This window comes from Sphingopyxis soli (assembly GCF_018682675.1).
Taxonomy (GTDB): domain Bacteria; phylum Pseudomonadota; class Alphaproteobacteria; order Sphingomonadales; family Sphingomonadaceae; genus Sphingopyxis; species Sphingopyxis soli.
In genome coordinates this window covers 1-56,898 of record NZ_JAFMTR010000035.1, presented here as the reverse complement: position 1 = coordinate 56,898, position 56,898 = coordinate 1, and the positions used below count along the sequence as shown (strand labels likewise).

Below are 56,898 nucleotides of genomic sequence, written 5' to 3'. Positions count from 1 at the left end.
GGTTACCCCGCCCAATCCTCCAGCAAATAACGCGCGATCGCCAGCGGCGGCGGCGCCATGAAGCTCGCCCCCATCTCGCCGGCGAGCGCCGCGCGCACCTCGGCGCGCTCGACCCACATCGCCGCCTCGAGCTCGGTCGTATCGATCGTCAGCGCGGTATCATGCGCGACCGCGCGGCAGCCGATCATCAGCGACGAGGGGAAGGGCCAGGGCTGGCTCGCCACATACACCACGTCCGACACCTGGATCCCCGCCTCCTCGAACAATTCGCGCGCCACCGCCTCTTCGAGCGATTCGCCCGGCTCGACGAACCCCGCGAGCGCCGAGAAGAAGCCCGGCGGAAAGCCCGGCTGGCGCCCGACGAGCACACGGTCCTGATATTCGGCGAGCATGATCACCACGGGATCGACGCGCGGGAAATGCTCCGAACCGCAATTGCCGCACTTCCGCCCCCAGCCGCCGCGAAAGATCGCAGTCGGCGCCGCACACACCGCGCAGAAGCCATGCCGCGCGTGCCAGTCGACAAGGCTGCGTGCGCCGCCGTAAAGCGCCGCCTCCTCGGGCGACAGCAAGGGGATCAGCCGCATCACCGTCCGCGAGCGCGCGTCGATGCGCGCGCCGGGCGCGGGCGCGCGGACGAAGCGCGGCGCCCCGGCATCGTCGATCCCGAGCAACAGCAGCGCGCGGTCGTCGGCGGGGTCCAGCGGTTCCCAGATCAGCCCGCCCCGCTCGCCGGGCACCGGATCGATCCCGTCCATCGCGAGACAGGTCGCGCGCGGATCCTGCGTTGCCGCGGCAAACGCTTCCGCATCGGTACGCAGGCGATCGGCGCGGTCGATCCGCGCCCCGGTGAAACCAAGCGGCAGCGGCATCAGGCCATCGCATCCTTGTAGAAATTCTTCCCGAAGTCGCGCTGGAAGGGCAGCGCCTCGGCGGGCATATATTGGGCATAGCCACCGACGCGGTAGCCGCGCGCGCGATCGACGAAGCCGATCGTTCCCGCCGCGCCGCCCCAGCCGAAAACGCCTTCGCCCGTCGGCGAGGTCGGCAGCGACACGCGCCCGCCCGCGCCGAACCCTTCGCCCTCGACGAAGCTGTTCTTTGTCGAGGCGCCCGCGGGCAACAGGTTCGACATCGCGAGCCTGGCGGTCTCGGGCTTCAGGATCCGCACGCCGTCGGTCTCGCCTTCGCCGAGCAGCATCGCGAGGAAGCGGTCATAGTCGCGCGCGGTCGAAACCAGCCCGCCGCCGCCATAAGGGATCGGCGGCTTGTCGAGATAGATCGAGCTCGTCGCGGGATCGATCGGCAGCAAGGCGCCACCAAAGGGGGCATAGTTGGTCGAAAGCCGGCCGACGTCGGCCGCCGCAACCTGAAACCCCGTGCTCTTCATCCCCAGCGGATCGAACAGGCGCGCCTTCAGGAACAGGTCGAACGGCTGACCCGACACGACCTCGATCACGCGGCCGAGCAGGTCGAGCCCGACCGAATAGCTCCACTGCGTGCCGGGTTCATAGACCAGCGGCAGCTTCGCGAGCCGGTCGGCGAATTCGGCGAGGCTCGGCGCCGGGGTCGCGGGAGGGAACCCCGGAATCGGCAGGCGGCTGACCTGCCCGCCCAAAATCCCCTGCTCGTTATAGGCGTCGCGCAGCGGTCCCTTCTGGACGATCCCGTATCCAAGGCCCGCGGTGTGCGTCAGCAGGTGGCGCACCGTGATCGGCGTCTTCGCATCGCGCACGTCGGTCAGCGAACCGTCGGGAATGTTCTGAACCTTCATCTTCGAAAAGGCGGGCAGGATGTCGGCGATCGGCTGGTCGAGTGCCAGCTTGCCGTCCTCGATCAGGATCATCGCGGCGATGCCGGTCACCGGCTTGGTCATCGAATAGAGGCGCCAGATCGTGTCGCCGTCGACCGCCCGCGCCGAATCCATCGCCTGCGTGCCCGCGCCAAAGACGTCGAGCGCGCCCTGCCCCCTGCCGATCGCGGCGAGCGTCCCGGCCAGTTCGCGCCGGTCGACGAAGCCCTTGATGAAGGCCGCGGTCGCCGGGTAGGCGGCGGCGCCATCGGCTTTCCACGCCAGCGCCGCGCCCGGCAGCATCAGCCCTGCGCCGCCCAGCGCGAAACCGCCCATCAACGCCCGGCGCGAAACCATCATGGTCATGAAATTCTCTCCCGCATCTTGTCGGTCAGTTTGCGATAGAGCGTCGGCAATCCGGCGGCGTCAAGCGCCGAAAGCGGCCACCACTCGCCTTCCCCTGCGGCATCCTCGCTTTCGCGGGCAACGAGCGTCAGGCGAAGGTCGAAATGGGTGAAACCATGATCGACCTGGGCGATACCGGACTCGGCGGGCGGCACGTCGGTCCAGGCGCCGCCGGGCAGCGCGCGCATCCCGCCGAGCATCCCCTTGTCGGGACGGCGGACGAGCCAGATGGCATCGTCGCGCTCGATCCAGTGCGCGACGCCATAGCGCTGCGGCTTCGCCTTTTTCGCAGGCTTGACCGGCAAGCGCTCGATATCGGCGCGGCCGCGCGCCGCGCAGTCGGCCATCAGCGGGCAGAGGCCGCACGCGGGCGCACGCGGCGTGCAGATCGTCGCGCCGAGGTCCATCAGCGCCTGCGCGAAGTCGCCGGGGCGGCCGCGGGGAACCAGCGGCGCCAGCTCGGCACGAATCGCGCGCTTGGCGGCGGGAAGCGGGATTTCGATGAGCCGGTGCCGGGCGATCACGCGTTCGATATTGGCGTCGATCACCACCGCCGGGCGGCCGAAGGCGATCGCGGCGACGGCGGCGGCCGTATAATCCCCGACCCCAGGCAGCGCGCGTAACCCCGCTTCGCTATCGGGAAAATGCCCGCCATGGTCGCGGGCGACGGCGCGCGCGCAGGCGAGCAGATTGCGGGCGCGGGCGTAATAGCCGAGCCCGGCCCAGGCCGCCATCACGTCGGCGTCGTCGGCCGCCGCCAGATCGGCAACCGTCGGCCAGCGCGCGACAAAACGCTCGAAATAGCCGGCGACCGCCGCGACTGTCGTCTGCTGCAGCATGATTTCGGCCATCCACACGCGGTACGGATCGGGCACCGCATCGCTCCCCGGCGGAATGCGCCATGGAAGCGCGCGCGCCGACCGGTCGTACCAGCCGAGCAGACGCGCGGCGAAACTGTCGATGCTGCCTGAAGTCTGGACGCTCACCCCCCGCCTATGGCATGGCGGCGGCGATGGCGAAAGCGGACACTCCCAAAGGCGAAAGCCCCAAGAAGAAGGCGGCAAAAAAGCCCGACGCCAAGCCCTATGAGCGCCCACGCGGCGGCGAGGCGCGCTCGATCGCCGACCTCGTCCCCGAAATCGGCCGCACCGCCTTTCGCAAATTCGGCTTCATCCAGTCATCGGTGGTCAGCCGCTGGCGCGAGATCGTCGGCGACCGGCTCGCCGACGTCACCCAGCCCGCGATGATCCGCTTCCCCGCCGGGCAGAAAGCGGGCGGCACGTTGCACCTGACGATCAGCGGCGCGCACGCCCCGATGCTCCAGCACGTGTCGCCCGACATCATCGCCGCGGTGAACCGCTTCTTCGGCTATGCCGCGATCGCCGCGGTGCGGATGACGCACGGCCAGGTGACCCCCGCCGCCCCCGTTCAGCCGCCCGCAATGCTCAAACCCGTACCCGAAGAATTGGGGGATAGCCTTCGCGATATCGGCGACCCGGAACTGCGTACCGTGCTCGAACGCATGGCGGCGGGGCTGGCGTCGGCGCCGAAGCTCCCCCGGATCAGTTGAAGGCCACGCATGTCCCGACTTCGCCCGACCTCCCGCCGCATCGCCGTCGCAGTTGCCGCCACCGCCGCCCTCGCACTGTTCGCCGCCGCGACGCCCGCGCAGCCCGTCCGCTGGTCGGCGAAGGTCGAAACCAGCCCGATCGGCGCCTATATCGTCGGCAACCCGAACGCGAAGGTCCGGCTCGTCGAATATTTCAGCTATACGTGCAGCCATTGCGCCGAATTCGCCAAAGCCGGCACCGTCCCGCTCCGCACCCTCTACATCGACAAGGGGCTGGTGCTGTTCGAATATCGCAACCTGGTCCGCGACCCCGTCGACATGACCGCCGCGCTGCTCGCGCGCTGCGGCGCGCCGGCTGCCTTCGCCGGAAATCACGACGCGATCTTCGCCGCGCAGCCGGTCTGGCTCGGCAAGGTCGCCAAGGCCACCGAAGCGCAGAGGAAAAGCTGGTATCAGGGCAGCCTCGGCGACCGCGCGCGCAGGATCGCCGCCGACACCGGGCTCACCGCGATCATGCAGAAGCGGGGCTATACAACGGCGCAGATCGGCGCGTGCCTCGACAGCGAGGTCGCGCAGGCGGAGATCGCAGGGATGACCAACATCGGGCAGAACGCCGATCGCGTCGCGGGCACCCCGACCTTTTTCATCAACGGCCGCAACGCCGCCGTGGTCCAGTGGACCGCGCTCAAAACGAAACTCGACGCCGCCCTGAAGGGCTCCTAAGAAGCCATTCTATCCCCCTGTCCGGAGAGAAACCGACCATGACGAAGGCCCCGCTGCGTATCCTCCTCCTGTCCTCGCTCGGCGCGCTCGCACTCGCGGGTTGCGGCGAAAGCAAGACCGACCCCGCCAAGGAACAGGATGTCATTGCCAAGGTCGCGGCGCCCGCGGGCAAGAGCTGGTCCGCGACGGTCAGCCAGACCGCCGACGGCGGCTATCTGATGGGCAACCCCGACGCGCCGATCAAGGTTATCGAATTCGCCTCGCTCACCTGCTCGCACTGCGCCGAATTTTCAAAGGAAAGCCACGAGGAGATCAAGCGCGACTTCATCGACACCGGCCGGGTGAGCCTCGAGGTCCGCAACTTCATCCGCGATCCGCTCGACGCGATGGCGGCGGCGGTGATCCGCTGCGGCCCGGTCGACCGTTATTTCCCGCTGCAGGAAAATGTCTTCGCCTCGCAGGCCGACCTCTTCGCCGGGGCGCAGGCGAATGCCGCGGGCGGCGAAGCGGCGATGAAGCTGCCTCCGGCGCAGCGTTTCCCGGCGCTCGCCAAGGCGTGGAAGCTCGACGCCTTCTTCCAGTCGCGCGGCGTCACCGCCGAACAGATCAACGCGTGCCTCGGCAATATCGACAATATCTCGAAGCTCGAACAGGGCACCAACGCCGCGGTCGAGAAATATACGATCCAGGGCACCCCGACCTTCGTCATCAACGGCCAGGTCGCCGAGGGTATCGCGACCTGGGGCCTGCTGCGCGACCGCCTGCGCACGATGGGCGCCCGCTGAACGCCGGCGATCCTCCCTGCGGCGAGCCCGCGGGGAGGAGGTTTTCTAACCCCTTGCGACTCCCCCTCCGGCGCGTCATGACGGTGCGAGGGGGAATTGTGACGCAAAGGTTGCAACAGCCGCGATTCGACGACCTGCACGGGAGCTTTCCGTGCAGATAAAGCGGCTGCGCCTGACCGGTTTCAAAAGCTTCGTCGAACCCACCGAACTGCGCATCGAACCCGGCCTCACCGGGGTCGTCGGCCCCAATGGCTGCGGCAAGTCGAACCTGCTCGAGGCGATCCGCTGGGTGATGGGGGAATCCTCGCCGAAGTCGATGCGCGGCGGCGGGATGGAGGATGTGATCTTCGCCGGCACCACGCGGCGCCCGCCCCGCGATTTCGCCGAGGTGGCGATCCATTGCGATACCGAGGGCGGCGTGGTCGCGGGGCTTTCGGACGCGAGCGACGGCCACGAGATCGAAATCATCCGCCGTATCGAGCGCGGCGCGGGCAGCGCCTATCGCGCCAACGGCCGCGACGTGCGCGCAAAGGACGTCGCGCTGATCTTCGCCGACGCCGCGACCGGCGCGCACAGCCCGGCGCTGGTCAGCCAGGGCAAGATCGCCAATGTCATCGCCGCCAAGCCGACCGACCGCCGCGCAATGCTCGAAGAAGCGGCGGGCATCGCCGGCCTGCACGTCCGCCGCAAGGACGCCGAGCAGAAATTGCGCGCGACCGAAACCAACCTCAATCGCCTCTCCGAAATCGTCGCCGATATGGAGGTGCGCGCGAACGCGCTCCGGCGTCAGGCGCGCGCGGCCGAAAAATACAAGAAACTGTCCGAGGAGATCCGCGTCGCCGAAGGACGGCTGATCTATGCGCGCTGGCGCGACGCCGCCGAAGCCGCCGATCAGGCGCGCCGCGACGCCGACGCCGCCGAAGCCGCGGTGAAAACCGCGCAGGCCGAACTCGAGACCGTCTCGGCGGCGCAAGTCGAGGTCGCGACGCGCGTCGGCGCCGCGCGCGCCGAGGCGCAGGCGCGGCGCGATACGCTCGCCGAGGCGACCGCGACGCTCGTCCGCCTGCAGGGCGAGGAACGCGCGGCGCGACAGCGTCTGGACGATCTGGCAGCGCAACAGGCGCGGCTCGCCGACGATCGGACCCGCGAAGGCGAATTCGCGCGCGAGGCGCACGCCGCGCTCACCGGCCTCGACGCCGAGAGCAAAACGCTGGAGCGCGACATCGCCGCGCACGACGCGAACAAGGCCGCGCTCGTCGAGGCCAATCAGGCCGCGCAGACGCGCCTTCGCGATGCCGAGGTCGCGTTGGCGCAGGCGCGCGCCAAGGCCGCGAGCGAGGCCGCCGACCGCCGCATCGCTGTCTCTGCCCGCGACACCGCCGAAGCTGCCGTCCGCCGCGTGGCGCAGGACAAGGCGCGCGTCGATGCCGAAATCGCCGCGCTCGGCGACAGCGCCGCGCTCGCCGCGACCGGGGCCGAAAGCGCCAGGGCGGCCGAAGCGGCCGAAGCCGCGATCGCTGAGGCCGAAGCCGCCTTGCAGAACGCCGAAGCCGACCGCGAAGCGACCGCCGCCGATCTCGCCACCATCGAAGCCGGTCTCGCCGAAGCCCGCGCCGCGCTCGCCGCGCTGGACGGAGAGGCGGCGACGCTCGAACGCGCGCTTGCCGCCGCGAAGAGCGGCGACGACCGCATCCTCGACCAGCTTCGCGTGACCCCGGGCTATGAAGCCGCGCTCGCCGCCGCGCTCGGCGACGATCTCGATGCCGGCACCGCAAGGGATGCGGCGCGGAGTTGGGGCGGCGCCGACAAGGGCAAGGATGATCCGGCGCTTCCCGCAGGAACGCAATCGCTCGCCGATTTCGTCACCGCGCCTGCGGCACTCGCCCGCCGCCTCGCGCAGGTCGCCGTTGCCGAAAACGACGACGGCCAGCGGCTCGCGGTCGGCCAACGCCTCGTCACGACCGGCGGCATGATGCGGCGCTGGGACGGTTTCGTCACCCGCGGCGACGGCGCGACGGCGACCGAGCGGCTGCAACGCCGGAACCGCCTCGACGCGCTCGCCGCGCAGCGTCCTGAAGTCGAACTCGGCGTGCAGGAACTGAAGGATCGCCGCGATACCGCGGCTGCCAGGGCGGCCGAACTCGCCGAAGCCGCCGCGGCGGCCCGCAAGGGGCTCGCGCAGGCCGACGAGGCGCGCCGCGCCGCCCTGCGCGCCGCCGACCAGGCACAGGCCGCGCTCGATCGCCACCGCGACGCGACCGCGATGTTCGATCGTCGCCTTGCCGAGGTTGCCGCGGCCGCGAAGGAAGCCGCCGACGCGCTCGCGGCGCAGGAAGCCGCGCTGGCCGCATTGCCGGACGACAGCATCGCGCGCGCCGCGCTCGACACCGAGGAAGCCGCAACCGAGCGCGCGCGCACCGACGCCGGCGAAGCCCGCGACGCGCTGGCGGCACACGAACGCACCCTCGCGGCCTTGAGCGAACGGCAGGCGGTCGTGAGCGCCGAGATCAAGAGCTGGAAAGCCCGCGCCGGTGAGGCCGCGCGCCGCGTCACCGAAATGGACAAACGCGCCGAAGCCCTCGCCGTCGAAGCCGCGAAACTCGCCGACCTCCCCGAAAAGCTCGCCACCGAACGCAGCGCGGCCGAGACGCAACAAGTCACCCTTCGCGAACAGGTGAGCGCCGCCGAATCGCGCGAGCGCGAGGCGGAGGCCGCGCTCCGCGAAGCCGAAACCGCGCTCACCGCGATCCGCGAGCGCGTCGCCGCGGCGCGCGAGACCCGCGCGGGCGCGGTCGCCCGTTCCGAAAACGCCGAACTGCGCCGCGTCGAGATGGGCCGCCTGTCGGGCGAGCGCTTCGAATGCCCGCCGCCTTTGCTGCCCAAAAAGGCCGGCTTCGAGGAGGACAGCGTCGACGACGCGATGCACGAATCGGCGCAGCACGACCGGCTGATCGCCGAGCGCGAGCGGCTCGGCCCGGTCAATCTCGTCGCCGCCGATGAGCTTGCCGAACTCGACACCGAGCGCGAGCGGAACGCCGCCGAGATCGAGGAACTGACGCAGGCGGTGAACCGTCTGCGCGGCTCGATCGGCAATCTGAACCGCGAGGGGCGGGTCCGCCTGCTCGCGGCGTTCGAGACGGTGAACGGGCATTTCCAGCGGCTCTTCACGACGCTGTTCAACGGCGGCCAGGCGCATCTCGAACTCGTCGATTCGGACGATCCGCTCGAGGCCGGGCTTGAAATCATGGCGCAGCCGCCGGGCAAAAGGCTCGGCACGCTGACCTTGCTGTCGGGCGGCGAGCAGGCGCTGACCGCGGTCGCGCTGATCTTCGGCCTGTTCCTCACCAACCCCGCGCCGATCTGCGTCCTCGACGAGGTCGATGCGCCGCTCGACGACGCGAATATCGAGCGTTTCTGCGATCTGCTCGACCGCATGACGCGCGAGACGAACACGCGCTACCTGATCGTCACCCACAATGCCGTCACCATGGCGCGGATGCACCGGTTGTTCGGCGTGACGATGATCGAGAAGGGCGTCAGCCGCCTCGTCTCGGTCGATCTCGGCGGCGCCGAGGAGTTGCTCGCGGCGGAATGATCCCCCCTACGGCGGAGCCGTGGAGGATTCCTGCTCAGGGCGCGCTGCCGACCACCAGCATCGCCGCGAACACCAGCAGGCCCGCAAAGCGATTGCTGCGAAACTTGGCGAGCGCATCGGCGCCATCGGCCGGGTTCAGCGTCACGACCTGCCCCGTCAGGTGCAGTGCCGCGGGGACGAGCGCGACGAACACTAGCGGATCGGGCCGCACGCTCCACAGCGCGCCCGCCCAGCAGGCGAGCGCCGCGGCATAGCAGAAACCCACGCCGCCCTTCACATGGGCGCCCATCGCGCGCGCGCTCGACTTCACGCCGACCAGCGCATCATCCTCGATATCCTGCAATGCATAGATGGTGTCATAGCCGATCACCCATGCGATACATCCGGCATAGAGAAGCGGCAGCCCGAGTCCCCCGTCTGCATTATTGGCGCCGCCGCCAACCGCGATCCAGCCGACAAGCGCACCCCAGCTGAAGACCAGGCCGAGCCACGCCTGCGGCCACCAGGTGATGCGCTTCATGAAGGGATAGGCGGCAACGAGCGCGAGGCTGGCCAGCGCGACGATCTGCGCCCCGCGCGGCAACTGGACGAGCACGAGCAGGCCGACCAGCGAAAGCAGGATCGTCCACAGCAGCGCATTCCGCACGGGCACCGCCCCGCTCGCGATGGGCCGCGACGCGGTGCGCGCGACCTTCGCGTCGAGATCGCGATCGACGATGTCGTTATAGACGCAGCCCGCACCGCGCATCGCGATCGCACCGAGCAGCAGCCAAAGGAACAAGGGCCAGTGACGGAGCGCACCACCGCCAAGCGCGAGCCCGAAGGCGCACGGCCAATAGAGCAGCCACCAGCCGATCGGCCGGTCGAAGCGCGCGAGCAGCGCGTAAGGCCTCGCGCCGGTCGGCAGGAGGGCGACGAAACCCTGGAACTGGCTGTCGGGTGGCGCGGCGGTCATCGGCTCGCGGCCTAGCAGGCGGCGCGAGCCGGATAAATGGTTGATTGGATCGATCCGGCCGCGATCAGGTGCAGCTGGCGACCGTGCCCGTGGGGGTCGGGTTGAACCCTTCCCTAAGATCGCGTGCTTCGCGGACGTTGAACGCGGCCGTCGTGTGGATGCGCCGCGGTCCGAGCCATTTGCCATAAAGCAAAGGCTGATAGTCGTAATAGACTTCGACGAACATCACTGCGGTGCCCGCGGCGGCGGTGACTTCCTTGCCCGTCGGCCCCATGCCGGGAAAGACGTTGCCCGTCGCGCCGGCGCCGGCGGCGCCGAAGCTCGACTGAACCCCAAGGTCGCCGTAACAGCGCTGCCAGTGGATCCACTGCCCGCCGTCGGCGTTGCGCTCAAGGCTCGACAGGATGACGCGGCCGCGGCGCTCGAAATCCATGTTGCGGGCCTGTTTCTCGACACCCGAAAAGACTTCGTTGATGTCGATCTCGCGAATGATCGGTTGCGACAGGGAATCGCCCGTCGCGATGCGCGACGCGTTGTCCGCCGCGCCGAGCGCGATCTGGCTGACCCGCGTATGCACCAGCACCAGGTTGGCGATCTCGATCCCCCCGAAGCCGAGCAGAACGAGCAAGGGCACGGTGAACGCCATTTCGACGAGCACGGCGCCGCGGCGATCGCGGCGCAGCCGCCGCACGATCGCGCGCATGATGGTCCGCCGGGCGCTCATGGGCAGCGCACCGGGCTGGCGTCGGAACCGACGGCGAAGGGCTGGTTGCGCAGCACGGTTGTCTCCCTCAACGTGGTTTCCTGCGGCTGACCCAGCATCCGCCACACGGGCAGGACGCGATCGAACTTCATCTCCACGGTGTAGAGGATGACGTCGTCGGCGCCGCCGTTGCCGCCGCGCGCGCGGTCGCTGTCCCAGACGCCGTTCCCGTTCACATCCTCGAAGCATTCGGTGTTCTGGTGCGCGCCGTCGCCATTGTCGTCGTTGAACGGTTCGGGATTCCCGACCTCGCTGAAATTGTCGTAGGCCCGGCGGGCGAAGGTCACTTCAGCGTGAGGAAATACTTTCAGCACCGACGCCTTCACCGCATTGTCGAGCGCCGTCTGGCTGTTGCTGCCCGTTTCAAGCGTCGAATCGCGCCCCGCTTTTGCGACGGCGCCTTGCAACACCTGCTTTGCGTACATCTGCCAGCTATAGTCGAAGATGCCCATCAGCAGCAGGATGAAGAGCGGCCCGGTGAAGGCGAACTCGACGAGCGCCGCGCCACGCTCGCTGTCGCGAAGCCGACGGAGCAGGCTGGACCGGCGCGTCATTGCGACAGCCTCAGGCGCGAAATCTGCTGCGCGATCTGCGAGAAGATGCTGGCGAGCTGCGCGCTGCTGCCCGCTTCATACGCCTTGCCCGACGAGGCGCAGGCGACAAGCTTCGCATTCTTGGGGTCATCGAGGTCGACGCCAAAGCCGATGATCCAGACCACGATGCCCTTCTGCTTCGCAGCCGAGCACAGATAGCTCAGACGGTTGGTGTGGCGCGCGATGGCGTCGGCGTTATCGGTCGCACCGATGCGCTGCATCACCTGCTCAAGGCCCTGATGCGAATAGTTGGTGCGCGGCGTGTTCATTTCGCCATCGGTCATGAAGATGATGTGGCGTCCGACCGGGCGGCCCATGTAATTGCCGTTCTCGGCGGCGAACAGACCGTCGGGCGAGATCAGCCGGGCGCCCCACGCCATGCCGGCGTCGTGATAGGTATAACCCTGGGCTTTGAGGCCGTTGATCTTGTTGGTGAACGCGGTCTTGCCGGCAGCATCCATGTTGGTCAGCTTCATGACCGGTACCGGACAGGCGCCGGTGTCGCCGAAATTCTCCGACTGCTTGCCGAAATTGGTGCTGTTGGTGGTCGAATTCACGTTGGCCGGCGACGAACGCGAATAGACGAAATAGGGAATGAACATCCGCCACTTGGTGTCGTCGTTCGCCGTCGGCACCAGGTCGATATCCATGTCATAGGTGTTCGCCGGCGGCGCGGCGTTCGACGCGAAGGCGTTGGTGGCGCGCTCCATCACGCAGCCGGTCCACGGCGCGGACTGGCTCGCGCCCGCCGTCCCCGTGTTGAACGACAGCGACGTGGACATGTTCTTCCCCGACGACACGTTGAAGGTGCGGTCGAGATAGGTGTAGGTATATTTCTCGGTCTTCGTCTGGACCGTGCTATCGCTATAGGTCCGCGACCGCACTTGACGGGTGCAGACCTTGGTCGAGTTGTTGAAGGACTGGTTGCGATACTGATATTCGGTGTAGGGCGTCGTCGTCGTCGTCGTCGTCGTCCGCGTGTCGCCGGACGTGTTCGGACCGTTCACCGTCGTCGATGACGTTCCGGCGACCGTTTCGCTGCTCTTCAGACAATTGGCTGACGTGGTGTTGTTGACCGTTTGCGACGTGTAGCCCGACCAGCTCGTTGGATTCGTACTGCTGTTGTTGCTCGTGTTCCCCGTCGTCGTCCACAGCGCGGCGGTGTTCGGCTGCCGCGACGGCACGGTAACGGTGTCGGCAATCCAGCTCGACTGCAGGATCCCCCCGACATTGACCGTGCCGCTGTACGGGACGACGCCGATCCGCAGGCGCCCGTCGCCACGTTCGGCCGAGGTGATCGTCGTCATGAACAGGTTGGCCGCGTTGCGGAGCGCCGCGATTTTCGCGATCGTCGCGCCGCCGCCCGCATCATTGTCGGCGATCGGATCGTCCATCGACCCGGTGACGTCGAGCACGAGCATCACATCGGTGCTCGAGATCTCGAGCTTCGCCTCGCAATTGACCGATAGCGCGAAATTCTCCTTGCCGAACATCGTCATCACGAGTGTAGGCAGCGTCGCCGCCGCGGTGCCGCCGACCGACGACGTCCCGACCGGCACCGACGAGAAGGATATGCCCGTGCTGCCGTACATTCCGGTGGGATAGTTGAAGTTGAACATCTTGTTCGCTTCGGCCTTCTGCGGGTCGCCATAGCTGCCGCCGGCCATCGCGCGGCGGCCGGCGAGCACGCCCGCGTCGCACGCCTGCTGCAGGCGGAGCTGCGCCATATAGGCGCGGCCGATGTCGACCGCCGAACCGACAATGCCGATCACCGGGATGATCGCCGCCGCCGTCAGCATCATGGCGTTGCCGCGCTGGTCGCGCAGAAGTTTCGAGGCGCCGGCCCTGAGGCCGTTCAAAATGGTCCCTCGCATGGTCTAAACCCCTCTTGGTCCAGACGCACCACCCACCCAGATGCGCGACTGGTATCCTCGCACCTAGGGGGAAACTGCTTACCAAATCGCTAATCGGCCCCCTCGACATGCGCGCGTATCGGCGGGAATTTTGACCCGTATCGGGACAGATCGGCGATCCCGGCACGGCGCCAACGCGGCAGATGCGCCGCGCTGCGCGCTCTGCTATCGCGGCGCCATGCCCGCAACACCCGCCTGGCCGCCTGCCAGTACTCCCCGCCTCTATATCGACCAGCCGCTCGGCCCCGAAGCCGCGCCGCACATCGACGGCGCGGCTGCGCACTATCTGCTGAACGTCATGCGGCTGAAGGTGGGCGACCCGCTGCTGCTGTTCGACAATCGCAGCGGCGAATGGCTCGGACGCATCGCCGACGCGGGCAAGCGCTCGCTCGACATCGCCATCGAGGCGCTGATGCGCCCGCGCGAGGCGGTGCCCGACCTCTGGCTCTGCTTCGCGCCGGTGAAGAAGGCGCGGCTCGACTGGATCATCGAAAAGGCGACCGAACTCGGCGTCGCGCGGCTGCAGCCGGTGATCACCGAACGGACGATCGTCGAATGGGTCAGGCACGAACGGCTCGAGGCGCAGATCGTCGAGGCGTGCGAGCAATGCGGGCGCACCGCGCTTCCCGAACTCGCCGAGCCGGTGAAGCTGCCGCAGCTCCTGAAAACATGGCCCGCCGGACGGTCGCTGCTCTTCGCCGACGAACAAGGCGGCGAATCGCTCGCCGCCGCCGCGGCGCCCCCGCCGGCCGCGATCCTGACCGGACCCGAGGGCGGCTTCACCACCGCCGAGCGCAATCTGCTGCTCGCACACCCCGCAGTCCGGCGCATCGCGCTCGGCCCGCGCATCCTGCGCGCCGAGACCGCGGCTATCGCGGCCATCGGGGTGTGGATGGCGGCAAACGGCGATTGGAGGTAACTGTCCCAAAACTGGACATTGTTGCTGCCAGTCTGGCAGTTATTAACTCCAAATTAGGGATATCGGCCGCAAGGCCTGCTCATGCAACGGCGGGACCAGAGCCGAGATCGCTGGCGTGGGGGCCAGCGGGCACTGCTGAGGCGGGCGGCGACCATGCTTGCCTGGCTGGCGCTGGCTCTCGTCGTTGCACCCGCTGCGGCCCAGACCAGCGCGACCTACAGCAACACGGCAGCCGGCGCGATCAGCGAAACCGCCACCCCCTGCACCGGGCCGATGGTGCGCAATTTCACCGTCGCGTCGAACACGCAGGTTACCGACGTCAATATCGGCGTCCAGCTCGGCCACAGCTATCGCGGCGACCTTCGCATCACGCTGACCTCGCCGGCGGGGACCGTCGTCAATCTGATCACCAATGTCGGGACCGGCGCCGACAATCTGAACGTGCTGTTCGACGACAGCGCGGCGGCGAGCATCTCGACCCACACGGCGAACGACAACACGGCGGCGGCGCCGCCGTACCAGCGGAGCTTCCGCCCCGAGGGCGCGCTTGCCGACTTCAACGGACAGGGAACGGCGGGAACGTGGCAATTGTCGATCTGCGACTCGCTGAACGGCGACAGCGGCAGTTTCACGCGCGCCGACCTGACCCTGACCAGCGTGCCGCTGTCGCCTTATGCCGACCTGTCGCTCGCGAAATCGGTGAGCAACGCGAACCCTTCGGCGGGGGCCAGCATCAGCTATACCCTCAGCGTGACCAATGCCGCGGGCTCGGCGCTGACCGCCACCGGCGTGACGGTGCAGGACATGCTACCCGCCGGCGTCACCTTCACCGGCGCATCGGGGTTCGGCAGCTATAACAGCACCACCGGGGTCTGGAGCGTCGGCAGCATCCCGCCGGGCACGACGCGCACGCTGACGATCAGCGGCACCGTCTCGGCAACCGCGGGCGCGACGATCACCAATGTCGCGGAGGTCAGCGCCTCCTCTGCCTATGATTATGATTCGACCCCCGGCAACGGCGCCGCGGGCGAGGACGATTATGCCGCGGCGAGCTTCACCGTCGCCGGAACGCGCACCGCCGGAACCCCGCCGACGCTCGTCTGCCCGGCCGGGACGACGACGCTCGACTGGGACAGCGTGACGTGGAGCGCGGGGGCGACCAGCGGCAGCTATGCGCTGACCGCGATCGGAACGACCGGCTTCAACATCGCGATCAGCGGCGGCGCGTTCCTCAACAACGCGACCTATGGCGGCCAGTCGCCGACGCGGCAGAATATCGTCACCGGCGCGCTGTCGCCGGCGCAATATTCGATCTTCGAGCTGGTCGATTTCACCAGCCAGGCGGGCTCCGTCGCCTCGACGATCACCCTGCCCACCGCAGTCCCCGGCGCGCAGTTCCGGCTGTTCGACGTCGACTATGCGGCGGGGCAGTTCGCCGACCGCGTCACGGTGACCGGCAGCTTCAACGGCACGAACGTCACGCCGGTGCTGACGAACGGCACCGCCAACTATGTCATCGGCAGCACCGCCTATGGCGATGTCCTGTCCGCCGACGCCAGCGCCGACGGCACCGTGACCGTGACCTTCGCGGCGCCGGTGGACAGCATCACCATCGACTATGGCAGCCACAGCCTTGCTCCGGCCAATCCGGGGCAGCAGGGGATGGCGATCCACGACTTTCTCTTCTGCCGTCCGGTCGGCAATCTGCTGATCGCCAAGACGAGCAGCGTCGTCAGCGACCCGTCGAACGGCACTACCAACCCCAAGGCGGTCCCCGGCGCGACGATGCGCTATTGCCTGCTCGTCACCAACGGCGGCAGCGCGACCACGACAGGCATCCTCGTTTCCGATCCCCTGCCCGCCACCACCACCTTCGTTCCGGGGTCGCTGCGCAGCGGGACGAGCTGCGCGGGCGCGACCACGGCCGAGGACGACGATGCGGCGGGAGCGGACGAAAGCGACCCCTTCGGCGCGGCGATCGGTGGAACCACCGTGTCCGCCAGCACCGCGACCCTGGCCCCCGCGGCAGCGATGGCGGTGACGTTCGACGTCACGGTGAACTGACACCGTCGGCGCCCCTCATGACCCCGATTGCATTCTATACCGAATAGTCTAGATGGCGCGAAATGAGCACGCGCACCGCTTCCGACAGCCACGATCCGATCATCGAAAGTCGCGACCAGCTCGCGGCGCCCATGGCCAGGGGCGAGAAGCCGAGCGATCGCTGGCGGATCGGTACCGAGCACGAAAAATTCGTCTATCGCACCGCCGACCACCGCGCCCCCTCCTATGACGAGCCCGGCGGCATCCGCGACCTCTTGATGGCGCTCACGCGCTTCGGTTGGGAGCCGGTGATCGAGGGCGGGAATGTCATCGCGCTCGCCGGCAGCGACGGCACCGTCAGCCTCGAACCCGCGGGGCAGTTGGAGCTTTCGGGCGCCCCGCTCGAGAATCTCCATCAGACCTGCGCCGAAACCGGCCGCCACCTCAAGCAGGTGAAGGAAGTAGGCGCCGAACTCGGGCTCGGTTTCCTCGGGCTCGGCATGTGGCCCGACAAGACGCGCGCCGAGCTGCCGATCATGCCCAAGGGCCGCTACAAGATCATGCTGGAGCATATGCCGCGCGTCGGCAGCATGGGGCTCGACATGATGCTGCGCACCTGCACCATCCAGACCAACCTCGACTATTCGTCCGAGACCGACATGGTGCAGAAGTTCCGCGTCAGCCTCGCACTCCAGCCGCTCGCGACCGCGCTCTTCGCCTCATCGCCCTTCACCGAGGGCAAACCCAACGGCTATATGTCGTATCGCAGCCATATCTGGACCGACACCGACCCCGCGCGCACCGGCATGTTGCCCTTCGTGTTCGAGGACGGCTTCGGCTACGACCGCTATGTCGACTATATGCTCGACGTGCCGATGTATTTCGTCTTCCGCGACGGCCGATATATCGATGCGGCGGGTCTCAGCTTCCGCGATTTCCTGAAAGGCGAGCTGTCGGCTCTGCCCGGCGAACTGCCGCGGCTTTCCGACTGGACCGACCATCTCTCGACCGCCTTCCCCGAGGTGCGGCTCAAGAGCTTCCTCGAAATGCGCGGCGCCGACGGCGGCCCGTGGTACCGCATCTGCGCGCTGCCCGCGCTGTGGGTCGGCCTGCTCTACGACCAGGGCGCGCTCGACGCCGCCTGGGATCTCGTCAAGGGCTGGAGCATCGAGGAGCAGCAGGCGCTGCGCGATGCCGTCCCCAGCGAAGGCCTCGACGCCCCCGCGCCCGGCGGCGGCTCCGTCGGCCAGCTCGCGCACCGCGTGCTCGACATCGCCGCAGCGGGGCTCGCGGCGCGCGGACAGGTCAATTCGATGGGCGACAACGAGGTCGGCTTCCTCGAACCGCTGCGCCGCATCGCGGCGACGGGCAAATCGCCCGCCCACGACCTGCTCGACCGTTACGAGGGGCCGTGGGATCACGACCTGTCGAAAATCTACGACGAGCTGAGCTTCTGATCGCACCGTCCCGATCGGATGGGGACCTGCCTTTGGAAGCGAGCCCATATTTCCCCTCCCGCCTGCGGGCGGTGAGATAACGGCCAGCCATCGCCCGCAACCCGGCGACGGCCTCAGTCCGGCCCGGCCATCTCGAATTGTTCGATAACCCAGTCCTCGGCCTGCGCGCCGCCGATCCACTCCTGCATACAGGGGTGGCTGATCACCGCCTGGCAATAGGGGATGGCGAAACGCGGGAGCGGGATCGAATAGGTCAGGAAGCGCGTGACGACGGGGGCGAACATGATGTCGGCCGCCGACCATTCGCCGAACAGATAATCCCCCTCGCCGCCGAAGCGCGCGCGCGCTTCGGCCCAGATCTGCAGGATGCGGACGACATCGGCCTGCACCTCGGGCAGCAGCTCGGCCGCGGGGTAGATGCGGCGGATGTTCATGCTGTGGTTGCGGCGGAGCGCGGCGAAGCTCGAATGCATTTCGGCCGCCATCGACCGCGCCATCGCGCGGGCGGCCATGTCCTCGGGCCAGAAGCCGCGCGTGCCGCCGGTCTTTTCGTTGAGATAGTCGATGATCGCCAGGCTGTCCCAGACGACGATGTCGTCGCCGTCCCACAGGATCGGCACCTTGCCGCCCGACGGCGCGAATTCGTCGCCCTCGCGGCGTTTCGACCAGTCCTCGTCATAGAGCGGGACGGTCACCTCCTCGAAGGGCAGGCCGCTATGCTTGACCGCGAGCCAGCCGCGCAGGCTCCAGCTCGAATAGGCCTTGTTACCGATGAACAGTTTCATGCAAATTCTCCTCCCTCCCCCTCAACGGGGGAGGGTTGTGTAGACTTGCCAGCCTTCTGGCTAGTCGAAGCTGGGAGAGGGTGATGCGAGCCAAAGGCTCGCGCGGCCCGGCGGGCCGCTACCCCTCTCCAGGTTCCGGTAGCGGACACGTCCGCAACCTGCACCATCCTCTCCCCCAAGGGGAGAGGATAAATCCGCACTAACTCTCGACCGCCTCCAGCACCGCGGTGCGCAGCTCGGCGATGCCCATGCCCTTCTCGCTGCTGGTCGCGATCACCTTGGGGTGCGCGGCGGGGTGCTTGCGGGCTTCGGCCTCGGTCGCGGCCTGCACCGCGGCGAGGTCGCTCGCCTTGATCTTGTCGGTCTTGGTGAGGACGAGGCGGTAACTGACCGCGGCGATATCGAGCATTTCGAGCACCTCGCGGTCGACATCCTTGATCCCGTGGCGGCTGTCGATCAGCACGAGCGTGCGCTTGAGCACCTGGCGGCCGCGCAGATAATCGTTCACGAGGAAGCGCCATTTCCTGACGACATCCTTCGGCGCCTTGGCGAAACCATAGCCCGGCATGTCGACGAGGCGGAACACCAGCGGTTCGCCGACGTCGAAATAGTTGAGCTCCTGCGTCCGCCCCGGCGTGACCGAGGTGCGCGCCAGTCCGTTGCGGTTCGTCAGCGCGTTGAGCAGCGACGATTTGCCGACGTTCGAGCGGCCCGCGAACGCGATCTCGGGCACGCTTGGCGCCGGCAGATGCTGGAGCGCGGGGGCCGATTTCAGGAAGGCGATCGGGCCAGCAAACAGCTTGCGTGCCCGTTCCTCCCTGTCCTCCGCGCCCGGATCGATCTCGCTCACTTCGCCGGGGCCGCCTTCAGCTGCGGGAACTTGCGATACATGAACTGCTGCTGCGCGATCGACAGGCAGTTGTTCGTGATCCAGTAGAGCAGCAGGCCCGCCGCGAACGGCGCCATGATGAACATGAACATCCACGGCATGATCTTGAACACCTGCTGCTGCACCGGATCGGTCGCCTGCGGGTTGAGGCGGAACTGGAGGAACATCGTGATGCCGAGGATCAGCGCGAGCGGCCCGAGCGCGAGCAGCGACGGCGGCGTGAAGTCCAGGAGCCCGAACAGGTTCAGGAAATGCGCCGGATCGGGCGCCGACAGATCCTTGATCCACAGCGCGAAGGGCTGGTGGCGCATTTCGATCGTCAGCATCAGCACCTTGTAGAGTGCATAGAAGATCGGAATCTGGATGACGATCGGCAGACAGCCCGCGAGCGGATTGATCTTCTCGTCCTTGTAGAGCTTCATCAGCTCCTGCTGCTGGCGCGGCTTGTCGTCCTTGTAGCGTTCCTGCAGCGCCTTCATCTTCGGCTGGACGAGGCGCATCTGCGCCATCGAATGGAACTGACGCTGCGCGATCGGGAACATCAGGCCGCGGATGATCAGCGTCAGCAGCATGATCGCGACGCCGAAATTGCCGACCATGCGGAACAGCCAGTCGAGCAGCTTGAAGATCGGCACCGCGAAAAATTCGAACCAGCCCCAGTCGATCGCGTTCGACAGGCGGGTAATGCCCTGGTCCTTCTCATAGCGCTGGAGGGTATAGACCTCCTTCGCGCCCGCGAAGATGCGCGTCGTCGTCGTGATCTGCTTGCCGGGTGCGACCTCGGCGAAATTGCGGGCGAACAGCGTCTGGTAATTGTTGGCTGCGGGCGAGGTGATCGACGCGCTGACGCGTTCGCCCTTGGCCGGGACGACCGCCGCGAGCCAATATTTGTCGGTGAAACCGAGCCAGCCGGCCGAATCATATTTCGCCGCAGTACCGTCGTCGAGGTCGGTGTAATTGACGTCGAACACCGATTTGCCGCCGAGATAGCCGGTCGGCCCGACGTGGATCGTCCAGCTGTCCTGTTCGTGCGGATCGGTCGGCTTGCCGAGCCGGTCGATCAGCGCGAAGCTGCTTGCGCTGACCGGTGCCGCGCCGCTGTTGGCGATCGTCTGTTTCGCGGTGATCAGATAATCGGCGTCGATGCTATATTCGATGCGGAACGTCTGGCCGGTCGTGTTCGACCAGCTCAGCGTCACCGGCGTCGTCGGCGTGAGCTTCGCACCCGACGCGGTCCAGATCGTCGCGGGGCCCGGAACCTCGATGCCCTGCGCGGCCCAGCCGACGCTCGCGAAATAGGCGGCCTTGGTGTTGCCGGGCGCGAAGAGGCGCACCGGCGGCGCGTTCTTCTTGATCGTCTGGCGATATTTGGTGAGCGTCACATCGTCGATGCGCGCGCCGGCGAGGTTGATCGAGCCCGCGAGCGCCGGGGTCTCGATCGGCACGCGGTTGGCCGAGGCAACGGCGGTTTCGACGGGGACGATCGCCTGCACGGCGGGCGCGGCGGGGGTCGCACCCGTTGCCGGCGGCGTGGCGGGCGTGCCCGGCGTGGCGGTCGCCGCGGTCGGCGAACCCGCAACCGTCTTGGTCACGTCGGGCTTCGTCGGGGTCGGGAAGAATTTCTGCGCGACGAAGTTCCAGCCCAGCAGGATGGCCGCCGACAGCAAGATTGCCGTGATCCAGTTACGCTTGTCGTCCACGCTCTTCGGTCTCTCTTCGTCTCAAAAATGTCGGGAATACGGCTTCACGGAACCGGGTCGTAGCCGTGACCGCCCCAAGGATGGCAGCGCAATAGCCGCTTTGTCGCCAGCCAGCCACCCTTGATCGCACCATGGCGTTTGAACGCGACGATCGCATATTCGCTGCACGACGGGGCGTAGCGGCAGGTCGGCGGCAGGATGCGCGACGGGCCGAGTTGCCAGCCGCGGGCGATCAGGATGAGCAGCTTTGCGATCATGAACAAAGACCGGAAAACTGCCGAACTTCATTCGCGATTGCCCTTTGTTCGTCACCCCGGACTTGATCCGGGGTCCATGCGACCGCGGTGGTTATGGACCCCGGATCAAGTCCGGGGTGACGATAAGGGAGAAGGGCAACGCTCATAACGCCTTCGCCGCCAGCTTCTTCGCCGCGCGCTTTAGCGCCGAATCGAGATGCTCGCCGAGTTCGGCAAAGGCGATGTCGTTGCCGCCGGGGCGCCCGATCAGCACATGGTCGGCGCCGGCGATGCCCGATTCGCGAAGCGCGGCGCGCGCAAGTTCGCGGAAGCGGCGCTTAATCCGGTTGCGGGTGACGGCGTTGCCGACCTTCTTGCTGACCGTAAAGCCGACGCCCGGCTCATCGTCGCCGTCGCCGCGCGGGCGGACGAGGAGGACAAAGCCGGGCATAGGGAAGCGAAGGCCGCGGTTGGCGGCCAGAAATTCGCTGCGTTTCGATAGCGTTCGCACCAGACGGGCTGGCGCAGAAGCGCCGGCGCTTAGGCCGACAGCTTCTTGCGGCCGCGGGCGCGGCGAGCGGCCAGAACCTTGCGGCCGCCGACGGTGGCCTTGCGGGCGCGGAAGCCGTGACGGCGCTTGCGCACGAGGCGGCTCGGTTGATAGGTGCGCTTCATCGCGGTTTTCCCTAGATCTTGTCAAATGCCGTAACAGAAAAGGGCCGCCAGACGTGGGCGGCCACTGTTGGACGCGCCGATAAGCGGGATTCGGGGCAAAGTCAATCGCCATCAAGCGACTCCAGGGCGGCACGTGCCCGCCGCCGCGCGGCGCTGACGCGGCGCATGATCCGGTCGGCGCGCTCGCCGTAGCGCGGGTGACTGCGCTTGAAGCGGACATAGCGCCGCTTGGCCCACGCGCTGTTCTGGAGGCAGAGCATCAGGCCGACGGGGAAGAGGATGATGAAGCCGGGGCCGGGAAGCACGCCGACGACCGGCGCGGCGACGATCAGCAGCACGCCGAGCAGGAAGAGCGCGAGGCGAACCTGCGCATTACGCCGCAAGCGCTGGTAGAGGCTCCGTTTCGCCATAGGGGCGATGTGGGGAGCCTGCGGCGTGTTGCAAGGATAAAGCAGTTCGGCACGCCCGAACCGACGATCGCGCATGTCCGCTTTGGGGTGTTTCCAGACACTCGTCACCCCGGACTTGATCCGGGGTCCAGAAGGCGAGGGTGGCCATGGATCCCGGATCAAGTCCGGGATGACGAAGAGGGAATTATCCTCCCTGTGGCGCAGCCATGGGGAGGGGGACCGCTCGCGAAGCGAGTGGTGGAGGGGCCGCGACGTCGGCGCAAAAGCCCCTCCGTCAGCGCTCCGCGCTGCCACCTCCCCATCGCTGCACGACAGGGAGGAGCTTATGTCCGCTACCGGTCGTTTGCGGCCATTCGTGTGGATTCGGATCGAATGACCGGAATCGACCGGTTGCGGACGTCTAAATTACGAGCCACAGACACACCATGTTTAACTTCCGCTCGCCCAAATTTCTATGGACTGTTGGCGCACTAGCCATCGCGGCGAGCATTGGGATATTTCTATTGCGCGGCGAAATTCCGGTGGCGTGGGCACTGCTCGTCGTTGCATTTGCCACGCTTGTCGAGGCATCGACATCTCAGACGGCGGCGCAAATTGGGGCGATGCTTCTTGATAAGGACCGCGACGAGGTCGAGCGGCTGTCATATAGGCCCCGCGGGGCAATGCTTCGGTGTTGTTATCTAGGTTGCTTCGGCGCTTCAGCCGTTTTCTTTGGTCGCGGCGGCTACAATCTTTTACCAGACGATGGCTGGGTAGTCGCATTCATCTTCGTGCCCATCTTGCTTTACTATCTTTGGGCAGGCGCGAGTCACTTCAGGTCGATCTCTCAAACTGCCCGTCGAGAAAATTGGCAGCGCCAGAAATTACGCGGTTAACGTCCGCTCCCCCACCCCATAGCGGTCATCAACGCTGTAGGGCCCCGGTGACGCACTCGGCCACCTTCAGGCCGCAAGCCGCCACCCCGTCGCATCACCCTCCCCCGCCGAACCCGCGTCTCCGCCCGGGGCCACCGCCAGCTCGCGCCGCGCGATCCCCGACAGTTGCAGCGCCAGCTTCGCCTTGAACGGCGGCACCCGGTCGAGTGCCCGCAGCAACAGGTTGCGCACCCCGCGCCGGACCCGCCCGCGAACCAGCGCCAGTTTCGTCAGCCGTCCCGCCAGCCCCAGCACCGCCTCGGCGGCCGGACGGCGCCGCGCGCCATACGCATCGAGCAGGCTTTCGGGCGCGCCGCGCACGACGCGCGCCAGCAACGGTGCCAGCAGCATCGCATCGACGATCCCGGTGTTCATCCCCTGCCCGCCCGCGGGGCTGTGGACGTGCGCGGCGTCGCCCATGACGAGCAGGCGGCCGTCCCGATAGGTGTCGGCGACGCGGTGGTGGACGCGGAACGCCGAACTCCAGTGGACTTCGGCGACCACCGGGACGACCGCCGGCCCGCCGCGCTCGGGGCCGCGCGTGTCGAGCAAATGCTGGATCGCGGCGCGATCGGGGCGCTCGCCTTCGTGGCGGTGCGTCGCGACGATACGATGGCGTCCGCCGGGCAGCGGTGCGACGACGACCATCCCCGCGGGTGAGAAGAACAGCGACACCTCCTGCTCGCGCGGGGGCACCGCGAAGCTCACATCGGCGAGCACGAAGCTCTCTTCGTAGCGTCCGCCCTCGAAGGCGATGGTCGACGCCTCGCGCACCTTGCTGTGCATCCCGTCGCCGCCGACGACGTAGCGAGCGCGGATCGTCCGTTCGCCACTCCCGGTCATCACGCGCACCGTCACGCCGTCCGCATCCTGCGCAAGGTCCAGCGCCTCGACGCCGCGATGCACCCGGCCGCCGAGCGCGGCGAGCCGCTCGGTCAGGATGCGTTCGGTGACGTCCTGCGGCAGCATCAGCACGAAGGGATAGCGCGACGGCAGCCGGTCGAAATCGATCGACATCAGCCGGTGGCGCCGGTCGCGCACCGCAAAGCGCGTCATCTTCAGGCCCTCGGCCAGCATCTGTGGCACGACGCCCAGCGGTTCGAGCATTTCCAGCGTGTGCGCATGGATCACCCCGGCGCGCGACAGATTGAGGCCCGCCTCCAGCCGGTCGATCAGCAGATGGTCGATCCCCGCCTGCTGCAGCGCGGTGGCGAGCGCGAGCCCGGTGGGGCCGGCGCCGACGATCAGCACGTCGGTCTTCATCTTCATCGTCTCGACTCCTTTTGTCAACATTTGTTGACTTTTCTCACATGAGCTTGTTTTTGTCAACAATCGTTGATAAATGTTGCGCCATGGTCGACAAGCCGTTGAAAATGAAGAAATCGGAACGCACGCGCGCGGCGATCGAAGCGGCCGCGCGGCGGCTGTTCGCCGAGCATGGCTATGAGCGGACGGGGATTCGCGACATTGCCGCGGCGGCGGCGATCGATCCCGCGATGGTGATCCGCTATTTCGGCAGCAAGGACCGCCTGTTTGCCGAGGTCGCCGATTTCGACCTGGGCCTGCCCGATGTCGCCAGCATCGATCCCGCGCATGTCGGGCGGACGCTCGTCGCGCATTTCCTGGCGCTGTGGGAGGGCGACAGCGCGAACGGCGGCCTGCCGGTCCTTCTCCGTTCGGCGGCGTCGAACGAATTCGCGGCGACGCGAATCCAGCAATTGTTCGCAGCCCAGGTGCTGCCCGTGCTGCTGTCGCTCGGTCCGTCCGCAACCGCGTCGCAACGCGCCGGGCTCGTCGCCAGCCAGATCCTCGGCCTCGCGCTCACGCGCTACGTCCTCGCGCTGCCTCCCGTCGTCGCGCTCGACCGCGAAACGATCCTCGCCGAGGTCGGCGCGACGGTCCAGCGTTACGCAACCGGCGGCTAGGGCAGCAGCGCGGCCAGCGCGCGTTCGACCATCTGCGCCGCGGCGTCGGCGCCGAAGCTCGCGGCGTCGAGCGAGAGTTCGAGCCACAGACCGTCGACCATCGCGGTCAGCATGATCGCCAGCCGGTCGGGATCGCGCGCGCCGCACGCGACGAGCAATTCGCCGAGGCGCGCGCGATAGCCGGCGTAGCTCGTCGCGTGGATCGCCGCCATCCGTGCGTCACTCCGCGCCAGCGCCCAGAAGGCGGTCCATGCGCCGAGCAGTTCGGGATCGGTCACCGGCGCGCGGAAGCTCGCGGTGAGGTAAGCCGACAACCGCGCGCGCGGATCGGCGCCGGCCGCTTCCACCGCGCCCGCGAAGATCGCGTCCATCCGGTCGCTCGTCGCCTGATAGGTCGCGGCGACCAGGTCGTCGATTCCCTCGAAATAATGGCGCAGCAGCCCGGGCGACACCCCCGCCTGCGCGCAGATCGCGCGGACGCTCGTCCCCGCGAGGCCATGTTCGGCCAGCACCGCCGCGGTCGCCTCGATCAGGTCCGCCCGGCGGGCATCGGCGCTTTCGCGCGTAAAGGCTTGGCGAGCGGCGGTCATGTTGTTATACAATCGTACAACAAGGAACGAACCATGGCAACGCTGCGCGACACCTTCGACACCATCGACCCGCTCCCCACCGATTCGCTGGACGGCTGGTCGCTCCCCGCCTGGACCTACAGCGACCCCGACTTCTACGCCGCCGAAATGGACCGCATCTTCCGCCCGAGCTGGCAGGTCGCCTGCCACGACAGCGACATCCCGAACACCGGCGACTGGCATAGCATCGACTATTGCGGCGAGAGCGTGATTCTCGTACGCGGCACCGACCACATCGTGCGCGCCTTCACCAACGTCTGCCGCCACCGCGGCTCCCGCCTCGTCGATGGCGCGGCGGGCTGCGCGAAGAAGCTCGTCTGTCCCTATCATGCCTGGACCTACGAACTCGACGGGCGGCTCTCTGGCGTACCCGACAGCGCGAGCTATCCGACCCTTGACAAGGGCAAGGCCGGACTCGTACCCGTCGGGCTCGAGCAATGGCGCGGCTTCTGGTTCGTCCGGCTCGACGATGACGGCGGCCCGTCGGTTGCGCACATGATGGCGCCCTATGAGGCGATGATCGACCCGTACCGTTTCGAGGAGCTGGGCGCGCTGGGCCGGGTCACCCTGCGCCCGCGTGCGGTGAACTGGAAAAATGTCGGCGACAATTATTCGGATGGCCTCCACATCCCCGTCGCGCATCCCGGCCTCACGCGCCTGTTCGGCAAGAGCTATGGCGTCGAGGCCGAGGATCGCGTCGACCGCATGTGGGGTGATCTGATCGACCGCCCGTCGGTCAACTGGTCGGAGCGTATGTACCAGCGGCTGCTGCCGCCCGTCCCGCATCTGCCCGAAGACCGGCAACGCCACTGGCTCTATTTCAAGCTCTGGCCCAACGTCGCCTTCGACATCTATCCCGATCAGGTCGATTTCATGCAGTGGCTGCCGACCGGCCCGACCACCTGCCTGATCCGCGAGATCAGCTATGTGCTACCCGACGAGCGCCGCGAGATGAAGGCGGCGCGCTACCTCAACTGGCGCATCAACCGCCAGGTCAATGCCGAGGACACCGAGCTGATCACGCGCGTGCAGCAGGGGATGCAATCGAAAAGCTTTTCGATGGGGCCGCTCAGCGACAAGGAAGTCTGCCTCAAACATTTCTGCGCGCGGATGCGCGAGATCATTCCCGAGGCGCGGCTGGAGCAGGCGCCGCCGCCGGGGTGGAGCCGGGCATGACGATAATTTTCCCGTTCGCATCGAACGAAGTCGAGATGCCCATCGGGAGTGCGCTGCCTCGCGGCGTCTCGACTTCGCTCGACACGAACGGAGACCGATATGGCTGAGGTTCACCGGGCCATCATCGTCGGCGGCGGGCCCGCCGGCATGGTCGCGGGGCTGCTCTTTGCCCGCGCCGGCGTTCCCGTCGCCATCCTCGAAAAACATGCCGATTTCCTGCGCGACTTCCGCGGCGACACGGTACATCCCTCGACGCTCGAACTGTTCAACGAAATCGGACTGCTCGGCGAGCTGCTGAAGGAGCCGCACGCGGCGATCGATACGATGACGCTCAATCTGCTGGGCGGGCGCTATACCATCGCGACGATGAAGCACCTGCCCGTCGCGGCGCCCTTCGTCGCGATGATGCCGCAATGGGATCTGCTCGATTTCATCGCGGGGCAGGGCAGGCGCTACCCGACCTTCGATCTGCGCATGTCGACCGAGGCGACCGGGCTGACCTATGACGATACCGGCCGCGTCAGCGGCGTGACGCTGGCAAGCGGCGGAACTTTGCCTGCGCGGCTCGTCATCGCCGCCGACGGACGCCGCTCGGTCCTGCGCGACGCTGCCGAACTGCCGCTCGAAGATCTCGGCGCGCCGATGGACGTGCTCTGGTTCCGTATTCCGGTGCCCGCAGGCATGGACATGTCCGACGTCGCGCTCGGCACGATCGACAAGGGGGGGATGGTCGTTGCGATCCCGCGCGGCGATTATTGGCAATGCGCTCAGATCATCGAGAAGGGCGGCTTTGCTTCGATCGAGGCGCGCGGGATCGCGGCCTTTCGCGCGCGGATCGTCGAGATCGCGCCTGGACTCGCCGCCGGGATCGGCGCGATCCGGAGCTTCGACGACGTCAAACTGCTGTCGGTCGCGCTCGACCGGCTGACGCGCTGGTCGCGTCCCGGTCTGCTCGCGATCGGCGATGCGGCGCACGCCATGTCGCCCGTGGGCGGCGTCGGCATCAACCTCGCGGTGCAGGATGCCGTCGCGACCGCGAACATCCTCGCCGCGCCGCTCGCTGCCGGGCGCGATCCCGATCCGCTGCTCGCAGCGGTGCAGGAACGGCGCTGGAAGCCAACGACGCGGATGCAGGCGATCCAGCGTTTTGCGCACCAGCGCGTCATCGAACCGATGCTGCGCGGTGAAATCACCCGCGTGCCCTTCGCGGTGCGCCTGCTCGACGCCATCCCGCTGCTCCGCCGCATTCCGGGCCATATTCTCGGCCTCGGCTTCGACCGCCAGCATGTCCAGTCCCCGCTTGCGAAAGAGTTTTCATGACCAAAGCCTATGACGCCCTGATTATCGGCGCCGGCCACAACGGCCTCGTCTGCGCCTTCTATCTCGCCAAGGCGGGGCTGAAAGTGCGCATCGTCGAGGCGCGCGATGTCGTCGGCGGCGCCGCGGTCACGGAGGAATTCGCGCCCGGCTTCCGCAATTCGGTCGCGAGCTACACGGTCAGCCTGCTCCAGCCGAAGGTGATCGCCGACATGAAGCTCGCCGATTATGGCTATCGCGTCATCGAACGCCCGATCAGCAATTTCCTCCCGCAGGAAGATGGTGGTTACCTCAAGCTCGGCGGTGGGCTGGAGCGCACGCAGGCCGAGTTCCGCAAGTTTTCGGGACGCGACGCCGACGTGCTCCCGGCCTATTATGACGCGCTCGAAAATGTCGCCGAACTGCTCCGCGACCTCGCGCTGCGCGTGCCGCCCAATGTCGGCGAAGGGATGCGCACGCTTCTCGATGGCGCCCGGCAAGGGCGGCGCTTCGCCACGCTCAGTCTCGAACAGCAACGCGATGTGCTCGACCTGTTCACCAAGTCGGCGCGCACGATGCTCGACAGCTGGTTCGAGAGCGAAGCGGTCAAGGCCGCCTTCGGCTTCGACGCGGTCGTCGGCAATTACGCCAGCCCAGACACCCCGGGCAGCGCCTACGTGCTCCTGCACCACGTCTTCGGCGAGGTGAACGGCAAGAAGGGCGCGTGGGGGCACAGCGTCGGCGGGATGGGCAAGATCACCGAGATCATGGCGAAGGTCTGCCGCGACCTGGGCGTCGAGATCAGCCTCGAAAGCCCCGTTAACAAAGTCCTCGTCGATGGGGGCAAGGCGGTCGGGGTCAAGCTGGTGAGCGGCGAGGAGATTGCCGCGGCGCGCGTCATCGCCAATGTCGGGCCGAAGCTGCTTTATGAGCGGCTGATGGATACCGGCGACCTGCCGGCCGACTTCGAGCGCCGGATCAAAGGCTTCAAGGCGGGCAGCGGCACGTTCCGCATGAATGTCGCGCTGTCGGAGCTCCCCAGATTCTCCTGCCTTCCCGAACCGGGCGAGCATCATCAGTCGGGGATCATCCTGGCGCCGACGCTCGATTATATGGACCGGGCCTTCCTCGACGCGAAACAGCATGGCTGGTCGAAGGCGCCGATCGTCGAGATGTTGATCCCCTCGACCGTCGACGACAGCCTTGCGCCCGAGGGTTGCCATGTCGCGAGCCTCTTCTGCCAGCAATTCGCCCCCGAGCTGCCCAATGGGAGAGATTGGGACGATGAGGAGGAAGCGGCCGCCGACGCGATCCTCGACACGGTCGAAAGGCACGCACCCGGCTTCCGCGCCAGCATCGTCGGCAGCACGCGCCTGTCGCCCAAGGGACTCGAACGCAAGTTCGGCCTGGTCGGCGGCGACATCATGCACGGCAATATGAGCCTCGACCAGCTGTGGGCCGCGCGCCCGGTGCTCGGCAACGGCGGCTATCGCGGACCGGTGAAGGGGCTCTATATGTGCGGCGCCGGCACGCACCCGGGCGGCGGCGTGACCGGCGCGCCGGGGCATAACGCGGCGCAGGTGATCCTACGCGATCGGGGCTTCTTCGCGCCGCGCTGGCGCTGAACGACGCATCAGGACATAGATGGGAAGCCCCGCCGCGGTCATCGCCAGGCTCCACAGGCTCGCTTCCAGCCCGGCGCCGTAAAAGGCCCAGCAGCTGTAGGCGGCACCGACGAGCGTTACTGCCGCGAAGCCCGGCGACACGCGCAGCTCGCCGCGACGTTCGAGCTTCAGGGCAGCGAGGCTGCCGACGACGTAGAGGATGATCGCTGTCGAGGTCGTTACCAGCACCATGAAGGTGAAGAGCCCGGCCAGGCCGCGCGAATAATTGGCGTAAACGACGACGCTCGCGAGCGCGCTCGACAGGATCTGTGCGGCGAGAGGCGAGCCGAACCGGTTGTCGCGGCCGAGCAGCGACGGGAGAAGGCGGCGGTGCGCCAGCTCGCGGGGAATCTCGCCCTGCAGCAATACGAAGCCGTTGAGCGCGCCGAGCGCGGCGATCGCCGCGAAGATCGCGACGACGTCACCCGCCGTCGGGCTTACAAGGGCGCCGAAGAAGGTCGCATAGGCGGCGTTCGATTGCTGGAGCGTGTCGACCGGCAGCAGCAAGGTCACCGCGGTGCAGGAGAGGAGGTAAAGCAGGCCGGTCGCCGCCGCCGCGATTAATGTCGCGCGCGGGATCGTGCGTTCGGGATCCTTCACGCGATCGCCGACGATTGCCGCGCTTTCGAAGCCGAGCAGCGCGAACAATGTCAGCGTCGCGGCGCCGCTGATCGCCGACAGGCTGACCGGCGCGGTGTGCGCCATCCCCTCGACGCGCGCCTCCCCCGTACCGAGTAGCCACAGCGCGACGCCGATGGCTCCGATAACCGGCACCAGCTTGAGCAGGAGGGTGATGACCTGCGTGTTCCCAGCGCGGCGCACACCGGTGAGGTTGATGAGGGTGAAGAACCACAAAAAGCCGATCGCAAGCAGCGCCGCAAGCGGCCCCTTCTCGCCCAGCCGTGACGCGACAATCGACAGGTTGCTGATCGCCGCCACCGCCAGCGTCGCGTTCGCGGTCCAGCAGCTGATCCAGTAGCTCCACGCGACGATGAAACCGACCCCGGGGCCGAAGGCGGCGTCGGCATAGGTAAACGCCGCGCTGCCGCCCGGCAGGCGGCGCGACAGGCGCGCAAAGATCAGCGCGAGGCAGAGGGTTCCGGTGATCGTCACGCCCCAGCCGATCACGGCATTCCAGCCGAGCGGGGCAAGGTCGCGCGGAAGCAGGAACACCCCCGACCCGATCATATTGCCCATGCCGAGGGCGATGCACATCAAAAGGCCGAGCTTTTGGCTCGGCCTTTCGGTGCTGGTCGCGCTATCGGTCACCAGATCAGAACTTGGCGCCCAGCCGCGCCCCGAGCGTCTGGGGCTGGTTCACGAGGATCTGCACACGACCGTTGCACTGCCCGCAGTTCGAGAAGCGCGACAGCTCGGCGCGCTCGTCGAACGCATTCTGCAGGAACAACTCGAAGCTGTAGCGGCTCCAGTCGAACCCGATCGCGAAATCGACCGTCGTAGATCCGCGAATGCGGCCAAGCTCGTTCGCGACATCGACCCGGATATCCGAACTCGCCGACCCGCGATGCGCGATCACCGACTGCAGGTGCAACTCGCCCGGTCCGACCGGGAAGGCATAGCGCACGGTGGCATTGCCGTTGAACTTCGGCGTGACGGGCAAGCGCGTCCCCTTCGGCGCCGCGATCGAATTGTCGGGGTCGGCGGTACATTGATACGTCGGATCGTCGATCGCGCAGAGATTGTTGCGCGTCTTGGCGTCGGTGTAGGACGCCGCCGCCGAGATCGTCAGCCCGTCGGTGGGCCGAATATTGATGTCCGCCTCGATCCCCTTGATCCGGGCATTCGGACCATTGTGAATCTCGGTAAAGCTGTTGAGCCCCAAGAAGGAGAACTGGAAACGCTTCCAGTTCTGCAGATAGACGGCAGCGTTCAGGCGAACCATCCCGTCGGCGAGCGTAGTCTTGATCCCGAGCTCATAGTTGGTGAGGAAATCGGCGTCATAGGGCGCGATCGTTGCGCGACGATTGATGCCGCCCGGCCGGAACCCCCGCGACCATGTCGCATAGGTCAGGACATCCTCGCTGGGTTTCCACGTCAGGTTCAGACGGTGGGTGAAGCCCGTATCCTTCGTCCGCTTGGGGACCAGCTTGCCGTTCACATAATCGGCAAGGTTGGTACAGGGTCCGCCTTCGACCTCGGCGGGGAGCAGGGTACCGCCCGGATTGTCGCGCAGGATCGCCCCCGTCGTGGTGTAGCAGCCGGCAACACCGGTCCGCGAGCTGCCTGCGCCATTGAACGGCGGGCCATTGGGATTGCGGCCGAAGCCGAAGAAGCCGATCAGGCTGTTGTCATATTTGTAATAACGCCCGCCCCCGGTCAGCGTGACCGTCGGGGTGATGTCGAAGCTCGCCTCGCCGAACGCCGCATAATCCTTGTCGACACGCTTCTGCTCGGTGAGCCACAGCGTGCCCGGACGACCGTTGACCGACAGCGCGTCGGCGAGGCCGGGGACGATATAGTCCTGGTGGATTTCGTTGCTCTGGCGCTGGAAGAACAGCCCAGCGACGACACGGAAGCGCGAGTCCTGCGGCGACGAGATGCGCAGTTCCTGGCTCAGCTTGCGGAAATGGTCGGTGCCGATGATATATTGGCGCGGGTCGATCGTGTCGCCGGCATTGTCCTGGAAATAGAAATAGCCGGCTAGGCCGCCATAAGAGGCATAGAGCGCGTCATAGGCCTCGGCATAATCGGTATAGTCGTTGATCTGGTACGTCTTGCGGTCGAGATAGGCGCCCGCATAAGTGACGTCGAAATTGCCGAGCTTGCCCTCGATCGTCAGCGCCGCCTGGATGAACTTGTCGCTGCGCGAGTCGGGATAGAAGCGCTGGACCTGCAGATCGCCGACAAGCGGGTCCTGCGCAAAGGTTCCGTGGCTCTTTTGCTTCTGGTAGAGGACTGTCGGCGTGATCGTCCAATTGTCGTCGAGGTCGACCTTCAGCGCGGCGCGGCCACCATAGATTTCGGCATCGTTGAAATCCTTCTCGACGAAGGCGTCGTTGTCGACAGTGATGCCGCCGGGCGTCGGCAGGAACGAGCGGGTTCCGGGCACATTGTCGATATAGCCCGCGTCCTTCTGGTACCAGCCGACGAGGCGAACCGCGGCCATTTCGCTGAGCGGCGCATTGATCATGCCTTCGAGGCGGCCGCCGGTGCCGCCATGCTTGATCGTGTTCAGCTCGCCGTCGACGCGGCCTTCGAAGCCCGCCGTGCTCGGCTTGTTGGTGATGATGCGGATCGTGCCCGCCTGCGACGAGGCGCCGTAGAGCGTACCTTGCGGACCCGCGAGCGATTCGATGCGCGCGATGTCATAGATATGGACGTCGAGCGTGCCGCCGATCGTCGTGACCGGCTGTTCGTCGAGATAGACGCCGACGCTGGGCAGCGAGCCCGAATGGTTGCCGTCGCCGCCGCTCGCGACGCCGCGCATATAGACGGTGGTGACGCCCGGCTGGCTCGACTGGAAGGAAACGCTCGGGAGGAGCTTCGAGAAATCCTGGAAGTTGGCGACGTTCAGCTGGTCGAGCTTGCGCGTCCCGAGCGCCTGGATGCTGATCGGAACATTCTGCAGATTTTCCTCGCGCTTCTGCGCGGTGACGATGATCTCGTCGTCGGCGCCCGCATCCGAAGCGCCTTGCGCCATCGCGGCCCCCGGCGACAGCATCGTCGTCGACAAGGATGCCAGCAGCACCGCGCGGCGTGAAAAACGAAACCCCATACAGACCCCCCTGTTTATGCCGACGCCGTTTGTTGCAGCGCAATGCGGAAGGTGTGCCAGCTTTCGGGCAATCGTCAATCGAGGCGCATGAAAATGGCGGCTGCGGCTCGCAGTTTCGCGACCACTATGACAAAATTGCAACAATAAGCTCAGGCGCGAACCGGATATTGCGTCAGAACCGGCCCCAACGCCTCGACAAGCGGGCCGAGCCACGGTTCCATCGCGCGCCACTGGTCGACGCCGTCGCGGTTGATCGGGCGCCGCACCTGCTCGGAGCTCGCGGTACGAACGGCGCGGTCGTTGGCATGAAAGTCCAGGCACGCCTGCTCGAACGGGAGGTCCATATAGGCGAGCATCGCGCGCACCTCGCCTTCGAGGTCGCCGATCACGCGTTCATGAAAGACGCGGTGGACGTGACCGGGCAGCACCGTGTCGAAATGGTCCATCAGCTCGACATAATCGGCATAGTAGCGCCCCATATCGGTCAGGCTGTAGCTGAATGCCTGCCCGCGCGCGAAATGCTGTTTGAAGTTGGAGAAACAGCAATCCATGGGATGACGCCGCGCGTCGATGATCTTGGCATGGGGGAGGATCAGCCGGATGAAGCCGACATGCAGCCAGTTGTTCGGCAGCTTGTCGATATAGAAGGGCTTGCCGCTCTTGCGCTGTACCTGCGTGTCGCGGAGATATTGCTCGCCAAACTCGCGCGCCTCCGCGGCGGTCAGCCGGGCGATCCCGCCCATGTTCCGCGCCTTGGCGAACAGTTTCGGGATATCGGGCAGTTCCATCGTGCCCTCGATCATCGAATGGCTCGACAGGATCTGCTCGATCAGCGTCGATCCGGCGCGCGGCATCCCGACGATGAAGACCGGATCGGGTGCGGCGCAGCCATGATCCGGACGCTCGGCAAAAAACGCCGCCGTGTACAGCACCTTCGCGTGATCGACCGATGCGCGCGTCTGACCGGCGTCATAATCGAGCATCGCCTTTCGCAGCGCATTGCCGCGGTCGTAATGGGCGAAGGCTGCTTCGGCCTGCTGCCGGTCCTCATTTGCCTTGCCCAGCGCGAAATGGAGGTGGAAGCGATCCTCGGGCGCGATGTCGCCACGTTCGAGCGTCTCCTCCATCGCCGCCAGATCGGCGTCGCCGAAACGGAAAGTCTTGAGGTTGGCAAGGCTCCACCACACCTCACCGAGCGAAGGACGAAGCTCGATCGCCTTGCGATAGGCCGCGACAGCGTCGGCCTGCCGCCCGACCGTCTTGAGCATATGCCCGTAGGACATCCATATCTTCGGCTGCTTGCCGAAGGTCTGCAGCACCTTCTCGTAAAGTTCGAGCGCTTCGTCGAATTCGCCAACGCGCCCGAGCGCCGCGGCCTTCAGATTGGCGTTCATCAGATTGTCGGGGTCGACGATCTGCAACTTTTCCAGCTCCTCGACAGCCTCGCCCGATCGCCCCTGCCGGTGCAGGACGGTCGCGAGGTTCGAGCGCGCCGCCAGAAATTCGGGCGCCAGTTCGAGTGCGCGGCGCAGCAGCGCCTCGGCGTCACGATAGCGTTCGATGCGCGCCGCGAGTTCGGCAAGCATACGGATCGCTGCAACGTCGAACGGATCCTGCTTCAGATGCGCCTTCAGCACCGGTTCGGCGTCGTGGAGCCGGCCTTCGGAAAGCGCGAGCGCCGCCGCAAGCAATTCGGGGTTGCGAAGCCCCCGCTCGATCGATCGTTGCGCGTGGTTCGCCGTCATCCTCAGCCTTTGTCCCGCGCCTTGGCGATCGCGCGGCGCAGCGCGTCATAGCCGACCTGGCCCTGGAACAGCTGGTCGCCGACAATCCAGGTCGGGGTCGCGTTCAGCTGCAACTGCGTTGCGAGCGCGAGGTTCGAATCGATCTCGCGCTGGAACAAGGCCTCGTTCGCCGTCGCGTCGGCGCTGCCGTCGGTGACGACGCCGGCGCGCGAGGCGGCGGCCGCGATCGCCGAGGGGTCGAGCGACGACGCCTGGAACATTGCATGATGGAATGCGTCATATTTGCCTTGCCGCGCGGCGGCGAGCGCCATGATCGCGGCGTCGCGGCTCTGCGGCGAGATGATCGGCAGTTCGCGGAACACGACCTTCAGGCGCTTGTCCTCGCGGAGCAGCCGGTCGACGTCGGGGACGCTCGCGCGGCAGAAACCGCAGGCATAGTCGGTGAAGACGACGAGTGTGACATCGCCGTCGGCATTGCCCGCCCAGGCGCCGGCATAGGGCTTTTCGAGCGCCGGACGCACCGCGTCGACGGCCTTTGCCATTTCCTTGTTCCGCTGCGCCTCGAAGGCTTCGGGCACGATCTCGGGGTGCGCGCGAATATAGTCGGCGACGATGGTTTCGACCTCGCCCTTGCTCATGCCGCCGCCGAAGCGGCCGCCGAGCCAGAAGGTCGCGCCAAGCAGCAACACGGCGCCGAGCGCGATCGCCCAGAGCGGCGCGGGAAGCGCGGGCGCCGCCGGTGCGGGGCGCGTCGCGACCGCCGGGCGGTAGGGCGCGCGCTCGTCGTCGGCCGGCCCCGACAGCGAGGGCGGCGGCGTTGCCGATGCGGCCTTGGCCCGCGACGATTTCGCGGGACGCGGCGCAGCCGCCTCGATCGGTTCGCCAGCGAACAGCGGCAGATCGGGCGCCGCTACCGGCGTCTCGGCCATGCGAGCATCGGCTTCCTCGCGGGCGAGCAATTGCTCGAGCCCCGACGGCGGCGGCGCCGGTTCCTCGCGCGGCGCCGGTCGTAATCTGGTGGCGGCGCCGCCGATCCCGTCACGGATCGTTTCGCCGCCGGCCCTCGCGGCGTTGCCGAGCCCGGCCTTCGCCTTGTCGGCGACCTCGCCCAGCCCGCGCCCCGCCTCGCTCGACAACCGCGAAACCTTGTCGCCGAGTGCCATCTTGTCCCATGCCGCGCCGCTCGCCCGGGCCGCCGCGCGGCTGGCTTTTGCCGAGCCACGCCCCACCGCGCGCGCAGCGCGCACGGTCAGGTCGCCGGCTCTTTTAGCAAGGTCGCGCGAGCGGCGCGGGATCTCCATCGCCTCGACGCGCGCCGGAATGTCGGCCCGTTCTCCGACGTCGATCGTCCAGTCCGCGAAGGCTTCGGCGCCGTCGCGGATGCGGTCCCACAGGTTCGCGGCGCTCGCCTTGATTGCTTCGGGCTTGACCAGCGGCTGACGCGGCTTGTCGCCCGCCTTGTAGCGCGCGAGGTCGATGCCGACCGGCGGTTCCTCCTTCGGCTTCGCCAGTCCGCCCTGGTCCAGCGCGTCGCGCATGGGCACGCCGCCCGGCGTCGGGGCCGGGTCGCGCAGCCACGGCTGGTAATAATCGTCTTTGCTGTCAGTCACTTGTCGCCCTTGAGCATCGCCGATGCGATGCGTCCCCATCGTATCCTGTTCGAATCTAGCGTCTTTTGCGCGCCTGTTCCACCTCGGCGCGCGACACCAGCGCAATATCCTGTGCACGGATCCAGTCGGGCGACCCTTCGGGCAACCCCTGCATCGCGGTTTCGGCATTACGCAGCGCCAGCGCCGACTGTCCACCCTCAAGGCTGTAACGCTCGGCCGAAGCGAGTGCCGCGCGCGGCTGGTCGCCCTTGTTCGCATAGACGATGCCCAGTTGGTACCAGGCGAAGGGATTCTGATTGTCGAGCGCCACCGCGGTCTTGAGCACCTTTTCCGCTTCGGCGAAATTGCCGGGATCTTCGGTCGCGATCAGCGCGTGACCGAGCGTTGCGGCAATCAGGGGCTGCGAGCGCGAGTTGGCCACTGCCTCGCGGAGCGGCGGAATCGCGTCTTTGGGCCGCCCCGATTCGAGCAGGACCTGCCCTTCGAGTTCGAGGAAATAGGGGTCGTGCGGGTTGCTTTTCAGCAAGCCCTCGACCTCCCCGAGCGCCTTGTCGGGGTACGCGCTCTTGTGCCAGGCGTAGGCGCGGGCGTAGCGCGCCGGGATGCTCGTGTCGCTTTCGGGATATTTGCGCAAAGTGCGGTCGGGGTCGGCGATATAGCCCGACAGTTTCGCCTTGATCCGCTGGAAACGCGCTTCGATCGCCGGGTCGGCGGGTTTGCTCCAGGCAGGGTCGACGACATAGACTTCGCGCAGCGCCTGGATGCGGTCGCCCGACATCGGGTGGGTGCGGCCATAGGCCTGATCGTCGTCCTGCTTGATGCCATAGCGGAACTCGAGATTCTGAAGCTTCTTGAAGAAGGCCAGGCTGCCGCGACCGCTGATCCCCGCCTTCGACAGATATTGCGCGCCAGCGGCGTCGGCGGTCGATTCCTGGACACGGCTGAAAGCGAGATATTTGCCGAGCGCGGCCTGCTGACCCGCCATCAGGATGCCCATGCCGGCCTCGCCGCCGCCCGCCGCCATCGCCGCCGCGCCGAGCAGCAGGCTGAGAAGCGAAATGCCGGTCGCGGTTTTCGCGCCCTCGCTCGCCCGGATCGCGTGGCCGCCCATGACGTGCCCGAGTTCGTGCGCGAGCACGCCCTGCACTTCTTCGGCGCTGTCGGCGGCCTCGATCAGCCCGCTGAAGACATAGATGTCCTGGCTGCCCGCAACGAAGGCGTTGATGCTGCGGTCGCCGAGCAGGTGAACACGCACCTGCCCCGGCTGGAGCCCCGCCGCGACGAGCAGCGGATCCATCATGTCCTGGAACAGCGCCTCGGTCTCGGCATCGCGCAGGATCGACTGCGCCATTGCGGGCCGCACCGCCACGGCGACCATCGCCACCAAGGTCATGAGGATTCGCAGTAACGCATGGGGGCCATGCGCCCGGTGCGCCTTGTACGACGGGGAAACGGTCATCGCCGACTGTCTCGCGCCGCGCGCCTGAACCTCGCGTGAAGCCATGAAAGGCTTATTGGGGTTCAGCGCGCGCGGACGCAAGGTCAGCGTGTCGTTTCTGCGGTCAACCGCGTCGATCAGTTGCCGAAGGTGCGCTGCCACCAACCGCGACGAGGTTCGCCGTCGGGACCGGTGCTATTCTCTTCGCCATCCGCGGCCACCGTTTCCCGGTCGCTGGTCATCGCTTCCTCGGGGGCAGCCTCGACCGCGACGGCCTTCTTCGCGCGGCTCGCACGTTTTTTGGGCGCGGGCTTGACGACTTCGGCGTCGGCTTCGGGTTCGACCGCCGGCGCTTCGGCAGCGGGCACCTCGACGGCTTCGGGCACCTCGGCCTCGGCAGCCGCAGCAGCCTTGGTCTTGCGCGGTGCGCGCTTGCGCTTCGGCTTCTCCTCGGCGGCGGGCGATTCCTCGACAACCGGCTCGGGCGCAGCTTCGGCGGGGACCGATTCTTCCTCGGTCACGGTCTCGGCTTCAGCCTCTTCGGCCTTCTTCCGACCGCGTCCGCCGCGGCGGCGCTTGGGCTTCGCCTCTTCCCCTTCGGCAGCGGTCGGCGCAGCCTCTTCGGCGGGCGCTTCGCCGGGATCGTCGCCAACGTCCTGACCGTCGGCAGCCTCACCCTCAGGCGCTTCGCCGCCTTCCTCGTCGCGGCGACCGCGACGTCCACGGCGGCGGCGGCGGCGGCGCTTGCGGCCCTCGCCATCCTCGCTCTCCGGGCGTTCCTGCCGGTCACGGCGCGCAGGGCGCTCCTCGGCGTCGGTCTCCCCTGCCTCTTCCTCTTCCTCATCCTCTTCGACGAAATCGTCGTCTTCATCCTCGATCGGAGCAATCGGCGCGAAGCTGCGGCGGGCGACCGGCGGCGGCCCGCCGACCTCGATCGCCATGCGCGCGCCCTCGGTTTCGCCATCGGGCAGGATTTCGACGCTGACGCCGTAGAGTTCTTCGATTTCGCGCAGCTCGCGACGCTTTTCGTTGAGGAGGTAGAAGGTCGCCTCCTGGCTGGCGCGCAGGATGATCTTGCTGCCCTTGCCGCGTGCGGCCTCCTCTTCGATCAGCCGCAAGGCGCTGAGGCCGGCCGACGATGCGGTGCGGACGAGACCGGTGCCTTCGCAATGCGGGCACGGGCGGGTCGAGGCTTCGAGCACACCGGTGCGCAGGCGTTGGCGGCTCATTTCCATCAGCCCGAAGCCCGAGATGCGGCCGACCTGGATGCGCGCGCGGTCGTTCTTCAGCGCATCCTTCATCGCCCGTTCGACCTTGCGGACGTTCGAACCATGATCCATGTCGATGAAATCGATGACGATCAGCCCGGCCATATCGCGCAGGCGGAGCTGGCGCGCGATCTCGTGCGCGGCCTCGAGGTTGGTGTTGAGCGCGGTCTGCTCGATATTATGCTCGCGCGTCGACCGCCCCGAGTTGATGTCGATCGACACCAGCGCCTCGGTCGGATTGATCACCAGATAGCCGCCCGACTTGAGCTGGACGACGGGATTGAGCATTCCCGCGAGTTGGTCCTCGACGCCGTAGCGCTGATAGAGCGAGACCGGGTCGGCATATTGCTTCACGCGCCGCGCGTGGCTCGGCATCAGCAATTTCATGAACTGCTTCGCCGCCTTGTAACCCTCGTCGCCCTCGACGAGCACCTCCTCGATATCCTTGTGATAGATGTCGCGGATCGCGCGCTTGACGAGGTCGCTGTCCGAATGGATCAGCGCGGGCGCGCTCGATCCCAGGGTTTTTTCGCGGATCTCGTCCCACAGGCGCGCAAGATAGTCGAAGTCGCGCTTGATCTCGACCTTGGTGCGGCTCATCCCCGCGGTACGGACGATGCAGCCCATCGTCGGCGGCAGGTTGAGTTCGTCGATCATCGCCTTCAGCTTGCGGCGGTCGGCGCCGTTCGAAATCTTGCGGCTGATCCCGCCACCGTGCATCGTGTTCGGCATCAGCACGCAATAGCGGCCGGCAAGCGACAGATAGGTGGTCAGCGCCGCGCCCTTGTTGCCGCGCTCTTCCTTCACGACCTGCACCAGCATCACCTGGCGACGGCGGATGACGTCCTGAATCTTGTAGCGGCGGCGCAGCGACATGCGGCTTTCGCCGTCTTCGTCGTCGCCCCGGCGGCCACGGCCACCCTTGCGGCCATTGCGTCCGCCCTTGCCCCGCCCGCGGCGGCGATCGCCGCGGCCGTCCTTGGCCTCTTCGCCGCCGTCTTCGCCGTCGGCCTCGCCGTTGTCGTCGGCGTCGTCATGCTCCTCGTCGCCGTCTTCGCCCACCGTTTCGGGCGCGCGCGGGGCGTCGCCATTATCGTCGTCATGATATTCGACGTCGGCGACATCGCCTTCCAGCTCGTCGAGGTCGTCCTCGGCGCGCTGCGCCGCGGCGGCGGCATGCTCGGCTTCCTCGCGAAGCAGCGCTTCGCGGTCTTCCTTCGGAATCTGGTAATAGTCGGGGTGGATTTCGCTGAAGGCCAGGAAGCCGTGGCGATTGCCGCCATATTCGACGAACGCCGCCTGCAGGGACGGTTCGACGCGGGTAACCTTGGCCAGATAGATATTGCCCTTGAGCTGCTTGTGCTCGGCGGACTCGAAATCAAACTCCTCGATGCGGTTTCCCTTGGTGACGGCGACCCGGGTCTCTTCCCGGTGCCGCGCGTCGATCAACATGCGCGTGGTCATTAGTATCACTCCAGGCGCGCAGCGGCGCGCCAAACAAAAAGGCCGCTACCATCCTTGGCGGACGGCGGCGGTCGATAGGGTTCAAAGAAAAAAAGACGTTATTGCCGCGCGGGGCCCGCGTCCGGTCGTGGACGCGCATGCGGTCTTTCGCCGCGACACCTGCGGAAGCAAAAGCCTCCGCGTCGCGATCGAAAGAGGGCATGGCAAGCCTCATACGGCATCAACCTGTTTCGGGGCAGACGGGAAGCCGGGGCGATTTTCCGCAGGGAAAGGTCGCGTCAGCCGCCCGATCAACCGGGTGGATCGACGGAACGAGGTTTTCGGCAGGTCCGGCACCGGGGCGGCCATGATCCGCGATTCGCGAGATCAGGCCTCTTCCCCTCAAAAGGCCGGACGGAGCCGGAAAGTCCTCCGTCGTGGCAGGGTGCTAGCATCGGCATGGGCCGACGGCAACCTCCACCACCCGATAAAGATGGGAGAGTGTGGCCACATTGCAACCATCTCGCCGCGTTCGTCCGTCTTTGCCGCCCGCGTCCGGCGTGGTTAACCGCCGTTTGACACAGGCTGGCTAATAAGGGATTTGCCTTGCTCGATTGCCCCGGCGCCATGGAATGACGATGATCCTGCCCCTTCTCCTCGCGGCGAGCGCACCGGCGCTTCCGGTCGAGGCCGCTCTGCATCCTCGCCGGAGCGAAGCGACGCGGCACGCCGGTTTCTTGCGGGCCGATCGCCCGAAAAAGCGCTACAGCGTCACCGTTCCGATCGGCAGGCCGAAGCCCGCGGTACCGCTGCCGCGGATCGAAGGCCCCGACAATCCGCGCCTGCCGCTTGTCGTGATCGACGCCGGGCACGGCGGACACGACCCCGGCGCGACGTCGCCCTACAGCGGCAAGCGCGAAAAGGACCTGACGCTGGAACTCGCGCGCGCGATCCGCGACGACCTGGTCGCCGGCGGCCGCGTCCGCGTCGCGCTCACCCGCTCGGACGACCGCTATCTCGTGCTCGAAGAACGCTACGGCATCGCGCGGCGGCTCAAGGCCGACCTGTTCCTGTCGATCCACGCCGATGCCGCGGAGAACAGCCAGGCGAACGGCGCCTCGGTCTATACCCTCTCCGAAGTCGCCTCCGACCGCGAGGCGGCACGGCTTGCGGCGCGCGAGAACAAGGCGAACATCATCAACGGCGTCGACCTTGGCGCACACAGCAGCGACGTATCGTCTATCCTGCTCGACCTGACGCAACGCGAGACGATGAATGTCGCGTCGGATTTCGCGAAGCTGCTGCAGCGCGAGGCATCGGACGAGATGACCTTCCGGACGACCGCGCACCGGTTCGCGTCGTTCGTCGTGCTCAAGGCGCCCGATACGCCGTCGGTGCTGTTCGAGACGGGCTTCATCTCGAACAGGGGCGATTCCGACTTTCTGACGTCAAAGAGCGGGCAGAAAAAGGTCGCGCGCGGAGTGCGCGACGCGGTGCAGATTCATTTCGCACGGAAGATCGCCGCCGCGCGCTGAAACGCCTTGACCATCGCCCGGCGCGCCGACAGCTTGCCGGCGACGGGAGAGATCGATGGGGTGGAGCAACTGGTCGGGCAGCGTGACCGCGCGGGCCGAGGTCGCAAGGCCGCAAAGCGAAGACGAACTGGCCGCGCTCATCCGCGGCGCGCGCAAGGTCCGGGCGACCGGCGCCGGGCACAGTTTCATGCCGCTCTGCCAGTCCGACGAGCTGATCCTCGGCCTCGACCGGCTGGCGGGAGAGATGCGGATCGCGGCCGACCGGACCACCGCGCACATTCCGGCGGGCTGGAGCATCAGGAAGTTGACGGCAGCGCTCTGGGAGGAGGGGCTGTCGCTCGCCAATCAGGGCGACGTCAATCCGCAGTCGCTTGCAGGCGCGATGGCAACCGGCACACACGGCACCGGCGTCGACCTCGGTTCGCTGGCGACGATGGCGCGCGGTTTTCGTCTGGTCGGCGCCGACGGCACCGCGCGCTGGTGCGATGCCGCGACCGAATCCGACCTCTATCAGGCGCAGCGGCTGTCGCTCGGGATGTTCGGGATCGCAACTGAAATCGAGGTCGCCGTCGTTCCCGCCTATCATCTCGAAGAGCGGATCGAGAAAAGGCGCTGGAGCGAGGTGCGCGAAAGCTATGACGAGCTTGCCTCGCAGCACCGCCACATCGAATTCTGGCTGTTCCCGCACGCCGACGACGTGATCCTGAAGACGCTCACGCCGTGCGATCCCTGCGATCCGCCGCCATCGACGACCGACATGGAGGAAAGCGCCTTTCGCCGCGTGCTCGATGTCGCTGCAAAACTGCCCTTCCTCACCCCCTTCCTGCAGCGCGCGATGATGCGGACGCGGTTCGACGGCCGTCGCCGCGGCCCCGCCCACGCGATCTTCCCGTCCGACCGGACGATCCGCTTCGAGGAGATGGAATATGAAGTGCCGCGCGCAGCGGGTCTGGCGGCGCTGGATGACGTCGTCGGGTGGATCCGGAAAAATCGGCTTCCGGTCACCTTTCCCTTCGAATTTCGCACCGTCGCGGCCGACGATATCTGGATGAGCCCGATGAACGCGGGACCGGTCGCCGCGATATCGATGCACCAATATGCCAGGATGCCGTGGCAAAGCCATTTTGCGGGCGCCGAGGCGATATTCCGGAGCTTCGGCGGCCGGCCGCACTGGGCGAAGCGTCACACGCTGACGCGCGATGACGTCGATGCGCTTTACCCGATGGCCGAACACTATCGCACCGCACGCCGCGCCGCCGACCCGCACGGCAAATTTCTCAACGCGCATCTGGAGAGCCTGTTTTCATGAGCGACGATTTGACCCTGCACGCGCATCTGATCGGTCGGCAGGGATCGCGCACCGATCTCAACACGCCCGTGCTGGTGCTCGATCGGCAAGCGCTCGACCGCAATATCGCCGCGATGGCCGAACTGGCGGCGCGGCATGGCGTGGGGCTCCGTCCGCACGCGAAGACGCACAAGAGCATCGACATCGCGCAGCGGCAGATCGGCGCGGGCGCGCTCGGCGTGTGCTGCGCCAAGATCGGCGAGGCCGAAGCGCTGGCCGATGGCGGGATCAGCGGCATCCTGATCACCTCGCCCGTTGCGGCGCCGCGCGCGATCGAGCGGCTTGCCGCGCTCGCGGCGCGTGACGGGACAGTGATGGCGGTCGTCGATCACCCCGCGGTGGCCCGGCGTATCGACGCGGCGCTTGCGGAAGCTGGCGCGACGCTCGACGTCATCATCGACATCGATCCCGGCATCGCGCGCACCGGCGTGGCCTCGGCGGAGGCGGCGGTCGCGCTGGCGAAGGCGGTTGCGGAGCTGCCGAACCTCAACTGGCGCGGCGTCCAATTCTATTGCGGCTCGCAGCAGCATATCGAGGACTATGCCGAACGCCGCGCCGCGATCGCCGAGCGCACCGGCTATCTGACGTCGGTGGTGGCGGCGCTGACCGACGCCGGATTCAAACCCGAGATCGTCACCGGATCGGGCACCGGAACGCATCGGATCGATCTCGACCTCGGCGTCTTCACCGAGTTGCAGGCCGGATCCTATATCTTCATGGACAAGCAATATCTCGACTGCGACCTGACCGGCGATGGCCATGTCCCGTTCGAAACCGCGCTCGGCGTCGATGCGCGCGTGGTCAGCGCCAATCATTCGGGGCTCGTCACGATCGATGCCGGATTCAAGTCGCTGTCGACCGACGGCGGCGTCGCGGTGGTGCGGCGCGGCGCACCCGAAACCGCCTTTTTCGCCTTCATGGGCGACGAACATGCGGCGCTGATCGCGCCAGGCCTTGGCGAGCAGCTCGCACCCGGCGACCCGGTGACGCTGACGGTTCCGCACTGCGACCCGACCGTGAACCTCTACGATCATTATCATGTCGTCGAGGGCGACACGCTGGTTGCCATCTGGCCCGTGAGCGCTCGCGGCAGGGCGCGTTGATTTTCCGACCAGCGTAGGAATCTGCGCCGGCCTCCTGCATCCGAACCGCCGCAACGCAGCTTCCCTTTCGTTCGCGCAGGCTTTAGAGGCTCTTCGCATATGACTTCCGAGACCGCGTCCCATTTCCGCCTGCGCCTGCGCCGCGACAGCAATGCCGTCATCGCCTGGTTCCGCGAGATGTGGACGCGGCGCTGGTTCCGCATCCTCGGCTATCTGGCGGGCGCGGGGCTGCTGGCCATGGCGCTGATCTGGGTGGCTTTCGCGCGCAACCTGCCGTCGGTCGACCAGCTGCGCGATTATCAGCCGCCGCTGCCGACGATGGTCCGCGACGCCGAGGGCAAGCCGGTGCACAGCTATGCGCGCGAGCGGCGCGTCCAGCTGGAATATGCGGAATATCCGCAACTGCTCGTCCGCGCCTATCTCGCGGCCGAGGATCGCACCTTCTTCGAACATGGCGGGATCGACTATCCGGGCATCGTCACCGCGATCATCACCAACCTCACCAACAGCGGCCGCCCCGTCGGCGCCTCGACGATCACGCAGCAGGTCGCAAAAAACCTGCTGCTGACCAACGAGGTCAGCTACACGCGCAAGATTCGCGAAGCGATCCTCGCCAAGCGCATCGAGGCGGCGCTGACCAAGGAGCAGATTCTCGAACTCTATCTGAACGAGATCCCGCTCGGCCGCCGCAGTTTCGGCGTGCAGGCGGCGGCGCGCGCCTATTTCGACAAGGATGTCGACCAGCTCGCGCTCCATGAAATGGCGTTTCTCGCGATCCTGCCGAAGGCACCTGAAACCTATGGCCGCGCGCGCAACGCCGGCAAGGCGATGGCGCGGCGCAACTTCGTGCTGTCCGAAATGTACCGCAACGGCTGGATCACGGCGGCGCAGCGCGACGCCGCGCAGGCGCAGCCGCTCGGCCTCACCAACAGCGGCAACACCGCGATCGCGCAGGTCGGCGGCTACTATATGGAAGAAGTGCGGCGCCAGCTGATCGACCAGTTCGGCGAAACGCCCGAGGACGGCCCGCTGTCGGTCTATGGCGGCGGCCTGTGGGTGCGCACCGCCTACGACGGCAAGATGCAGCAGGCGACGACCAATGCGCTGCGCCGCGGCCTCATCCGCTACGACGCAGGCAAGGGCTGGTCGGGGCCGATCGCAACGATCGAAGCCGACGACCAGTGGCAGAGCCGCCTCGCGTCGAGCTTCATCGGCATTGATTACGACCAGTGGCGGATCGCGGCGGTGCTGTCGAAATCGGCAAGCGCCGCGCGGATCGGCTTCGCCAATGGCGACACGGGCAGCCTGCCCGCGAGCGCGGCGCAGCTCGGCTATCGCAAGAGCGGCGGCCCGGCCTTCTCGGCGCTGCGCCCCGGCGACCTGATCGCGGTCAGGGCGACCGCGCCCGGCGTCTATCAGCTCAGGAACATCCCCGAAGTGTCGGGCGGGATGGTCGTCGAAAGTCCGCATTCGGGGCGCATCTATGCGATGCAGGGCGGCTTCGACGTCCGCCTGTCCCCCTTCAACCGCGCGACGCAGGCCGAGCGCCAGCCGGGTTCGACGATCAAGCCCTTCGTCTATGCCGCCGCGCTCGACAACGGGATGACGCCCGCAACGATGATCGTCGACGGGCCTTTCTGCGTCTATCAGGGCGCGCGTTTCGGCAACAAATGCTTTCGCAACTTCGGCGGCAGCGCGGGATCGGGCGAGCATACGATGCGCTGGGGCCTCGAACAGTCGCGCAATCTGATGACGGTGCGGACCGCGAGCCAGATCGGCATGGAGCCGATCGTCGAGACGATCCAGACGATGGGCATCGGCAAGCACGAGCCCTATCTGTCGACTGCGCTCGGCGCCGGGTCGACGACGGTCGAGAAAATCACCAATGCCTATGCGATGCTCGCGAACCATGGCCGCGAACTCAAGCCTCGCCTGATCGACTATGCGCAGGATCGCCGCGGCAAGGTCATCTTCCCGAAGAACTGGCGGCCGTGCCAGGGCTGCAACATGAAGGACTGGGACGGCAAGCCGATGCCGCGCTTCGCCAAGACCGGCAAGCAGCTGATGGACCCGCTGACGGCCTATCAGGTCGTCCACATGCTCGAGGGCGTCGTCCAGCGCGGCACCGCGGTGCGCCTCCGCGACCTCGGCGTCCCGCTGTTCGGCAAGACGGGGACGACCTCGGGGCCGAAGGACGTCTGGTTCGTCGGCGGGTCGCCCGACGTGATCGCGGGCGTCTATATCGGCTTCGACCAGCCGCGGAACATGGGCGGCTATGCGCAGGGCGGCAGCCTGGCGGCGCCGATCTTCAAGGAATTCTTCCAGGGGGCGCTGATGGATGCGCCGCCGGTGCCATTTACCGCACCGAAGGGCATCCGCATGGTCCGCATCGACCGCCAGTCGGGCCGCCGAGTCTATGGCAGCTGGCCGGGCACCGACCCCAAGGCGGCGATCATCTGGGAGGCCTTCAAGCCCGAAAGCGAACCGCGCCGCACGATCCGCGAGGACGAGATCAAACCGATCAAGACGCAGAAACGGTCGAACGGCCCGGCGCAGAAGGGATCGTCGGGCCGCACCGACACCGACTTCCTCGACGACCGCGGCGGGATTATCTGACGCGAGATACATAGGCTGTGTGCGCCCGAGAAGGCGGGCGCCCATCACCGGTCGGCTCGATATGGGACCGGCGGGAGATGGGTCCCCGCCTTCGCGGGGACACACGAACTGGACTTTGAGCATGGCGCGTCACATGCCGCGGGTGTGGCCTTGAGAGTTGGAGCCCGCCCATCTATGGCCGGACGCCATTAGTTTCAGGAGCAATACCATGCGCGCCGAAGCGCAGGATCATGTCGATACCATCAATGCCGCCCTCGCGTTGCTGCGCCGCTTCCTCGACTGGGACCGCGCGGTGCGCCGCCTCGACGAACTCAACGCGAAGGTCGAGGACCCGACGCTGTGGGACAATCCCAAGGCGGCACAGGACGTCATGCGCGAACGCCGCCGCCTCGACGAGGCAATCACCGCGACGCGCGCGATCGAGAAAGAGATGGGCGACACCGTCGAGCTGATCGAGCTCGCCGAGATGGAGGGCGACGAAGCGCTGGTCGACGATGCCGTCGCCTCGCTGGCGACGCTCGCCGCGCGCGCCGAAGACGACAAGATCAAGGCGTTGCTCGCGGGCGAGGCCGACAGTTACGACTGCTATATCGAGGTCCACGCCGGCGCCGGCGGCACCGAGAGCCAGGACTGGGCCGAAATGCTCCAGCGCATGTACAGCCGCTGGGCCGAGAAGCGCGGCATGAAGGTCGAGTTGATCGAATATCAGGCGGGCGAGCAAGCGGGGATCAAATCGGCGACGATGCTGGTCAAGGGCGAGAATGCCTATGGCTATGCCAAGACCGAAAGCGGGGTCCACCGCCTCGTCCGCATCTCGCCCTACGACAGCTCGGCGCGGCGCCACACCAGTTTCTCGTCGGTGTGGGTCTATCCGGTGATCGACGACAATATCGAGATCGAGATCAAGGAAAGCGACCTCAAGATCGATACCTATCGCGCCTCGGGCGCGGGCGGCCAGCACGTCAACACGACCGATTCGGCGGTGCGCATCACCCACATGCCGACCGGCATCGTCGTCGCGTCGCAGATCGACCGTTCGCAGCACAAGAACCGCGCGACTGCGATGGGGATGCTGAAGGCGCGCCTCTATGAAGCCGAGCTGCAGAAGCGCGAGGCCGAGGCATCGGGCGAATATCAGGCGAAGACCGAGATCGGCTGGGGCCACCAGATCCGCTCCTATGTCCTTCAGCCCTACCAGCTGGTGAAGGACCTGCGCACCGGCGTGACCTCGACCGCGCCGGGCGACGTCCTCGACGGCGCGCTCGATCCGTTCATGGCGGCGGCGCTGTCGCAGAAAGTGACCGGCGAAAAGGTCGAGGTCGAGGATATCGACTGATGAAGCGCACCGCCCTCGCCGCGCTGGCTGTGCTGCTGCTCGGCGGCTGCGACGGCCCGTGGAGCGAGGGCAGCGACCGTATCGAAAGCGCGCGCGAATTCCCGCCCGCCGATCGTCCGGTTGCGCCGATCACCTCGACCAAATGGTCGACCGAGGAAGCGCGCGACCGCGTCAACGAGGCCGACGATGTAATGGATTCGGCCGACGTCCGCCCGGGCATGACCGTCGCCGACATCGGCGCGGGCGACGGCTATTACACCGTGCGCCTCGCCCCGCGGGTCGGCGCGACGGGCCGCGTGCTCGCGCAGGACATCCAGCCCGACGTGATCGAGCGCCTCGCCGACCGCGTCGCGCGCGAGCGGCTCGACAATGTCTCGCTCAAGCTCGGCGCGGTGGACGACCCCCGACTGCCCGCCAACAGCTTCGACCGCGTGTTCATGGTCCATATGTATCACGAGATTGGCGAGCCCTATGCCTTCCTCTGGCGATTGCGCCCGGCGCTGCGCGCGGGCGGGCAGGTGATCGTCGTCGACGGCGATCGTCCGATCGCGCAGCACGGCACCCCCTTCCGCCTGCTCGTCTGCGAGTTCGAGGCGGTGGGCTACAAGCTGGTGTCGTACGACGACAAGGCGCACGCCGGCGGCTATCTCGCGCGCTTCGTCCCCGAGGGCAAGCGCCCCGCGCCCGACGCGATCACGGTCTGCAAAAACCCTTAAGGTCGGGACGCTAATAGGTCAGCAGTTGGTCGTTCGGCCCGGCCTCGGCCAGAAAACTGACGAGGCCGCCCACACGGACCTGCGGCACCAAGTCGCTTGCCGTCATCCGCACCAGCGCCATGCCCGACTGACAGACGATCAGCCGCACGTCCATCGCCATCGCCTCGGCGATCAGCGAGACGAGATCGGGCTGCCCCGCCGCGCGCCGCGCCGGGTCGCCGTCGAACGCGACGGGCGTTCGGAGCAGTGCCGCCGCCTCGCCCTGCAGGAAGATGCGCGCCGATCGGCCGAGCGCCGCCGCCGCCGCCGCGAGTTCGAGCGCGGCATAGAAGCGCTGGCCATCGGCCGAGGCGACAATGATGCTCAGCCCCGGCATATCGGACACTCGGGATCCCGGGACACCGCGACTTCGCGCCAGCGTCGGTCGAGCATGTCGATGATCGCGAGCTTGCCGGTCAGGGATTGCCCCCATCCGGTGAGCGCGCGCACCGCCTCAAGCGCCGCCATCGTCCCGATCATCCCCGCAAGCGCACCCATCACCCCCTGCTCGGCACAGTTGATTCCGGGCCGGTCGGGGTCGTCGCCGACGAGGCAGGCATAGCAAGGGCTGTCGGCGCGCCAGCCCTGGTAGAGCGCGACTTGCCCTTCGAACGCGCCGATCGCGGCAGAAAGCAGCGGAATGCGCAGCGCGACGGCCGTGCGGTTGACGGTCAGCCGCGTTTCGAAATTGTCGCAGCCGTCGAGGATCAGCGTCGCGCCCGCGAGCAGCGCTTCGGCATTGTCCGCATCAAGGCGCCGCGTGATGGCGAACGCCTCGACATGCGGATTGATCCGCCGTGCGGCATCGGCCGCGACCTCCACCTTCAGCGACCCGATATCGGCGTCGGTAAAAAGCGGCTGGCGCTGAAGATTGCTGATTTCGACCTGATCATGGTCGATGATCGTGAGCCTGCCGACCCCCGCGGCCGCGAGATAGGTGATCGCCGGACAGCCGATGCCGCCCGCGCCGATGACCGCGACATGCGCGGTCTTCAGCTTCGCCTGCCCCGCGCCGCCAAAGGCGGGCAGGATGATCTGGCGTGCATAGCGGTCGAGTTCGGCGTCCGACAGCAACGCCTATTCGCCCGGCTGGCGGAGTTTCATCGCCGACAGCGAGCCCACATTTTCGGGGATATTGTCATCTTCGATCGCGTCGTCACCGGTGCCGCTCGCGACGCCGGTCGACCCGAAGCCGCCCGCCCCGCGGGCGGTTTCGTCGAGCGTCTCGACCTCGGCAAAGACGGCGCGCTGGACGGGCGCCGGGACGAGCTGCGCGATGCGGTCGCCGCGCGTGATCTCGAAATTATCCTCCGACAGGTTGGCAAGGATCACCTTCACTTCGCCGCGATAGTCGCTGTCGATCGTGCCCGGCGTGTTGAGACAGGTGATGCCATGTTTGAGCGCCAGACCCGAGCGCGGGCGAACCTGCACCTCATAGCCGGGCGGGATCGCCATCGCGAAGCCGGTCGCGACCGCGTGGCGCGTGCCCGGCCGCAGGGTCAGCGTTTCGGCGGCGACGACGTCCATCCCCGCTGCGCCGCCCGACGCATAAGCCGGAAGCGGCAGGCCGCCGCCGTTCGGCAGGCGCTGGATGGCGATCTCAATCGGAATTAGCGGGTGCACGGACTGTGAGCTCATCGGCGATCTTTTCCATCAATTTGCGGGCGACCGCGTTTTTGGGCAGCCGGTCCCAACTATCTACCCCCGCTTTGCTAACGATATGTACCCGGTTCGTCTCGCCCCCCATCGGGTCGACGGAGACGTCGTTGGCGACGATCCAGTCGCAGCCCTTGCGCGAAAGCTTCGCTTCGGCATGCCCGATCACATCGTTGGTCTCGGCGGCGAAGCCGATCAGCAGCGGCGGGCGCTGCGGGCTTTTCGCGACACTGGCGAGGATATCGGGATTTTCGGCGAGCGCCAGCGGCGGGACGGCGCCGCTGCCGTCTTTTTTGATCTTCTGCGCCGCGGTGTCGGCGGCGCGCCAGTCGGCGACCGCGGCGACCATGATTGCGGCGTCGACCGGCAGGCCTGCTTCGACCTCGGCCGCCATCTCGCGCGCGGTCTCGACATCGACGCGGATCACGCCGGGCGGCGTCGGCAGCGGCACCGGCCCTGCGATCAGCAGCACCTCGGCGCCCGCCTCGGCGGCGGCGGCGGCGATCGCAAAGCCCTGCTTCCCGCTCGAGCGGTTGGCGATGTAGCGCACCGGGTCGATCGGCTCGTGCGTCGGGCCGGCGGTTATCAGGATGCGGCGGCCGAACAGCGGGCGATGGCTCGCGGGCGCGAAATCGGGCTGGCCGGCGAGCGGGATCGGGGCGGGCGCGTTGTCGAGCGTCCGGTCGATCGCCGCCTTGATCGCTTCGGGTTCGGGCAAGCGGCCCGGGCCATATTCGCCGCACGCCATTTCGCCCTCGTCGGGCTCCATCACGGTGACACCGTCGCCGCGCAGCGTCGCGACGTTGCGGCGCGTGGCGGGGTGCAGCCACATGCGGACGTTCATGGCGGGCGCGGCGAGCACTGGCTTGTCGGTCGCGAGCAAAAGCGTCGTTGCCATATCGTCGGCGATGCCCGCCGCCATCTTTGCAAGCAGGTCCGCGGTCGCCGGCGCGACGACGACCAGGTCGGCCTCCCGGCTCAGTTGGATATGCCCCATTTCGACCTCGTCTTTCAGGTCGAAAAGATTTGTATATACTTTATTCTCGCTGAGCGCGGCGAGCGTCAGCGGGGTCACGAACTGCTCGCCGGCGCGGGTGAGCACGCAGCGCACGACATAGCCCGACTTGCGGAGCAGCCGCACCAGTTCGATGCTCTTGTACGCGGCAATGCCGCCGCCGATGATGAGCAGGATGCGGGGATTGGGCATCGTTTCAGTATCCCGTCAGCAGGACGTCGAGCGCCCCGACAATCGTGAAATGCTCGCTCTCCAGATTGGCGATCGGAGGTTGCAGACGGTCTCGCGGGATCGCGAAGATCAATTGGGTGGCCATTATCAGTTCCTCGCCATTGATGGCAAAGGCCGGGTTGAGCCGGGGAACCGGTTCAAAACCCTTCGCCGGCATGAGCGGCACCACGACACGCGTCACGAGATCGCCAAGCAATTCGCTCTGACAATCGAGCAGATAGCCCAATCCGCGCGAGCCCGGATAAACGTCGTACCGCGCCATCAAAACTGCCGGTATTTGTCATAAGGCATGCCGTTTTTGCGGATATATTCGTTCCAGCTCTCGATGGCCGCGCGATTTTCCTCTTTCCACGCGGCGTCGCGCGCCTTCTTGACCTCGGCGGCAAGGCCGGACTGGCAGGCATCGCTGACGTTGATGCCCAGCTTTTTCGCCTCTTCGACGAGCTCGGCATTCAATGAAACATTGGTCGCCTTTTTGGGCCCTTCGAATCGCGCAGGACGGTTCATCACCATTCTCCTTGCGCATAATCTATGCGCAGATCGCCACCCGTTCAACCCATCCAGTTCAGAGCCGCCGCCCCGGCGGCCGCGCCCGCCAGCGCGGTCAGCGCATACCGCCACCAGCGCCGCGTCGCGCGCTTTTCCCACATCAGGGGAATGTCGGGCAGCGGCGGTGCGGGCGGCGCGGCGCCTTTTTTGGGTAATTGCTGATCGAGGCGGCGAATGATGTCGGGGATCAGCGCCAGCGTCCTGCCCTGTTCGCGCAGGCCGTCGGCGAGCGCGGCCTCGGGGCCGAGTTCGTCGCGGATCCATTCGCTCACGAAGGGGCCGGAAACGTCCCACATGTTGATTTTCGGATTGAGCATCGTCGCGACGCCCTCGACCATCACCATCGTCTTCTGAAGAAGGAGGAGGTGCGGCTGCGTCTGCATGTCGAAATCGCGGGTGATGGCGAACAGGCCGTCGAGCATCTGCCCGACGCTGAGCTCGCTTACCGGCTTGCCACGCATCGGCTCGCCGACCGCGCGCAGCGCCGTCGCGAACTCCTCGACGCTATGATAGTCGGGCACATATTGCGCCTCGAAGTGAATCTCGGCGACACGGCGGTAATTGCCCGTCGTCAGGCCATAGAGGATTTCGGCGAGCCAGTAGCGCGCCTGCCGGTTGATCCGCCCCATGATCCCGAAATCGACCGCGGCGATCGTGCCGTCGGCTTTCACGAACAAATTGCCCTGATGCATGTCGGCGTGGAAGAAGCCCTCGGCGATCGCCTGCCGCAGGAAGGCGTTGACGAGGTTCGCCGACAGCGTCTCCATGTCGTGCCCCGCCGCGATCAGCGCATCGCGGTGCGAAATCTTGATGCCGTCGATCCAGTCGAGCGTCATCACCCGATTGGCGGTGCGGTCCCAATCGATCGCCGGCACCTCGTAGGTCGGCACGGCCGCCATCGCGTCGGCGAGTTCGGACGCCGACGCCGCCTCGCGGCGCAGGTCGAGTTCGCGCAGCGTCCAGCGGCGGAAGTTGGCGATGACCTGCCGCGGGCGGAGACGGCTCGCCTCGCCGCCGAGCGCCTCGAGATGCGCCGCGGCCCATTCATAGGTTTCGATGTCGCGCGCGAACTGCTTGTCGATGCCGGGGCGGCGGACCTTGACCGCGACCCTGCGGCCGTCGGTCGTCACCGCGCGGTGAACCTGGGCGATCGAGGCCGAGCCGACGGGGTCGGGATCGAATTCGCTATAGAGGCTTTCGAGCGGAGCTTCGAACGTCGCTTCGATTTCCTGCCGGATGCGGTCGAAGGCCACGGGCGCGAGCGCGTCCTGCAATGTGAGCAGGTTACGGGCAGCCTCTTCGCCGACGAGATCGGGACGCGTCGCGAGCGTCTGGCCAAGCTTGACCGCGGCGGGGCCGATCGCCTGAAAGGCCGCGGCATAGTCGGGCACCGCGGGCTGAATCGTCCCGAAGCGCGCAATGCGGCACAAGCGCTTGACCCCCGGCGGGGTCTGCGGCGCGCTCTCGATGCCGCGCAGCGCGCCGTGGCGCGCAAGGATGCGGCCCCACTTCAGCAGGCGGGCGATATGGGTGACGGGTCTAGTCAAGCCTTCCACCCGCTGTGGATCGCGACGAGACCACCCAGGATCGGCTCGACCTTCACCGCGGTGAAGCCCGCCTCGCGGATCATCCGCGCGAATTCGGGCATCGGCGGGAAGCGGCGGATCGATTCGATCAGATAGCGGTAGCTGTCCTCGTCGTCGGCAATCAGCTTGCCGAGCTTGGGGACGAGGTGGTGCGAGTAAGCGTCATAGACTTGCGCGAAGCCCGGCCATTCGTTGGTCGAGAATTCGAGGCAGAAGAAGCGGCCGCCATAGCGCAGCACGCGGTGCGCTTCCTTCAGCGCGGCAGGAATATCGGTGACGTTGCGGATGCCGAAGGCGATCGTATAGGCATCGAAAAACTGGTCGGGGAAGGAAAGTTTCTCGGCATTCTGTTCGGACCAGACGAGCGTGTCGATGCCGCGCCCGGCCGCGCGCTCCATGCCGACGCCGAGCATGTCCGGGTTGATGTCGGCGACGGTGATGCTGGCGCCCGACCGCTCCATGCGGAAGGCAATGTCGCCGGTGCCGCCCGCCATGTCGAGGATCGTCTCGCCCTCGCGCGGTTTGACGCGGCGCACGAAGCGATCCTTCCACAGGCGATGCATACCGCCCGACATCGCATCGTTCATGATGTCGTACTTGCGCGCGACGCGGCTGAACACTTCGCCGACCATCGCGGTCTTCTCGCCCGCGGGGACTTGCTCATAGCCGAAGCTGACGGTGTCGGGAGTGGCCATGCGATTGCGCTTTCATGCGGGGAGAAACAAAGTCTGACCGGCCTTTAGCCAAGGGTTGAAGCGCAAGCAAATGGCGCGTAGCCGGTTCGTCGATATGCCGGAGCTTCCCGAAGTCGAAACCACCGTTCGCGGCCTGACGCCCTTCCTCGAAGGACAAAGGCTGGTCGCCGTCACGACCTTCCGTCCCGACCTTCGCCGTCCCTTTCCAGCCGACCTTGCGCAGCGGTTGACCGGCGCGACGGTCACCAGCCTGTCGCGCCGCGCCAAATATGGCATCGTGTCGACCGACCGCGACGACCATATGATCTTCCACCTCGGCATGTCGGGGCGCTGGCGGACCGAAGGCGGCGAAGCGGGCAAGCACGACCATCTGCTGCTCGAAACCGGCGCGGGGCACCGGCTGTTCCTGCACGACCCGCGGCGGTTCGGATCGGTCGACCTGGTGAACGGCGACCCGCTCGCGCTGTTTCCCGCCTTCGTGACGTTGGGACCCGAGCCGCTGGCGGACGATTTCGACGCCGCCTATCTGGCGCGCGCGCTGGCGGGACGCCGGGCGCCGATCAAGGCGATGCTGCTCGACCAGGCAATCGTCGCCGGGCTTGGCAACATCTATGTCTGCGAGGCGCTGAACCTGGCGAAGATTTCGCCGCTGAAACCCGCGGCCGACGTGCCCAGGGCCAAGCTCGCCCCGCTGGTCCACGCCATCAAGGCGGTGCTGACGGCGGCGATTGCGGCGGGGGGATCGACCTTGCGCGATTTCCTGAGCCCCGAGGGCGATCTGGGCTATTTCGCCAAGGACTGGCGCGTCTATGGCCGCGAGGACGAGGCTTGCGAATGCGGCGGCACGATCGTACGCACCATCCAGAGCGGCCGCTCGACCTTCCATTGCCCGAAATGCCAGCGTTAGGCGGCGTTTCGCGGTTGACCCGAGGGGGCAATCTGGCTATGGGCGCACCCTTCGAGCAGGGTCCGGTCGTCCGGAACCGGCCGCATCCGGACATTGATTCGCTGCATATGCGCGATTCGGCTGCTCCGCTGAGGCTGTGCTCCGACCATGTAGACCGTTTGAAAGACTAGAGGAATTTATGGCCAATACGCCGCAGGCAAAGAAGCGCATCCGCCGCAACCAGGCGCGTGCCACGATCAACAAGAATCGCGTTTCGCGCATTCGCACGCTGGTGAAGAAGGTCGAGGCAGCCGTCGCTTCGGGCGACAAGGACGCCGCGGCGACCGCGCTGAAGGCGGCCCAGCCCGAAATGGCGCGCGGCGTCGCCAAGGGCGTGCTCCACAAGAACACGGTCGCCCGCAAATATGCGCGCCTGACCAAGAGCGTGAACGCGATCGCCTGACGACGCGATCGACTGAACCCATTGTCCCGAAAGGGAACAAAAAGGACCCGCCGACACCCAGTCGGCGGGTCC

The 56,898-nt window shown here is 66.9% G+C and carries 48 protein-coding genes and 2 pseudogenes; 20 read left to right on the top strand and 30 right to left on the bottom strand.

The features are described 5' to 3' along the window. Window positions 1-2: 2 nt before the first annotated feature. From nudC to J1N50_RS04865, 3 genes are read right to left on the bottom strand one after another with little or no spacing between them, the layout of a single operon-like run. Window positions 3-872 (bottom strand): NAD(+) diphosphatase, encoded by an 870-nt coding sequence (gene nudC / locus J1N50_RS04875; protein ID WP_215350614.1) that lies wholly within the window; start codon window positions 870-872, stop codon window positions 3-5. Further along, window positions 872-2,158 (bottom strand): serine hydrolase domain-containing protein, encoded by a 1,287-nt coding sequence (locus J1N50_RS04870; protein ID WP_215350613.1) that lies wholly within the window; start codon window positions 2,156-2,158, stop codon window positions 872-874. Before J1N50_RS04870 ends, nudC begins: the two co-directional genes overlap by 1 nt. Continuing rightward, window positions 2,155-3,183, bottom strand: coding sequence for an A/G-specific adenine glycosylase (locus J1N50_RS04865; protein WP_215350612.1), 1,029 nt, complete (start codon window positions 3,181-3,183; stop codon window positions 2,155-2,157). The genes J1N50_RS04870 and J1N50_RS04865 overlap by 4 nt, the downstream gene beginning before the upstream one ends. Before the next feature lie 26 nt (window positions 3,184-3,209). Between J1N50_RS04865 and J1N50_RS04860 the strand changes: the two genes are divergently transcribed. The 4 genes from J1N50_RS04860 to smc all read left to right on the top strand — a co-directional run bounded on the left by J1N50_RS04860 (window position 3,210) and on the right by smc (window position 8,870). Further along, complete coding sequence (locus tag J1N50_RS04860) at window positions 3,210-3,767, top strand: DUF721 domain-containing protein (RefSeq protein WP_215350611.1); 558 nt, start codon at window positions 3,210-3,212, stop codon at window positions 3,765-3,767. Window positions 3,768-3,776: 9 nt separating this feature from the next. Beyond that, on the top strand, window positions 3,777-4,490 hold the full coding sequence (locus J1N50_RS04855; protein WP_215350610.1) for a DsbA family protein: 714 nt from the start codon (window positions 3,777-3,779) through the stop codon (window positions 4,488-4,490). A 38-nt stretch (window positions 4,491-4,528) separates the two neighbouring features. Beyond that, a complete protein-coding gene (locus tag J1N50_RS04850; RefSeq protein WP_215350609.1) occupies window positions 4,529-5,275 on the top strand; it encodes a thioredoxin domain-containing protein in 747 nt (248 codons plus the stop codon). A gap of 151 nt (window positions 5,276-5,426) precedes the next feature. Next, a complete protein-coding gene (gene smc, locus J1N50_RS04845; protein ID WP_215350608.1) occupies window positions 5,427-8,870 on the top strand; it encodes a chromosome segregation protein SMC in 3,444 nt (1,147 codons plus the stop codon). 34 nt (window positions 8,871-8,904) lie between these two features. Here the strand turns inward: smc and ubiA are convergent, their stop codons facing one another. The 4 genes from ubiA to J1N50_RS04825 all read right to left on the bottom strand — a co-directional run bounded on the left by ubiA (window position 8,905) and on the right by J1N50_RS04825 (window position 13,055). Next, window positions 8,905-9,825 carry a 4-hydroxybenzoate octaprenyltransferase gene (gene ubiA, locus J1N50_RS04840; RefSeq protein WP_215350607.1) on the bottom strand — a complete coding sequence of 307 codons (921 nt, stop codon included), beginning with the start codon at window positions 9,823-9,825 and terminating at the stop codon, window positions 8,905-8,907. A gap of 64 nt (window positions 9,826-9,889) precedes the next feature. Further along, entirely contained in the window at window positions 9,890-10,549 is a 660-nt protein-coding gene (locus tag J1N50_RS04835) for a TadE/TadG family type IV pilus assembly protein (RefSeq protein ID WP_215350606.1), read from the bottom strand. Next, window positions 10,546-11,142 carry a TadE/TadG family type IV pilus assembly protein gene (locus J1N50_RS04830; RefSeq protein ID WP_215350605.1) on the bottom strand — a complete coding sequence of 199 codons (597 nt, stop codon included), beginning with the start codon at window positions 11,140-11,142 and terminating at the stop codon, window positions 10,546-10,548. The genes J1N50_RS04835 and J1N50_RS04830 overlap by 4 nt, the downstream gene beginning before the upstream one ends. After that, window positions 11,139-13,055: a TadE/TadG family type IV pilus assembly protein gene (locus J1N50_RS04825; RefSeq protein WP_215350604.1), complete on the bottom strand. Its 1,917-nt coding sequence runs from the start codon at window positions 13,053-13,055 to the stop codon at window positions 11,139-11,141. The genes J1N50_RS04830 and J1N50_RS04825 overlap by 4 nt, the downstream gene beginning before the upstream one ends. A 217-nt stretch (window positions 13,056-13,272) precedes the next feature. Here J1N50_RS04825 and J1N50_RS04820 point away from each other — a divergent pair, with 217 nt between their 5' ends. The 3 genes from J1N50_RS04820 to J1N50_RS04810 all read left to right on the top strand — a co-directional run bounded on the left by J1N50_RS04820 (window position 13,273) and on the right by J1N50_RS04810 (window position 17,513). Further along, entirely contained in the window at window positions 13,273-14,013 is a 741-nt protein-coding gene (locus J1N50_RS04820) for a 16S rRNA (uracil(1498)-N(3))-methyltransferase (protein ID WP_215350603.1), read from the top strand. 153 nt (window positions 14,014-14,166) lie between these two features. Continuing rightward, window positions 14,167-16,077 (top strand): proprotein convertase P-domain-containing protein, encoded by a 1,911-nt coding sequence (locus J1N50_RS04815; protein ID WP_215350602.1) that lies wholly within the window; start codon window positions 14,167-14,169, stop codon window positions 16,075-16,077. A gap of 62 nt (window positions 16,078-16,139) precedes the next feature. Further along, complete coding sequence (locus J1N50_RS04810; RefSeq protein WP_215350601.1) at window positions 16,140-17,513, top strand: glutamate--cysteine ligase; 1,374 nt, start codon at window positions 16,140-16,142, stop codon at window positions 17,511-17,513. Between the two features lie 113 nt (window positions 17,514-17,626). Here the strand turns inward: J1N50_RS04810 and J1N50_RS04805 are convergent, their stop codons facing one another. The 7 genes from J1N50_RS04805 to J1N50_RS04775 all read right to left on the bottom strand — a co-directional run bounded on the left by J1N50_RS04805 (window position 17,627) and on the right by J1N50_RS04775 (window position 22,208). Beyond that, a complete protein-coding gene (locus J1N50_RS04805) occupies window positions 17,627-18,298 on the bottom strand; it encodes a glutathione S-transferase family protein (RefSeq protein WP_215350600.1) in 672 nt (223 codons plus the stop codon). A 199-nt stretch (window positions 18,299-18,497) separates the two neighbouring features. Next, on the bottom strand, window positions 18,498-19,148 hold the full coding sequence (yihA, locus tag J1N50_RS04800; protein WP_215350599.1) for a ribosome biogenesis GTP-binding protein YihA/YsxC: 651 nt from the start codon (window positions 19,146-19,148) through the stop codon (window positions 18,498-18,500). Then, window positions 19,145-20,887, bottom strand: coding sequence for a membrane protein insertase YidC (gene yidC, locus J1N50_RS04795; RefSeq protein WP_215350598.1), 1,743 nt, complete (start codon window positions 20,885-20,887; stop codon window positions 19,145-19,147). The genes yihA and yidC overlap by 4 nt, the downstream gene beginning before the upstream one ends. A 44-nt stretch (window positions 20,888-20,931) precedes the next feature. After that, the gene (gene yidD, locus J1N50_RS04790; RefSeq protein ID WP_215350597.1) at window positions 20,932-21,144 is read right to left on the bottom strand and encodes a membrane protein insertion efficiency factor YidD; all 213 of its coding nucleotides are present in this window, start codon (window positions 21,142-21,144) and stop codon (window positions 20,932-20,934) included. 142 nt (window positions 21,145-21,286) lie between these two features. Further along, a complete protein-coding gene (gene rnpA, locus J1N50_RS04785) occupies window positions 21,287-21,634 on the bottom strand; it encodes a ribonuclease P protein component (RefSeq protein ID WP_215350596.1) in 348 nt (115 codons plus the stop codon). 29 nt (window positions 21,635-21,663) lie between these two features. Further along, on the bottom strand, window positions 21,664-21,798 hold the full coding sequence (gene rpmH / locus J1N50_RS04780) for a 50S ribosomal protein L34 (RefSeq protein WP_003046693.1): 135 nt from the start codon (window positions 21,796-21,798) through the stop codon (window positions 21,664-21,666). Between the two features lie 101 nt (window positions 21,799-21,899). Beyond that, window positions 21,900-22,208, bottom strand: a complete 309-nt coding sequence (locus J1N50_RS04775; RefSeq protein ID WP_058456827.1) for a hypothetical protein — start codon at window positions 22,206-22,208, stop codon at window positions 21,900-21,902. Between the two features lie 425 nt (window positions 22,209-22,633). On the opposite strand from J1N50_RS04775, the gene J1N50_RS04770 reads away from it, so the two are divergent. Next, window positions 22,634-23,083, top strand: a complete 450-nt coding sequence (locus J1N50_RS04770; RefSeq protein WP_215350595.1) for a hypothetical protein — start codon at window positions 22,634-22,636, stop codon at window positions 23,081-23,083. Window positions 23,084-23,149: 66 nt separating this feature from the next. Here J1N50_RS04770 and J1N50_RS04765 read toward each other — a convergent pair whose 3' ends face one another. Beyond that, window positions 23,150-24,391, bottom strand: a complete 1,242-nt coding sequence (locus J1N50_RS04765) for an FAD-dependent monooxygenase (RefSeq protein ID WP_215350594.1) — start codon at window positions 24,389-24,391, stop codon at window positions 23,150-23,152. 104 nt (window positions 24,392-24,495) lie between these two features. Between J1N50_RS04765 and J1N50_RS04760 the strand changes: the two genes are divergently transcribed. Next, window positions 24,496-25,047, top strand: coding sequence for a TetR/AcrR family transcriptional regulator (locus J1N50_RS04760; RefSeq protein WP_215350593.1), 552 nt, complete (start codon window positions 24,496-24,498; stop codon window positions 25,045-25,047). On the opposite strand, the gene J1N50_RS04755 is transcribed toward J1N50_RS04760, so the two are convergent. Further along, window positions 25,044-25,637, bottom strand: a complete 594-nt coding sequence (locus tag J1N50_RS04755; RefSeq protein WP_215350592.1) for a TetR/AcrR family transcriptional regulator — start codon at window positions 25,635-25,637, stop codon at window positions 25,044-25,046. The two genes, J1N50_RS04760 and J1N50_RS04755, sit on opposite strands and share 4 nt — an antisense overlap. Before the next feature lie 33 nt (window positions 25,638-25,670). Here J1N50_RS04755 and J1N50_RS04750 point away from each other — a divergent pair, with 33 nt between their 5' ends. From J1N50_RS04750 to J1N50_RS04740, 3 genes are all read left to right on the top strand, one after another. Further along, window positions 25,671-26,852, top strand: a complete 1,182-nt coding sequence (locus tag J1N50_RS04750) for an aromatic ring-hydroxylating oxygenase subunit alpha (protein WP_215350591.1) — start codon at window positions 25,671-25,673, stop codon at window positions 26,850-26,852. A 99-nt stretch (window positions 26,853-26,951) separates the two neighbouring features. Next, on the top strand, window positions 26,952-28,172 hold the full coding sequence (locus J1N50_RS04745) for an FAD-dependent oxidoreductase (RefSeq protein ID WP_215350590.1): 1,221 nt from the start codon (window positions 26,952-26,954) through the stop codon (window positions 28,170-28,172). After that, a complete protein-coding gene (locus J1N50_RS04740) occupies window positions 28,169-29,773 on the top strand; it encodes a phytoene desaturase family protein (protein WP_215350589.1) in 1,605 nt (534 codons plus the stop codon). The genes J1N50_RS04745 and J1N50_RS04740 overlap by 4 nt, the downstream gene beginning before the upstream one ends. Here J1N50_RS04740 and J1N50_RS04735 read toward each other — a convergent pair. The 6 genes from J1N50_RS04735 to J1N50_RS04710 all read right to left on the bottom strand — a co-directional run bounded on the left by J1N50_RS04735 (window position 29,735) and on the right by J1N50_RS04710 (window position 41,073). Further along, complete coding sequence (locus tag J1N50_RS04735; protein WP_215350588.1) at window positions 29,735-31,081, bottom strand: APC family permease; 1,347 nt, start codon at window positions 31,079-31,081, stop codon at window positions 29,735-29,737. The genes J1N50_RS04740 and J1N50_RS04735 overlap by 39 nt on opposite strands. A gap of 4 nt (window positions 31,082-31,085) precedes the next feature. Next, complete coding sequence (locus J1N50_RS04730; RefSeq protein WP_215350587.1) at window positions 31,086-33,548, bottom strand: TonB-dependent receptor; 2,463 nt, start codon at window positions 33,546-33,548, stop codon at window positions 31,086-31,088. Between the two features lie 149 nt (window positions 33,549-33,697). Next, window positions 33,698-35,293, bottom strand: coding sequence for a tetratricopeptide repeat-containing sulfotransferase family protein (locus J1N50_RS04725; RefSeq protein WP_215350586.1), 1,596 nt, complete (start codon window positions 35,291-35,293; stop codon window positions 33,698-33,700). Window positions 35,294-35,295: 2 nt separating this feature from the next. After that, window positions 35,296-36,903, bottom strand: coding sequence for a DsbA family protein (locus tag J1N50_RS04720; protein WP_343227842.1), 1,608 nt, complete (start codon window positions 36,901-36,903; stop codon window positions 35,296-35,298). A gap of 55 nt (window positions 36,904-36,958) precedes the next feature. Then, window positions 36,959-38,362 (bottom strand): M48 family metalloprotease, encoded by a 1,404-nt coding sequence (locus tag J1N50_RS04715; protein ID WP_215350584.1) that lies wholly within the window; start codon window positions 38,360-38,362, stop codon window positions 36,959-36,961. 116 nt (window positions 38,363-38,478) lie between these two features. Beyond that, entirely contained in the window at window positions 38,479-41,073 is a 2,595-nt protein-coding gene (locus J1N50_RS04710; protein WP_215350583.1) for an Rne/Rng family ribonuclease, read from the bottom strand. A gap of 728 nt (window positions 41,074-41,801) precedes the next feature. Between J1N50_RS04710 and J1N50_RS04705 the strand changes: the two are divergent. The 6 genes and pseudogenes from J1N50_RS04705 to J1N50_RS04680 all read left to right on the top strand — a co-directional run. Continuing rightward, a pseudogene (locus J1N50_RS04705) lies at window positions 41,802-42,587 on the top strand (N-acetylmuramoyl-L-alanine amidase family protein); the annotation flags it as partial. 55 nt (window positions 42,588-42,642) lie between these two features. Beyond that, window positions 42,643-43,896, top strand: coding sequence for a D-arabinono-1,4-lactone oxidase (locus J1N50_RS04700; RefSeq protein WP_215350581.1), 1,254 nt, complete (start codon window positions 42,643-42,645; stop codon window positions 43,894-43,896). Beyond that, window positions 43,893-45,038 carry a DSD1 family PLP-dependent enzyme gene (locus J1N50_RS04695; RefSeq protein ID WP_215350580.1) on the top strand — a complete coding sequence of 382 codons (1,146 nt, stop codon included), beginning with the start codon at window positions 43,893-43,895 and terminating at the stop codon, window positions 45,036-45,038. Before J1N50_RS04700 ends, J1N50_RS04695 begins: the two co-directional genes overlap by 4 nt. Before the next feature lie 99 nt (window positions 45,039-45,137). Beyond that, on the top strand, window positions 45,138-47,654 hold the full coding sequence (locus tag J1N50_RS04690) for a penicillin-binding protein 1A (RefSeq protein WP_215350579.1): 2,517 nt from the start codon (window positions 45,138-45,140) through the stop codon (window positions 47,652-47,654). A gap of 208 nt (window positions 47,655-47,862) precedes the next feature. Further along, a complete protein-coding gene (gene prfB / locus J1N50_RS04685) occupies window positions 47,863-48,990 on the top strand; it encodes a peptide chain release factor 2 (protein WP_215350578.1) in 1,128 nt (375 codons plus the stop codon). Continuing rightward, window positions 48,990-49,706, top strand: coding sequence for a class I SAM-dependent methyltransferase (locus tag J1N50_RS04680; RefSeq protein WP_215350577.1), 717 nt, complete (start codon window positions 48,990-48,992; stop codon window positions 49,704-49,706). The genes prfB and J1N50_RS04680 overlap by 1 nt, the downstream gene beginning before the upstream one ends. Window positions 49,707-49,716: 10 nt before the next feature. Here J1N50_RS04680 and J1N50_RS04675 read toward each other — a convergent pair whose 3' ends face one another. From J1N50_RS04675 to J1N50_RS04640, 8 genes and pseudogenes are all read right to left on the bottom strand, one after another. Further along, the gene (locus tag J1N50_RS04675; RefSeq protein ID WP_215350634.1) at window positions 49,717-50,082 is read right to left on the bottom strand and encodes a DsrE family protein; all 366 of its coding nucleotides are present in this window, start codon (window positions 50,080-50,082) and stop codon (window positions 49,717-49,719) included. Beyond that, window positions 50,070-50,819 (bottom strand): HesA/MoeB/ThiF family protein, encoded by a 750-nt coding sequence (locus J1N50_RS04670; RefSeq protein ID WP_215350576.1) that lies wholly within the window; start codon window positions 50,817-50,819, stop codon window positions 50,070-50,072. Before J1N50_RS04670 ends, J1N50_RS04675 begins: the two co-directional genes overlap by 13 nt. A gap of 102 nt (window positions 50,820-50,921) precedes the next feature. Continuing rightward, window positions 50,922-51,383: pseudogene (gene dut / locus J1N50_RS04665) on the bottom strand (dUTP diphosphatase); the annotation flags it as partial. Beyond that, window positions 51,346-52,608, bottom strand: coding sequence for a bifunctional phosphopantothenoylcysteine decarboxylase/phosphopantothenate--cysteine ligase CoaBC (gene coaBC, locus J1N50_RS04660; RefSeq protein ID WP_215350574.1), 1,263 nt, complete (start codon window positions 52,606-52,608; stop codon window positions 51,346-51,348). The pseudogene dut and the gene coaBC, both read right to left, overlap by 38 nt. A 4-nt stretch (window positions 52,609-52,612) precedes the next feature. Further along, complete coding sequence (locus J1N50_RS04655) at window positions 52,613-52,909, bottom strand: CcdB family protein (RefSeq protein WP_215350573.1); 297 nt, start codon at window positions 52,907-52,909, stop codon at window positions 52,613-52,615. Beyond that, window positions 52,909-53,154, bottom strand: a complete 246-nt coding sequence (locus J1N50_RS04650) for a type II toxin-antitoxin system CcdA family antitoxin (RefSeq protein WP_082657818.1) — start codon at window positions 53,152-53,154, stop codon at window positions 52,909-52,911. The genes J1N50_RS04655 and J1N50_RS04650 overlap by 1 nt, the downstream gene beginning before the upstream one ends. A gap of 44 nt (window positions 53,155-53,198) precedes the next feature. Next, window positions 53,199-54,743 carry a 2-polyprenylphenol 6-hydroxylase gene (gene ubiB, locus J1N50_RS04645; protein ID WP_215350572.1) on the bottom strand — a complete coding sequence of 515 codons (1,545 nt, stop codon included), beginning with the start codon at window positions 54,741-54,743 and terminating at the stop codon, window positions 53,199-53,201. Next, the gene (locus tag J1N50_RS04640; protein ID WP_215350571.1) at window positions 54,740-55,477 is read right to left on the bottom strand and encodes a class I SAM-dependent methyltransferase; all 738 of its coding nucleotides are present in this window, start codon (window positions 55,475-55,477) and stop codon (window positions 54,740-54,742) included. The genes ubiB and J1N50_RS04640 overlap by 4 nt, the downstream gene beginning before the upstream one ends. A gap of 94 nt (window positions 55,478-55,571) precedes the next feature. On the opposite strand from J1N50_RS04640, the gene mutM reads away from it, so the two are divergent. Together mutM and rpsT are read left to right on the top strand one after the other, a co-directional pair. Further along, complete coding sequence (mutM, locus tag J1N50_RS04635; RefSeq protein ID WP_215350633.1) at window positions 55,572-56,384, top strand: bifunctional DNA-formamidopyrimidine glycosylase/DNA-(apurinic or apyrimidinic site) lyase; 813 nt, start codon at window positions 55,572-55,574, stop codon at window positions 56,382-56,384. A 178-nt stretch (window positions 56,385-56,562) separates the two neighbouring features. Beyond that, complete coding sequence (rpsT, locus tag J1N50_RS04630; RefSeq protein ID WP_058456309.1) at window positions 56,563-56,826, top strand: 30S ribosomal protein S20; 264 nt, start codon at window positions 56,563-56,565, stop codon at window positions 56,824-56,826. Window positions 56,827-56,898: the final 72 nt, after the last annotated feature.

Excerpts from the sequence above, each read along its gene's own strand:
- J1N50_RS04745 (WP_215350590.1), top strand. The coding sequence starts at position 26,952 with ATGGCTGAGGTTCACCGGGCCATCATCGTCGGCGGCGGGCCCGCCGGC.
- J1N50_RS04815 (WP_215350602.1), top strand. The coding sequence starts at position 14,167 with ATGCTTGCCTGGCTGGCGCTGGCTCTCGTCGTTGCACCCGCTGCGGCC.
- J1N50_RS04820 (WP_215350603.1), top strand. The coding sequence starts at position 13,273 with ATGCCCGCAACACCCGCCTGGCCGCCTGCCAGTACTCCCCGCCTCTAT.
- J1N50_RS04655 (WP_215350573.1), bottom strand. The coding sequence starts at position 52,909 with ATGGCGCGGTACGACGTTTATCCGGGCTCGCGCGGATTGGGCTATCTG.
- J1N50_RS04715 (WP_215350584.1), bottom strand. The coding sequence starts at position 38,362 with ATGACCGTTTCCCCGTCGTACAAGGCGCACCGGGCGCATGGCCCCCAT.
- J1N50_RS04775 (WP_058456827.1), bottom strand. The coding sequence starts at position 22,208 with ATGGCGAAACGGAGCCTCTACCAGCGCTTGCGGCGTAATGCGCAGGTT.
- J1N50_RS04740 (WP_215350589.1), top strand. The coding sequence starts at position 28,169 with ATGACCAAAGCCTATGACGCCCTGATTATCGGCGCCGGCCACAACGGC.
- J1N50_RS04860 (WP_215350611.1), top strand. The coding sequence starts at position 3,210 with ATGGCGAAAGCGGACACTCCCAAAGGCGAAAGCCCCAAGAAGAAGGCG.
- ubiA (WP_215350607.1), bottom strand. The coding sequence starts at position 9,825 with ATGACCGCCGCGCCACCCGACAGCCAGTTCCAGGGTTTCGTCGCCCTC.
- J1N50_RS04700 (WP_215350581.1), top strand. The coding sequence starts at position 42,643 with ATGGGGTGGAGCAACTGGTCGGGCAGCGTGACCGCGCGGGCCGAGGTC.
- J1N50_RS04760 (WP_215350593.1), top strand. The coding sequence starts at position 24,496 with ATGAAGAAATCGGAACGCACGCGCGCGGCGATCGAAGCGGCCGCGCGG.
- J1N50_RS04770 (WP_215350595.1), top strand. The coding sequence starts at position 22,634 with ATGTTTAACTTCCGCTCGCCCAAATTTCTATGGACTGTTGGCGCACTA.
- J1N50_RS04835 (WP_215350606.1), bottom strand. The coding sequence starts at position 10,549 with ATGAGCGCCCGGCGGACCATCATGCGCGCGATCGTGCGGCGGCTGCGC.
- J1N50_RS04750 (WP_215350591.1), top strand. The coding sequence starts at position 25,671 with ATGGCAACGCTGCGCGACACCTTCGACACCATCGACCCGCTCCCCACC.
- J1N50_RS04675 (WP_215350634.1), bottom strand. The coding sequence starts at position 50,082 with ATGCCGGGGCTGAGCATCATTGTCGCCTCGGCCGATGGCCAGCGCTTC.
- prfB (WP_215350578.1), top strand. The coding sequence starts at position 47,863 with ATGCGCGCCGAAGCGCAGGATCATGTCGATACCATCAATGCCGCCCTC.
- J1N50_RS04810 (WP_215350601.1), top strand. The coding sequence starts at position 16,140 with ATGAGCACGCGCACCGCTTCCGACAGCCACGATCCGATCATCGAAAGT.
- rpsT (WP_058456309.1), top strand. The coding sequence starts at position 56,563 with ATGGCCAATACGCCGCAGGCAAAGAAGCGCATCCGCCGCAACCAGGCG.
- nudC (WP_215350614.1), bottom strand. The coding sequence starts at position 872 with ATGCCGCTGCCGCTTGGTTTCACCGGGGCGCGGATCGACCGCGCCGAT.
- J1N50_RS04690 (WP_215350579.1), top strand. The coding sequence starts at position 45,138 with ATGACTTCCGAGACCGCGTCCCATTTCCGCCTGCGCCTGCGCCGCGAC.
- coaBC (WP_215350574.1), bottom strand. The coding sequence starts at position 52,608 with ATGCCCAATCCCCGCATCCTGCTCATCATCGGCGGCGGCATTGCCGCG.
- J1N50_RS04695 (WP_215350580.1), top strand. The coding sequence starts at position 43,893 with ATGAGCGACGATTTGACCCTGCACGCGCATCTGATCGGTCGGCAGGGA.
- yidD (WP_215350597.1), bottom strand. The coding sequence starts at position 21,144 with ATGATCGCAAAGCTGCTCATCCTGATCGCCCGCGGCTGGCAACTCGGC.
- J1N50_RS04730 (WP_215350587.1), bottom strand. The coding sequence starts at position 33,548 with ATGGGGTTTCGTTTTTCACGCCGCGCGGTGCTGCTGGCATCCTTGTCG.
- J1N50_RS04680 (WP_215350577.1), top strand. The coding sequence starts at position 48,990 with ATGAAGCGCACCGCCCTCGCCGCGCTGGCTGTGCTGCTGCTCGGCGGC.
- mutM (WP_215350633.1), top strand. The coding sequence starts at position 55,572 with ATGCCGGAGCTTCCCGAAGTCGAAACCACCGTTCGCGGCCTGACGCCC.
- rpmH (WP_003046693.1), bottom strand. The coding sequence starts at position 21,798 with ATGAAGCGCACCTATCAACCGAGCCGCCTCGTGCGCAAGCGCCGTCAC.
- J1N50_RS04830 (WP_215350605.1), bottom strand. The coding sequence starts at position 11,142 with ATGACGCGCCGGTCCAGCCTGCTCCGTCGGCTTCGCGACAGCGAGCGT.
- J1N50_RS04805 (WP_215350600.1), bottom strand. The coding sequence starts at position 18,298 with ATGAAACTGTTCATCGGTAACAAGGCCTATTCGAGCTGGAGCCTGCGC.
- J1N50_RS04650 (WP_082657818.1), bottom strand. The coding sequence starts at position 53,154 with ATGAACCGTCCTGCGCGATTCGAAGGGCCCAAAAAGGCGACCAATGTT.
- J1N50_RS04855 (WP_215350610.1), top strand. The coding sequence starts at position 3,777 with ATGTCCCGACTTCGCCCGACCTCCCGCCGCATCGCCGTCGCAGTTGCC.
- J1N50_RS04870 (WP_215350613.1), bottom strand. The coding sequence starts at position 2,158 with ATGACCATGATGGTTTCGCGCCGGGCGTTGATGGGCGGTTTCGCGCTG.
- J1N50_RS04640 (WP_215350571.1), bottom strand. The coding sequence starts at position 55,477 with ATGGCCACTCCCGACACCGTCAGCTTCGGCTATGAGCAAGTCCCCGCG.
- J1N50_RS04710 (WP_215350583.1), bottom strand. The coding sequence starts at position 41,073 with ATGACCACGCGCATGTTGATCGACGCGCGGCACCGGGAAGAGACCCGG.
- J1N50_RS04850 (WP_215350609.1), top strand. The coding sequence starts at position 4,529 with ATGACGAAGGCCCCGCTGCGTATCCTCCTCCTGTCCTCGCTCGGCGCG.
- J1N50_RS04725 (WP_215350586.1), bottom strand. The coding sequence starts at position 35,293 with ATGACGGCGAACCACGCGCAACGATCGATCGAGCGGGGGCTTCGCAAC.
- J1N50_RS04755 (WP_215350592.1), bottom strand. The coding sequence starts at position 25,637 with ATGACCGCCGCTCGCCAAGCCTTTACGCGCGAAAGCGCCGATGCCCGC.
- J1N50_RS04825 (WP_215350604.1), bottom strand. The coding sequence starts at position 13,055 with ATGCGAGGGACCATTTTGAACGGCCTCAGGGCCGGCGCCTCGAAACTT.
- J1N50_RS04765 (WP_215350594.1), bottom strand. The coding sequence starts at position 24,391 with ATGAAGATGAAGACCGACGTGCTGATCGTCGGCGCCGGCCCCACCGGG.